Origin of the sequence: Streptomyces argenteolus, assembly GCF_042902585.1 — a bacterium.
Classification (GTDB): domain Bacteria; phylum Actinomycetota; class Actinomycetes; order Streptomycetales; family Streptomycetaceae; genus Streptomyces; species Streptomyces argenteolus.
The window spans coordinates 226,202-283,573 of the sequence record NZ_JBIBEG010000010.1; the positions used below are offsets into that span (position 1 = coordinate 226,202).

Genomic DNA, 57,372 nt, shown 5'->3' on the forward strand with positions numbered 1-57,372 from the left:
GGACGGCGGCCGGGCACGGTGGTCGCCGGACCCGCCACCGGCCGAGGGCGCGCCGCCCCGGGTCGCCGGCGAGGTGGGCGCAGTAGCCCCGCTGTCCGACGGGGGCCGTGGCCGGGATGAGGTGGAGCACCCCCGGGGAATGTCCCTGCGGGATGGCGGTGCCGTGCGCCTGGATGGACGGCCACGCCATGGCGGCCGACGTCCGTTCTGCACCGCACCACGTTCCTCGCGTACGTCCCGGCATTCCTGGCGTACGTCCCGGCATTCCTGGCGTACGTCCCGGGGGCAGGTCCGGCCGGGACAGTGCCCCGAACGCAGGGAGAGGGTGCCGGCCTTGGCCGGCACCCTCTCCCTGTGCGGATCAGTGCGTCAGTGGTGGATGCTCACACCCGCCCGGACGCGATCGGCCCGGTCAGCTGCAACCGCTGGTCGAGCCGCAGCCCTCGCAGATGTAGCAGGATCCGGCGCGCTGCATCTTCGTACCGCACGAGAAGCAGAGCGGGGCGTCCGCGCTGATGCCGAGCTGCATCTCGACCAGTTCGGCCGAGGTGTGGGCGGCCCTGGGGGCCGGCTTCTCGGCAGCGGACTCCTCGGGCGAGGTGACCGCCTTCAGCGGCTCGACGTGCACGGGCGCGGACTGGGCCAGGCTCTCGACGTCGACGTCGTCCTCCCCGAACTCCGGCTCGTACGAACCGGTGTCGAGGTGGCGCTGACGCTCCTCCGCCGAGTGGATGCCGAGCGCCGACCGCGTCTCGAAGGGCAGGAAGTCGAGCGCCAGGCGGCGGAAGATGTAGTCGACGATCGACTGCGCCATCCGCACGTCCGGGTCGTCCGTCATACCGGCCGGCTCGAAGCGCATGTTGGTGAACTTGGAGACGTAGGTCTCCAGCGGCACGCCGTACTGCAGGCCGACCGACACGGCGATCGAGAAGGCGTCCATCATGCCCGCGAGGGTGGAGCCCTGCTTGGACATCTTCAGGAAGACCTCACCGAGACCGTCGTCCGGGTACGAGTTGGCGGTCATGTACCCCTCGGCCCCGCCCACCGTGAAGGAGGTGGTGATGCCGGGACGGCCCTTGGGCAGACGCTTGCGGACCGGACGGTACTCGACGACCTTCTCGACGGCCGTACGGATGGTGTCCTCGGCCTTGGCGGTGACCGCCTCCTTCTCCTTCTCCTTGGTCTTGGCGGAGAGGGGCTGGCCGACCTTGCAGTTGTCGCGGTAGATGGCGAGCGCCTTGACGCCCATCTTCCAGGCCTCGAAGTAGACCTCCTCGACGTCCTCGACGGTCGCCGTCTCCGGCAGGTTGACCGTCTTGGACAGGGCGCCCGAGATCCACGGCTGGATCGCCGCCATCATCCGGACGTGACCCATGGCCGAGATCGAGCGCTCACCCATCGCGCAGTCGAAGACCTCGTAGTGCTCGGTCTTGAGGCCCGGCGCGTCGATCACGTTGCCGTGGTCGGCGATGTGGGCGACGATCGCCTCGATCTGCTCCGGCTGGTAGCCGAGGCGGCGCAGCGCCTGCGGCACCGTGCCGTTGACGATCTGCATCGAGCCGCCGCCGACGAGCTTCTTGAACTTGACCAGGGCGAGGTCGGGCTCGAGGCCGGTGGTGTCGCAGGACATCGCGAGACCGATGGTGCCGGTGGGGGCGATGACCGACGCCTGCGCGTTGCGGAAGCCGTTCTTCGCGCCGAGGCGGATCACGTCCTGCCAGGCCTCCGTGGCGGCGGCCCAGATCGGCGAGTCCAGGTCGTCCACGTGGACGGCCACGGCGTTCGCGTCGGAGTGCTGCTTCATGACGCGCTGGTGAGGCTCGGCGTTACGGGCGTAACCGTCGTACGCGCCGACGACCGCGGCGAGCTCGGCGGAACGACGGTAGGAGGTGCCGGTCATCAGCGAGGTGATGGCGCCGGCGAGCGCGCGGCCGCCGTCGCTGTCGTACGCGTGGCCGGTCGCCATCAGCAGGGCGCCGAGGTTGGCGTAACCGATGCCCAGCTGACGGTAGGCGCGGGTGTTCTCGCCGATCTTCTGGGTCGGGAAGTCCGCGAAGCAGATCGAGATGTCCATCGCCGTGATGACCAGCTCGACGACCTTGGCGAAGCGCTCGACCTCGAAGGACTGGTGGCCCTCGCCGTCGTCCTTGAGGAACTTCATCAGGTTCAGCGAGGCCAGGTTGCACGAGGTGTTGTCCAGGTGCATGTACTCGCTGCAGGGGTTCGAGCCGTTGATCCGGCCGGACTCCGGGCAGGTGTGCCAGTGGTTGATGGTGTCGTCGTACTGGATGCCCGGGTCGGCACACGCCCAGGCGGCCTCCGCCATCTTGCGGAAGAGGGACTTGGCCTCGACCTCTTCGATGACGTCACCGGTCATCCGGGCGCGCAGGCCGAACTTCCCGCCGGACTCGACGGCCTTCATGAACTCGTCGTTCACGCGGACCGAGTTGTTGGCGTTCTGGTACTGGACGGACGTGATGTCGTCGCCGCCCAGGTCCATGTCGAAGCCCGCGTCGCGCAGGGCGCGGATCTTCTCCTCCTCCTTCACCTTGGTCTCGATGAAGTTCTCGATGTCGGGGTGGTCGACGTCGAGGATGACCATCTTGGCCGCGCGGCGGGTGGCGCCACCGGACTTGATCGTTCCTGCGGACGCGTCGGCACCCCGCATGAAGGAGACCGGGCCGGAGGCGTTGCCACCGGAGGAGAGCAGCTCCTTGGAGGAGCGGATGCGGGAGAGGTTCAGGCCGGCGCCGGAGCCGCCCTTGAAGATCATCCCCTCTTCCTTGTACCAGTCGAGGATGGACTCCATGGAGTCGTCGACGGCCAGGATGAAGCAGGCCGAGACCTGCTGCGGCTGAGGCGTGCCGACGTTGAACCAGACCGGCGAGTTGAAGCTGAAGATCTGGTGCAGGAGGGCGTAGGCCAGCTCGTGCTCGAAGATCTCGGCGTCGGCGGGGGAAGCGAAGTAGCTGTAGTCCTCGCCCGCCTTCCGGTACGTCTTCACGATCCGGTCGATCAGCTGCCGCAGACCGGTCTCGCGCTGCGGCGTGCCGACAGCCCCCCGGAAGTACTTGCTGGTGACGATGTTGACCGCGTTCACCGACCAGAAGTCGGGGAACTCGACGCCACGCTGCTCGAAGTTGATCGAGCCGTCGCGCCAGTTGGTCATGACGACGTCACGGCGCTCCCACGCGACCTCGTCGTACGGGTGCACGCCAGGGGTCGTGTGGATGCGCTCGATGCGCAGGCCCTGCTTGGTCGCAGTCGACTTGGCTCCCTTGGTACGGGAACCTCGTGCCGGGCCGCTCGCCGTCTCTGTCATGCCGCCTCCCATATGTGGGCAAAAACGCCCTGAAGTGCCCAGTTCTTCCCAGGGCACAGTCTGTTTCTTATGCTCCGGACGCCACGCACAGCATCCCGGAGCAGGTCTGGTGCCGCTCGCCGCCGGCTCTCCCGCCCAGCCGGCCTGCCCGGTGATCAATCAGCGGCGACGGCGGCGGGAGCGGGAGCCTCGGTGGGCTCGCCGTTCCCGCATTGCTCGGCGCGGGGCCGCTGCTCGCGCAGCTCCGCGATAGCGGTCTCGAAGTCGTCGAGCGAGTTGAACGCCCGGTACACGGATGCGAAGCGCAGGTACGCGACGAGGTCGAGCTCCTGCAGGGGGCCGAGTATGGCCAGGCCCACGTCGTGCGTCGTCAGCTCGGCGCTGCCCGTCGCGCGCACCGCCTCCTCGACCCGCTGGCCGAGTTTCGCGAGCGCGTCCTCCGTGACCGGACGGCCCTGGCACGCCTTGCGGACGCCGGAGATGACCTTGGTACGACTGAAGGGCTCGGTCACGCCGCTGCGCTTGACCACCATCAGCGAGCAGGTCTCCACCGTCGTGAAGCGACGGGAGCAGTCGGGGCACTGACGGCGGCGCCGGATCGACGTCCCGTCGTCCGTGGTGCGACTGTCCACCACCCGGCTGTCGGGGTGCCTGCAGAAGGGGCAGTGCATGTCTCCAACCCTCCTTCACGGCACGTCCGAATAGCCCTCCGGGGCCCGGACCGGGCCCTCGAGGACAGCCACAAGCATAGGCGATGAACTCGACCTTCAAAGACCGGGGACCACTAGTTGTGGGCGGTGCTGACGATCCAACCACTACATCTAGGGTTTCCCTCCACTGCTACCCCCCGCGCGTGTCGCGCTCCCCCGAGGGCCGGGAGGCAGCCTACGGCCCGGCACGAGGGTACGGGAAACGCGTGGACGCCGAGTCCGCGGACCCCCCGCCCTCGCGCCGCCGGCATGCCCCGGACGGCACCCCTCCCCCGCCCGGCGGACACACCCCCCGCGCACGGGAACGGACCGGCGGAACGCTAGCGTGGACCCCTGCGCCCGGACATGCCCACCAGCCGGCCGCATCAGCTCATACACCTCACAGCAGGCGCATGGCAGCCCTTTATTTGTTTTTCACTCGAACGTGTGTTTGGCGCAACCTTTCGAAAGCAACTACCGTTGCCTAACTAGGGAGACCATTCGAGAGGGGCCGCCGACGTGACCACCACCGCAGACAGTGCCACCATCACCGCCCAGGACCACCGCCCCCAGAGCCGACTTGAGCCGGTGCATGCCATGAATGAGTCAGTCATGAACGCGGAGGGCCCCGAGTCCACGCGCCCCGCGCGCTCTCTTCCCGGCCGCCCTCCAGGAATCCGGGCGGACAGCTCGGGGCTCACCGACAGGCAGCGGCGCGTGATCGAGGTGATCCGGGACTCCGTGCAGCGGCGTGGCTATCCGCCGTCGATGCGGGAGATCGGCCAGGCGGTGGGACTGTCCAGCACCTCGTCCGTGGCCCACCAGCTGATGGCCCTGGAGCGCAAGGGCTTCCTGCGCCGCGATCCGCACCGCCCGCGCGCGTACGAGGTCCGGGGATCGGATCAGCCGAGCACCCAGCCGACCGACACCACGGGGAAGCCCGCCGCTTCCTACGTGCCGCTCGTCGGCCGGATCGCGGCCGGTGGGCCGATCCTCGCCGAGGAGTCCGTCGAGGACGTCTTCCCGCTCCCCCGCCAGCTCGTCGGTGACGGTGAGCTGTTCGTGCTGAAGGTCGTCGGTGACTCGATGATCGAGGCCGCGATCATGGACGGCGACTGGGTCACCGTCCGCCGCCAGCCGGTCGCCGAGAACGGCGACATCGTCGCGGCCATGCTGGACGGCGAGGCCACCGTGAAGCGCTTCAAGCGCGAGGACGGCCATGTGTGGCTGCTGCCGCACAACTCCGCGTACCAGCCGATCCCCGGCGACGAGGCCACCATCCTGGGCAAGGTCGTGGCGGTGCTGCGGCGGGTGTGAGTTCCGCCGGTCCGGACTGGGCCCCGGGATCCCTGCGCCGGTCCCGGGGCCCTGACATGCCGCGGCACAGAACTGCGCGGCACGTCTTCCCTGGTGCTCGCGGACCGCCTTCCCAGGATCAGGGCGTAGCAGGCACCCCGCGCCCCGCCCTTCCCGGTGATCAAGGCGTGGCCGGCATCCCGCTCACCGTGTCAGCGCGCACCGCATGGACCCGCGCACCGTATGGACCCGCGCCCCGCACCCCTCGTGTCGGCCCACTGCGCGGGCCCCGCACGCACCGTGCCGCCGGCCCCGCGCCGGGTCACTCACTCCGCGGCCTTGGCCGCCGCGTCGATGGCCGCGAGCGAGCGTCGCGCCTGGTTACGGTCCGTGGTGTACCAGAAGTCGGGCAGCGAGGCCCGGAGGTAGCTGCCGTACCGGGCGTTGGCGAGCCGGGGGTCGAGCACCGCGACGACGCCCTTGTCCCCCATGGCACGGACGAGCCGGCCGGCCCCCTGAGCCATCAACAGCGCGGCGTGGGTCGCGGCGACCGCCATGAAGCCGTTGCCGCCGGCCTCCTCGACCGCCTTCTGGCGCGCGCTCATCAGCGGGTCGTCCGGCCGGGGGAACGGAATCCGGTCCATGACCACGAGCTGACAGCTCGGACCCGGCACGTCGACGCCCTGCCAGAGCGACAGCGTCCCGAAGAGGCAGGTCTCCGGATCGGCCGCGAAATTCTTGATCAGCTCACCGAGGGTCTCCTCCCCCTGGAGCAGGATCGGCTTGTCCTGCCTGCCGCGCAGCTCCTCCGCGGCGGCCTGGGCCGCCCTCATCGAGGAGAACAACCCCAGGGTGCGGCCCCCGGCCGCCTCCACCAGCTCCGCGAGCTCGTCGAGCATGTCGGTGCGGGAGCCCTCCCGGCCCGGAGTGGCCAGGTGCCGTGCGACGTACAGGATGCCCTGCTTCGGGTAGTCGAACGGTGAGCCGACGTCGAGTCCCTTCCACTGGGGGATGTCATCGCCCGCTGTGCCTTCGGGCGCGAGTCCCAGCGACGCCCCCACGCCGTTGAAGTCACCGCCGAGCTTGAGCGTGGCCGAGGTGAGGACCACCGACCGGTCGGCGAAGAGCTTCTCGCGCAGCAGCCCGGAGACCGAGAGCGGCGCCACGCGCACGGACGCGCCGAAGCGGTCGTGGCGCTCGTACCACACGACGTCGTACTCGGAGCCCTGCGTGATGCGCTCCGCCACGCTGTGGATCGACTCCACCGACGCCATGGCCTGCTTACGCACCGCGTCCTCGTCCTGGACAGACTTGTCCCGGGTGCCTCCCAGGGCGGAGATCACCGTGCGCGCGGCGTCACGCAGGGCCATCAGGGCGTAGCCGAGGTCTTCCGGAACCTCTTCCAGGCGCCCGGGGAGCGCCAGCTCCATGACCCGCTCGAACCCCTCCGACGCAGTCATCAGGGCGTCGGCCGCCTTCTCGTTGACCAGCTTGGCCGCGCGGCGCACCGCGCGGTTCACCTGGCCGGGCGTAAGCTCCCCCGTGGCCACCCCGGTGACCCGGGAGACCAGCTCGTGCGCCTCGTCGACGATGAGCACCTCGTGCTTCGGGAGCACCGGGGCGCCCTCGATCGCGTCGATCGCGAGCAGGGCGTGGTTCGTGACGACGACGTCCGCGAGCTTGGCCCGCTCACGCGCCGTCTCCGCGAAGCACTCGGCTCCGTACGCGCACTTGCTCGCGCCCAGGCATTCGCGCGAGGAGACGGAGACCTGGGCCCAGGCCCGGTCCGAGACGCCCGGTGTCAGGTCGTCCCGGTCGCCGGTCTCCGTGTCGTCCGACCAGTCGCGCAGGCGCAGCAGGTCCTGGCCCAGCTTGCTCGACGGCGCGGCTGCCTCGAACTGGTCGAAGAGCCCTTCCTCCTCGTCCTGCGGGACGCCCTCGTGGAGCCGGTGCAGGCAGAGGTAGTTCGACCTGCCCTTCAGCATCGCGAACTGGGGGCGGCGGCGCAGCAGCGGGTGCAGCGCGTCGACCGTCCGCGGGAGGTCCCGCTCCACCAGCTGACGCTGGAGGGCCAGCGTCGCCGTGGCCACCACGACGCGCTCGCCGTGGGCCAGCGCCGGCACCAGATAGCCGAGGGACTTTCCGGTGCCGGTACCGGCCTGCACGAGCAGGTGGGCGTTGTCGTCGACGGCCTCGGCGACGGCCTCGGCCATGGACACCTGGCCGGGCCGCTCCGTACCGCCGACAGCGGTGACGGCGGCGTGGAGGAGGTCGGGGAGAGATGGCTTCGTCATAGCCCGTCCACCCTACGGCGCCCCACTGACATCAGTACCCGCTCCCGGCCTCAGGCCGAGGGGTGCAGCGGGTTGGGCACCACGCCGTGGACGGCTGCGTGCGGGCGCTCCGGGCGGTCGCGGTAGCCGTCCAGATGCAGACGGTTGCGGTTCAGGCAGAGACGCTCGATCGTCGGCGTCAGCATGTCGAAGATCTCGAAGCGCTCCTTGAGCTCGGGGAAGCGAGCGTGGTGCCGGAGGATCTCCGCACGGACGAGTGACCAGAATTCATCCTCCGGAACGTCGAGCTGCTCCTCGCAGAGGGGGGACAGATAACGGAAGACCCCCACGAAGAGTCCGGAGTGGATGAACTGGGTGAGGAAGGACGGGTCTTCGGTGAGCAGGACGGCACGGACGTCCTCCGGCATCGTGTCGTGCTCGGGCAACCGCCGGGCGCTCACGTTCACGTCGTCCACGAAGTCCTTGATCGCGAGACGCACGGGCACGTCGTTCTCGTCGAAGACCACGATGGCGTTCTCACCGTGGGGGGAGAACACGGTGCCGTAGCGGTACAGGAAGTGCAGCAACGGCGGCAGCAGGGCCGCGAAGAGGCGCGTCAGCCAGGCGGCCGGGGTCAGCCCGGAGCGGGCGACGAGCTCGGCGGTGAAGGAACGGCCTTCGGGGTCCGTGTGCAGCAGGGCGGCCAGCGTGCGGGCACGTTCGCCGGGGGCGAGCCGCGGCTGGAGCGGTTCCCGCCAGATCGCGCCGAGGATCTCCTTGAACTGGTACGGCGCCTCGGGGAGGTGATCGTAGAGCGGGTGCTCGACGGTCACGGAGGCGACCTCCCCCAGCAGGATGACGCCGCAGGTGTCCCGGAGGAACCGGTCGCCGTCGCAGAGTCCCTGGACCCACGCGGTGACGGCCGGGGCGGCGAGCGTGCGCTCGGTCGGCAGGCCGCGCCAGACGAGGGTGTTGAGGATCGACAGGGGCAGCTTGACGGTGTGCCGGTCAGGCCTGCCGACGTTGGTGAAGGTACGGATCGACTGCTGCGGGAGCCGGAGGTCGCCGTCCTCGTGCAGCGGCACGATGTCCCCGTCGGCGATGGCGGGGGCGAAGAGCGGAACGATCCATTCGTCCCACTGCCAGGGGTGCACGGGAAGGAAGAGGTAGTCCTCGGGGGCGCGTCCACGGCTGCGCAGGATCGCGGTGAAGGAGTCCCGGACGTGCGGGTCCAGTTCCCGGTCGTAGAGGTCCCCGGGAGCGGCGAGCCGGCGCACACCGTGGTATCCGGCTATGCGTGTGCTGACGGCGATCCAGGGCAGTGCGGTGGCGGTCCGCGCTTCAGGGGTGTAGCGGGCGGCGTCGGTGGCCGAGAAGCCGAGCCGCCCCTTGTTCGCCACCAGCCAGGGGTGACCGGTCTGGTGGCCCTCCAGCTCCGCGTACGGGAGCTCGGCGAGCTCAGCGGCCCGGAGCGCGTGGTGGTCGAGGCGGGCGTCGGCGGTCAGGGTCGCGGTGAGCTCGCGGATGAGGTGGCCGAGGGTGGCGCCGTCCAGACCGAGGAGACGCCGCCCCCGGGCGAGGAAGGCCAGCGGGTCCCCGAAGGGTGTGCCGTCCTCCCCGCCGGTCCCGGCCGTGACCTCTCGGATCGACCGCGGGTCGACGCGCCAGCTTCCGTAGACACCGCGCCGGGCGCTGAAGGTCAGGACGCCGCCGTCGTCCAGCGGCAGGGTGTACGTGCCGGCTCCTCCCGCGTCCTCGTCGACGTCGGCGTCGGCCGGAGCCACGGGCCCGGCCTCGGGGCGGGGGCAGGGCTCGGGTTCGACGATCTCCTCGTAGGCGAACTCACCGAGCATCTTCGCGAGGAGTCCGGCCGCGACCCGGTCCCAGACGGTCCGGTTGAGTTCTGGCGTGGCGAGCGGCGCATGAGGCGCTGCCGGGTGCTGGCTCGCGGGATATGTCGGCACGGGGACTCCTCCGGGTGGGACCGATGGGGTTCGAGCGGGCGGTACGGTGCGGCACGTCGTTCACAGGTGGTCTCGGTGTGCTCGGTCGCGGATCATCAGGGCTGCCTGCTTGTCGGGGAGTTCCACCTCGGCGCAGAAGCGGAACCCGGCGCTCAGGAAGGCGGAGACGGACGGGGTGTTTCGGAGGTCCGGTTCCGCGACCACCCGGGCGCAGTGCGGGCGGTTGTCGAGCACGAGGTCGGAGACCGCGCGGAGCAGGACGGAGCCGATGCCCCGGCCCCGGTTCCCCACCCCGCCGATGAGGAGGTGGATGCCGGTGTCGTGCGGCCGGGCCGGGTAGTGGCGCGCGAGCGGGTCCAGGTCCGCCCGGTAGATCTCCCAGTAGCTCATGGGCCTGCCGTCGAGCACTCCGAGGCAGGGGACGCTGCGGCCGTCCCCTTCGAGCTGGGTGCCGAGGTGGCCCGCGGTGACGGAGTCGGGACCCGCGAGCTCCCAGAAGGCCGCCACGGCGGGGTCGTTCATCCAGCGGCTGATCACCGCGAGGTCGCGCGCGAGCTGGACGGGGACCAGCTGGAAGAGCCCCGCCGAGGTCGTCACCGGGCTCCACTCCCCAGGGCTGCCCACGAGGGCGGAGGCGTCGGACGGCGCACCCGGTGAGACGCGTTCGGGGCCGAGCAGGGCCAGGAGCTCCTCGCTGAGCCGCAGCTCCAGGGTGTCCTCGGTGCCCGTGCCGTCCGCCGGGGCGGCGTCGGCTTCGGCCTCGGTGTGCGCATCGGCCTGGTGCACCGTGACGCTCTCCTCTCGTGGGTCGGACGGCGGTGTCTCTCAGCTGCGCAGGGGGTTGGCGATGCTGACGTACACGGACTGGGTGTCGACCGGTCCGACCAGCTCGTCCAGGCCGTGCAGCCGGGTCAGCAGGTTCGCCTTGCAGCGCAGGTGAGGTGTCCCGAGGAGATACTCGGGCAGCGGGGAGCCCAGCGCCACAGCGCCTTCGAGGAACCGGCGGAGTGCGGCGAGGAGCAGGTGCTCGTCGGCGAGCCGCTGCGAACCGAAGGCCCCGATCAGCCCGAAGACGTTGTTGATGCCCAGGTAGTAGGCGAATCGCTCGTCGGTGACGGCGTCCGAGACGAAGGTGTCGCTGACGGAGCCGATGCCCGGGAGACGGCGCTCCAGTGCGGCGCGGTGGGACTCCCGGAAGTAGTAGCCCTGGTTGTCGCGGTACCTGCCGCCGACGGGCCAGCCGTCCGCGTCGAGGATGACCAGGGTGTTCTGCTGATGGGCTTCCAGGGCCACTCCCGCGTGGGCGTCCAGCCAGAGGACGGGCAGGATCACGCGGTCGAGGTAGCGCAGGAACCACTCGGCGCAGACGGCCCCGGTCGTCCTGCCGGTCCGGGCGGCCAGCGAGGAGATCGTGTCGGCGAGCCGCGAGTGCGTGCCGGGCCTGCCGGGCCAGGGCCGGGGTGCGGTGAGCCCGGCGATGCACACGGCGTCGTCGGCCGGGCCGAAGGGGTTGTGCCGCAGCATCACGTCGAGACCGGGGACGGGGCTGCCGTCCGTGCCGTCGACGGCCAGCCAGGCCGGGTCCCGCACGATGTCGAAGCCCGGGTGTTCCCGCTGCCACCGCTCGGCCAGCCCGGTGCGCAGAAGACGGTGGACCTCCGCTCCCCGGTGGAGTTCCTTACGGAGGTTCTCCCGGCGGGAGTTGGTGATGCGGACACCGAGCGAGAGCTTCAGCATGAGGTCCGAACCGGGCCGGTGCACGGTACGCACCGAGGAGGTGGGGTACCAGCGCCCGCCGTACGGTCCGAGGTCGTGGAGGAGACCCTTCTCCCGCATCGCCACGACCTCGGGCCGGCGCAGTGCCTCGGCCGCCTGCCAGGGGTGGAGCGGAAGGGCGGCGGTGCCGTCGGGGAGGCTCAGCCCTTCGGTGTGGGGGGCGAGCAGCGCCTCGGCCGGGACCGTGCGGCCCGCCCTCGTCCAGGACGACTCCGTGGCCAGTACCGAACGGTCGACGGCCATCCAGTGCAGCGGGAAGGAACCACGCAACTCGGGCGAGTAGAGCAGCACTTCGGTCTCGGACAGGCCCTCGCGGCTCTTGGGCGTGGGGTGCAGGGGGTGGCCGAGGACCAGGGACTGCTCGGCCGTCAGGAAGAGGCCGGCCTCGGAGGACGCGGTGGGCGTGCGGCGCCGCTCCGCGATGAAGGCCGCCGTGTGCCGGACGGAGTCGGCCACCCTGGCGACCAGGTCGGGTCCGGTCTCGCGCCCGCTCTCCCTGCCGAGGAGCGTGGCCACGGTGACGGCGTCCACGCCCGGGGCTCCGGCGGGCGCGGACTCCAGGACCGGTGTGCCGAAGCGGTGCCAGCCCGTGACGGACCAGTGCGCGACCGGGACGAGCAGAGCGGTGCCGCTCGCGGGGAGCGGAATGCGCAGGGTGCTCCCTTGCGGCCGGGGCAGGTCGTTCTCCCTGGCCCAGCAGCGCAGCAGGTTCTCGGTGCCGGCCGAGTCGGCGGCCCGGAGCGGGTCGGGATGGTCCAGGGGGTCGGGCTCGGTGGGGCCCGGCCGGGGCTCCGCGACGGCACGCGGGGTTCCGTGCGGACCTGCCTTCTGTCGCGGGACGGTCGTGGACTCGACGGCGAGGGGGCCGTCCGGCAGGTCCTGGCCTCGCTGCTGGCTGGTGAGAGGGCCGTCGCCCTCGGGCGCGGGGGTGGGGTTCACGGCGGTCTTCCTTGTGAGGGGTCCGGGATCAGCGGGCGGGCCCGGCAGCGGCCCGGCGGTACGGAGAACGCTCGGCCGCTCTCAGCGCGTCGGCGAGGCGGTCGACGACCGCGGTCGCCTGTTCGTCGGTGAGGGTGAGAGGAGGGAGCAGCCGGACCACGGCGTTGTGGCGTCCGCCGAGTTCGACGATGAGGCCACGGCGCAGGCATTCCTGCTGAACTGCCGTGGCGAGAGCGGGATTCGGGGGCGGGACGGAGCCGTTCTCGAGGGTGACGGTCTGCGGCTCGGCCTCGGGGTCGACGAGCTCGAGGCCGAGCATCAGACCGCGGCCCCGTACGTCGCCGATGCTGGGGTGGTCCGAACTCAGTGCCTGGAGCCGGGCGAGCATGCGTGCGCCCAGTGTCCCCGCGCGTTCGGCAAGCCCGTTCTCCCGTACGTACGCGAGGGTCGCGGCGCCGGCCGCCATGGCGAGCTGGTTCCCCCGGAAGGTGCCGGCATGGGCGCCCGGCTGCCAGAGGTCGAGCTCCGAGCGGTAGACGATCACGGCCAGGGGCAGGGAGCCGCCGATGGCTTTCGACAGCACCATCACGTCGGGCACGACACCGCTGTGCTCGACGGCCCAGAACGTGCCGGTCCTGCCGACGCCGGTCTGCACCTCGTCGGCGATCAGCGCGATGGAGCGGTCCCGGGTGATCGCCCGCATCCTGCGCAGCCAGCCGTCCGGGGCGGGGTTCACCCCGCCCTCGCCCTGGACGGGCTCCACGATCATGGCGGCCGGGGCGGGCACCCCGCCCTTGGGGTCGTCCAGGAGGTGTTCGGTCCAGCGTGCGCCGATGTCGGCGCCTCGCTCCCCGCCGACGCCGAAGGGGCAGCGGTAGTTCTGCGGGAAGGGCAGCCGCGTCACCCGCACGTCCTGGGCTCCGCCCGAAGCGGCCAGCGCCCCGGCGGTCATGCCGTGGTAGGCGCCGGTGAAGGCGAGGAGTCCGCTGCGCCCGCTGGCGGCGCGGACCAGTTTGAACGCCGCCTCGACGGCGTCCGTGCCCGCAGGTCCGCAGAACTGGATCCGGGCGTCGTCGGCGAACTCCCGGGGCAGGGTGGCGAAGAGTTCCGTCGTGAAGGCGTCCTTGACGGGTGTGGCGAGATCGAGGACATGCAGCGGCGCCCCGGAGTCGAGAACCTTGCGGACGGCTTCGAGCACCACGGGGTGGTTGTGCCCCAGGGCCAGAGTGCCCGCTCCTGAGAGGCAGTCGAGGTAACGCCGCCCGTCCGCGCCCTCGATGGTCATGCCCCGCGCGCGCACGGGGACGATCGGCAGGGACCGCGCATAGGTGCGGGCGGACGACTCCCGCTGCGCCTGCCGCCTCAGAATCCCCTCGTGCACGGAGGGAGGTGCCACCGGAGCTGGTTCCGTCACGGCCACGGCTGTCGGTCCTCCTGCGATAACGGTTGCGTTGCACATCGGTACGGTCCCCCGAGGCCGGACCACGCGGATGAACGCCGTCCTGGTGTCCCCCGTACGTACCAACGACGCGGAAGGCGGGAGATCACGGGTAAATCGGAAGATCCTTGCGCGCGCGGAACCGTGGCCCTGCCGCGCACCGTCCCCCACGGCACCGGCATAGTGGGTGCCGCACCCGGGACGGGAGCCGTGGCTCCGGCGCCCTCGGGATCCGCCGCGGTCCCGCCGCACGGCGTCGCCGGCCCCAAGTCCTCGGTGCAGTAACGAAGTCAGTGACGAAGTCCCAGGGGGATCACCAGATGCGACCCATCCGCCCGATCGACACCGCACTCCGGGGGAGGAGCGCCCGACGGGCCCCCCGGGTGTTCGCCGCGGCAGCCCTCGCCGCAGTCCTGACGCTCACGGCCACGGCCTGCGGACCGGAGGAGGACGGGGCGGCCGGGGAGCCCAGCGGCTCCGCCGGCCAGGCCTCCGACGGGAAGGTCGTCATTCCGGACGATCTGAAGGACCGGCTCAAGGAGCACGGGATCGACCTGGAGAAGTGGCGCGACGGCGAGTGGAAGAACTGGGACAAGGACACCTGGCTGCGCGAGGCCAAGGACTACGTCAACCCGATCATCGAGGACCTCTGGGACCCGGACCGGATGCGGGAGGCGGACAAGCCCCCGGAGAACCCCGTCGCCCCCGACATCTCGGGTGACAAGGGTGTGACGGACCCGACCCCCGACGCGGTCGAGGCGACGGCTCTGAACTCGCCGTACCACGAGGACACCCCGGAGTCCGGGAAGCTCCTCTTCGACGGGCCGGAAGGATCGATGGTCTGCTCGGCGACCGTGGTGAAGGACCCGGCCCACCCCGGCAAGTCCAACATGGTGTGGACCGCCGGCCACTGTGTGCACGCGGGCAAGAACGGCGGCTGGTACCGCAACATCGCGTTCGTACCGTCGTACAACGACAGCAACCTCTCGACGGCCGAGCTGGAGAACGCCTCCAAGGAGGAGATCGCCCCGTACGGCGTGTGGTGGGGCCAGTGGGCGCAGACCTCGGAGCAGTGGATCGACCAGGGCGCCGCGACCGGCGGTCAGGGCGCTCCGTACGACTTCGCCGTCCTGCAGGTCGCTCCGGAGAAGGGCTCCACGGGCAAGTCCCTGGAGGAGACGGTCGGTTCGGCCCTTCCGGTCGAGTTCAGCGCCCCGGCCGTGCCGGAGATCGCGAGCATGACGGCCACGGGTTACCCGGCCGCCCCGCCGTACGACGGCCAGAAGGCGTTCAGCTGCACCGACAAGCCGGGCCGCCTCACCGTCTTCGAGGACCAGCCGACGATGTACCGCGTCGGGTGCACGATGACCGGTGGTTCCTCCGGCGGCGGCTGGGTCGCCGAGGGACAGGACGGAAAGCCCGCCCTCGTCTCCAACACGTCCATCGGACCGGTGACGGCGGGCTGGCTGGCCGGTCCCCGGCTCGGCGACGAGGCCAAGGGCATCTACGAGGCCGTCAGCAAGAAGTACGCGGGCCGGTAGGACCGCAGGCGTGGGGCCCCGGCCTCGGCCGGGGCCCCACGTGTCCGTGCGGAAGATCCCTGGATGCCGCGCGGGGGCGGGACGCCCTACGGCGACGGGGCACCGCACGGCGCAGGGTTCCCCGCGAGGTGGACCCCTGCGCTCAACATGACACGTTCATGGCAGACGCCCCCCCGGGGCGGAGTTCCTCCCCCTCCGGGGCAGTGCTCCTCCGCCCTCCGGCACGTGGCGCGACCTGCCTCGCGCGGCATCCCCGCCTACGTCCCTTCACCCGTCCCCGGTCCTCAGGAGCCCTTTCCATGCGACCCGTACGTCCGCTGCTGGCCGCCACCGGCCTCCTCGCGGCACTCACCCTCACGGCCACGGCCTGCGGCCCGGACGGCGACGGTGCTGCCGCGCGGCCCGCCGCCGGTTCTTCCGCCCCGTCGCGCGCCGGCTCCGGAGGTTCCGCGGAGATGCCGGCGGATCTGGCCGACGCCCTGGAGAAGCACGGTGTCGACCCGGACCGGTGGAGGAAGGGCGAGTGGAAGAACTGGGACCAGGACACCTGGCTGCGGGGGGCCAAGGACTTCGTCAACCCGGTCATCGAGGGGCTGTGGAAGCCCGGGCGGATGTCCTCCGCCGAGGACCCCGCGCGGACCATGTCCGCCGGTGACCTGGCCGGTCAGGGGGTCAGCGACCCGGAGCCCGCCCCTGTCCGGGCGCGGCCCGAGAAGCTGCCGTACCACGAGCACGCGGCCCCGGTCGGCAAGGTCTTCTTCGACTCGCCCGAGGGCTCCATGGTGTGCTCGGGGACCGTGGTCCAGGACCCCGAGAACCCCGGCAGGTCCAACCTCGTCTGGACCGCCGGGCACTGTGTGCACGCGGGTGCGGAGGGCGGCTGGTACCGCAACATCGTCTTCGTCCCGTCCTACAACGACCAGGGCCGGTCCGCCGCCGAGATGGCGAAGGCACAGCCCCGGGAGATCGCGCCGTACGGCACCTACTGGGCGGACTGGGCGGCGACCTCCGGGGAGTGGCTGTCGGGCGGTGGTGCCACGGGCGGCGCGGGCGCGCCCTACGACTACGCGGTGCTGCACGTGAAGCCGGAGAGCGGCACCAAGTCGCTCGAGGAGACCGTGGGCAACGCCCTGGCCGTCGACTTCGACGCACCCGAGATCACACGCATCGCCGGCATGGGCGCCTGGGGCTACCCGGCGGGCGCACCCTACGACGGGCTGCTCATGCACACCTGCGCGGACCGGCCGGGCCGGCTGTCACTCGGCCCGGCCACCCCGACGATGTACCGCATCGGCTGCACCATGACCGGCGGTTCCTCGGGAGGGGGCTGGTTCGTCGAGGGCGAGGGCGGCAAGGCGGTGCTGGTCTCCAACACGTCCATCGGCCCGGTCACCGCGGGCTGGCTGGCCGGGCCCAGGCTCGGCAGGGACGCGCAGGCCGTCTTCACGACGATGAGCGAGAAGTTCGCGGACCGCTAGCCGCCCATACGGAAGGCCGGGCCCCCGTGAGAGGGCCCGGCCTTCCGCGTGGTGCGGGGTACGACGTCAGTGCGCCACCGGCACGAACATCGCGAGGTCCGCCGCCAGTTCCTCGTGGACCCGTGCCTTGAGCAGCGTGCCCTCCGCGGTGTGCTCCTCGGAGATGACCTCGCCCTCGGCGTGCACCCGGGAGACGAGCGCGCCCTGGGTGTAGGGAACGAGTGCCTCGAGCTCGACGGACGGCCGCGGCAGCTCGGCGTCGATGAGGGCGAGCAGTTCGTCGATCCCGGCACCGGTACGCGCCGACACGGCGATGGCGTACTTCTCCGTGCGCAGCAGGCGCTGGAGCACCAGCGGGTCCGCCGCGTCCGCCTTGTTGATCACGACGACCTCGCGGACGTCCACGGCGCCCACCTCGCGGATCACCTGCCGCACGGCGGCGAGCTGCTCCTCGGGCACCGGGTGCGAGCCGTCCACCACGTGCAGGATCAGGTCGGATTCGCCGACCTCCTCCATGGTGGAGCGGAAGGCCTCGACCAGGTGGTGCGGGAGGTGGCGGACGAAGCCGACGGTGTCGGCCAGGGTGTAGATCCGGCCGCTCGGCGTCTCGGCCCGGCGCACGGTCGGGTCCAGGGTGGCGAACAGGGCGTTCTCCACGAGGACCCCGGCTCCGGTGAGCCGGTTGAGCAGCGAGGACTTGCCCGCGTTGGTGTATCCGGCGATCGCGACCGAGGGCACCCTGTTGCGCTTGCGCTCCTGGCGCTTGATCTCGCGGCCGGTCTTCATCTCCGCGATCTCCCGGCGCATCTTCGCCATCTTCTCGCGGATCCGCCGCCGGTCCGTCTCGATCTTGGTCTCACCGGGACCACGCGTCGCCATGCCGCCACCGCCGCTGGAACCGCCGCCGCCCATCTGACGGGAGAGCGACTGACCCCAGCCGCGCAGCCGCGGCAGCATGTACTGCATCTGTGCCAGCGAGACCTGCGCCTTGCCCTCGCGGGACTTGGCGTGCTGGGCGAAGATGTCGAGGATCAGGGCGGTCCTGTCGACCACCTTGACCTTGACGACGTCCTCCAGGTGGATGAGCTGGCCGGGACTGAGCTCACCGTCACAGACGACGGTGTCGGCCCCGGACTCGAGAACGATGTCGCGCAGCTCCAGCGCCTTGCCGGAACCGATGTAGGTGGCCGGGTCGGGCTTGTCGCGACGCTGGAACACCGCGTCGAGCACCTGGGCACCGGCCGTCTCGGCGAGCGCCGCGAGCTCCGCCAGGGAGATCTCCGCGTCGTGGACCGTCCCGGACGTCCAGACACCGACGAGCACCACGCGCTCCAGGCGCAGCTGTCGGTACTCGACCTCGGTGACGTCCTCGAGCTCGGTGGAGAGTCCTGCCACGCGGCGAAGCGCCGCGCGCTCGGAGCGGTCGAACTGGTCGCCGTCCCGCTCTCCGTCGATCTCGTGGCTCCAGGCGACGTCCTCTTCCATCAGGGCGTCGGCCCGAAGGCTCTCGGTGAGGCTCTCGGATACGGGTTCCGTGGCGCTCTGCGCGTCCTGCGCGTCCTGGGGAAGGGAGGAAGAGGAGGTCATTGGATCCTTACGTCGATAGAAGTCCGTTACGTCAGTCACAACGCGTGATCCCGCCGGATGATTCCCCTGGGTGGGGGCCACCGGCCGGCCGCCGTGCCGACGCGTCGATAGTGGCATGTCCTCGCCCGCCCCGTCACTCCGGTTTCGGTGCGCGGGCCGGGCTCTGCGGGGCCTTCGAGGTACGGGTGGCGCCGCTGCGCCACTCCGGGTGCCCCGGCATCGGCGGAGTCTTCGTCCCGTAGAGCCAGCCGTCGAAGAAGGCCGTCAGGTCCCGCCCCGCGATCCTGGACGCCAGGGCCGTGAACTGCCGGGTCGTCGCCGAGCTGTCCCGGTGGACGCGCACCCAGGTCCGCTCCAGGCGGTCGAAGGCGGCCTGCCCGATCTCCTGGCGCAGGGCGTACAGGACGAGCGCGCTGCCGTCGTACACGACCGGCCTGAAGAGGCTGATCTTGTGGTCGGGGGACGGCACCTGGGGGCGGGCCGGCGGGCCCCCTGCCGCCCGCCAGGCGTCTGAGCGCGCGTACGCCTCCCTCATGCGCCGCTCCATGGGCTTGCCGGCGTGCTGCTCGGCGTGGAGCGCCTCGTACCAGGTGGCGTGCCCCTCGTTGAGCCACAGGTCGGACCAGGACCGCGGCGAGACGCTGTTGCCGAACCACTGGTGGGCGAGTTCGTGCACCATGACCGAGTCGACGTACCACTCGGGGTAGCCGGTCCCGGTGAACAGGGAGCGTTCGAAGAGCGAGAGGGTCTGGGTCTCCAGCTCGAAGCCCGTCTCGGTGTCCGCGACCAGCAGTCCGTAGGTCTCGAAGGGGTACGGTCCGACCTGCTTCTCCATCCACGCGATCTGCCCGGGGGTCTTCCGCAGCCAGGGTTCGAGCTTCGCCCGGTCGGCCGCGGGCACCACGTCGCGCACGGGCAGGCCGCCGGGGCCGGTGCGCCGCAGGACGGCGGAGCGGCCGATGGACACCTGGGCCAGCTCGGTCGCCATGGGGTGCCGGGTGCGGTAGGTCCAGGTCGTCGTGCCGGCCCGGGCGCGCTTGCCCGCGAGGAGGCCGCCCGCCACGACCGTGAGGTCGTCCGGGGCGGACACCCGGAAGGTGAAGTACGCCTTGTCGGCGGGGTGGTCGTTGCCCGGGAAGACCCGGTGCGCGGCGTCGGCCTGGTTGGCCATGGCGAGCCCGTCCGCGGTCCTGACCCACCCCCCGTTGGCCTCGTCCCCCGAGGGGTCGCTCGTGTGCCGGACGGTGATGCGCACGGGGGCGCCTGCCGGGAGCCGGACGGGGGCGTCCACGACGAGGTCCTCCCCCGCCGAGGCGAAGTCCGACGCGAGTCCGTCGACCTCGACGGAACGGACGGTGCCCCGGGCGAAGTCGAGGTTGATGCGTTCCAGGGGTGCGGTGGTCCGCGCGTCGATGGTGGTGACCGCGTCGAGCGGCTCGGCGTTGGTGCCCGTGTAGGTGAGTGAGACGTCGTAGGCGAGCACGTCGTAACCGGGGTTGCCGAGGTGGGGGAAGAGACGGTCGCCGATGCCGAGCGGTTCGGGTGCGGGCAGGGTGGCGGCGACGAGGGTGACCGACGCGGTGGCCAGCAGAGCGGCGCGCAGTCGGCGGGAGGTGAACGGCATGGACTACGGCTACCAGCGCACGCCGTGCGCGCGGGCGGCGGCGCGCGCCGCACCACTCGAACGGGGTGCCGGAGGACCGGCAGGAGGCGGCGGAGGGCTTCAGCCCGTGGCGGCGGGCTGCTGCGCCCGGCTGACGTCGTAGACACCCGGCACGTCACGCATGGCCCGCATGAGCCCGGGCAGTCCTGCGGCGTCCGGCAGTTGCAGCGTGTAGGTGTGCCGGACACGCTGCTCGCTGGGCGGTTCGACGGTCGCGGCGACGATGGCGGCCTCTGCGGTCGCGATGGCCTCGGTGAGGTCGGCGAGCAGGCGGGGGCGCCCGAAGGACTCGGCGACCAGGGTGACCCGGTAGTCGGCGGCGCCGCTCCACTCCCCCTGGTCGTTCCAGCGGGCCCCCACGGCGGCCCGGCCGAGCGTGCGCATGCGTCCCACCGCCGGGCACTCCTCGCGGTGCACGGTGACGGCACCGCCGCGGACCGTGAAGCCGATGATGGCGTCGGGCGGCACCGGGGTGCAGCAGCCGGCGAGCCGCACCTGTGCGCCCGGAGTGTCCACGGCCACGCTGGGGGCCCGCCCGCCGGCCCTGCCCCGCCCGTTCGCCGCCTCGTCGGCCGGCTGGGTCTGCGGCCTCGGGGTGTCGGGCCGGCTTCCGTGGGGCCCTTGTGCGGCCTCCGGATGGGTGTCGAGCCAGGCGGTGATCGCGATCCGGGCGGCGGGGGTACGGGCGTGGTCGAGCCACTCCGGGGAGGGTCCGGACGAGCCGTCCTGGGCGAGGAGCAGCTGCACGGTGTCGCCGTCGTTCAGCACGGTGCTGAGCGTGGCCAGCCGGCCGTTGACGCGGGCGCCGATGCAGCCGTGCGCCTCCTCGCCGTACTGCGCGTAGGCGGCGTCCACGCAGCTGGCGCCCGCGGGCAGCCCGAGTGTCCCGCCGTCGGTCCGGAAGACGGTGATCTCCCGGTCCTGTGCGAGGTCGGCGCGCAGCGTGGTCCAGAAGGTGTCGGAGTCGGTGGCGGACTCCTGCCAGTCCAGGAGCCGGGAGAGCCAGCCGGGCCTGGTCGGGTCGGCCCGCTCGCCGTCGGCGGGTTCGGTCTGGTGCGCGGCGGTGCTGCCGTCCTGCGTGTAGGGATTGCCGAGGGCGACGACACCGGCCTCGGCGACCTTGTGCATCCGGTGCGTACGGATGAGGACTTCGGCCACCGCGCCCTCGGGGCCGACGACGGCGGTGTGCAGCGACTGGTAGAGGTTGAACTTGGGGGCGGCGATGAAGTCCTTGAACTCGGAGATCACCGGGGTGAAACAGGTGTGCAGTTCACCCAGGACCGCGTAGCAGTCGGCGTCGTCGCCGACGAGGACCAGGAGCCGGCCGAAGTCGGTTCCGCGCATCTCGCCGCGTTTGGCCCGCACCCGGTGGACCGAGACGACGTGCCGCGGTCTGATGAGTACTTCGGCACTGATGCCGGCTTCCCGGAGGGTCGTCCTGACGCTGTCGGCGATGTCCGTGAGCGGATCCTGTGCGTCGGCCCACGCGGCGATCAGGGCCTGGGTGCGCTCGTACTCGCGCGGCTGGAGGATCGCGAAGACGAGGTCCTCCAGCTCGGTCTTGAGCGCCTGCACCCCGAGGCGCTCGGCGAGCGGGATGAGTACCTCGTGCGTGACCTTGGCGATCCTGGCCTGTTTCTCGGGCCGCATGACTCCGAGCGTGCGCATGTTGTGCAGCCGGTCCGCCAGCTTGATGGACATCACCCGCACGTCGTTGCCGGTCGCGACGAGCATCTTGCGGAAGGTCTCCGGCTCGGCGGCGGCCCCGTAGTCGACCTTCTCGAGCTTGGTGACGCCGTCGACCAGATAACAGACCTCGTCGCCGAACTCCTCCCTCACCTGATCCAGCGTCACATCCGTGTCCTCGACCGTGTCGTGGAGGAGGGAGGCGGTCAGGGTGGTCGTCTCCGCGCCGAGTTCGGCGAGGATCAGGGTCACCGCCAGCGGATGGGTGATGTAGGGCTCGCCGCTCTTGCGCATCTGGCCGCGGTGGGAGGATTCGGCCAGGACGTAGGCCCTGCGCAGGATGGTCAGGTCGGCGTCCGGATGATGTGCCCGGTGGGCCTCCGCGACGTGCCCGATGGCATCGGGCAGCCGGTCACGGGAGACCGGCCCGAGCAGGGCGACACGGCCCAGCCTGCGCAGATCGATCCGTGGACGACCGCGCTTGCGAAGGGGAGCACCTGGATTGGTGGCCTCTGCGCTCATGGGGCACCTCCGGCAACGTCGACCGGCGGTGGAGAGGTGCGGATACACCCCCGGGCCGGTGCTTGATGCTATCGACCCCACCACGTGGCGCAGTCCCGCTCTCGCCCAGCGTGAAACGGATCACCCATTCGAGCGAAGCTCTAACCGATCACCGTTTCGAGCCAGGCGGGGTCGATCACGCCTTCGGCGACGATCACCGCGGGCCCGGTCATGTCGATCCCGCCGTCCGGATACTCGGTGATCACCAGGGTGCCGCCGGGGAGATCCACGGTGTACGTCGCGGGGGCTCCGGTCAGCGCCGGGTCCACGCCGTCCCTGCGTGCGGCGGCGACGGCCACGGCGCAGGCGCCCGTACCGCAGGAGCGGGTCTCGCCCGAGCCGCGCTCGTGGACCCGCATCGCCACGTGCCGCGGGCCCCGGTCCGCGACGAACTCGATGTTGACGCCGTCGGGGTACACGGACGGCGGGCTGAACGGCGGTACGGAGAGGAGGTCTCCGGCGTGGTCCAGGTCCTCGACGAACGCGACCGCGTGCGGATTGCCCATGTTCACGTTGCGGGCGTCCCAGCTGCGGCCGTCGACCGAGACCGTCACACCGTCCTCGGGCAGCTCGGCCCGCCCCATGGAGACCGTGATGTCGCCGTCCTTCGCGAGGTGGACCCGCTTGACGCCGCCCCGGGTGGCGACGGCCAGATCGCCTTCGGCGACGAATCCGGTGCGCTGCAGGTAGCGCGCGAAGACGCGCACACCGTTGCCGCACATCTCGGCGACGGAGCCGTCCGCGTTGCGGTAGTCCATGAACCACTCGGCCTCGTCGGCCATGTCCCGCGCCTCGGGGTGCGCGGCGGACCGCACGACGTGCAGCAGACCGTCGCCGCCGATGCCCGCGCGGCGGTCACAGAGCCGGGCGACGACGGGAACCGGCAGGTCGAGGGCGTTGTCCGGGTCGGGAACGATCACGAAGTCGTTCTCGGTGCCATGGCCCTTGAGGAAGGCGATCTGCGAAGTGCTCACGAGGCAACTGTACGAGGCTGTGCCGGTGGTCCGCGGGTCCGGGCCCGCGCCGGCGCCTCAGCGCAGGCGCGCCACGCGCCAGACGGCCAGGGCGACGAGGACCGCGCAGAGGATCACGTACAGCGTGATCACGCGCCAGTCGGGGCGCCCGCCGCTCTCCTTGTCCGCGAAACCGGGCCAGGTGTGGCCCACGCGGCGTGCCGCCATCATGCCCCAGCCGGCGGCACAGGAGCTGATCAGGAGTCCCAGCATCGCCACGACGGCACCGCCGTCGCCGAACTCGAACGCGAGCGGGAAGGCGAACATCAGGGAGCCGACCGCCGCCAGCACCACGATCGGCGCGAGCTGCCAGATGCGCATGCGACGGGCGGGGCGGAGCTCGACCTCGACCTCGGGGGCCACGTCGTGCTCGTCGGGCCCGTCAGGGCTCAGACGTCCGGGCTCGTGCCGGACATCCGCTGCGTCTCGGTCTGTGTCGCGAGGGCCGGCCTCCATCGCCACGCGCCCTCCCACTCGGACTCCACTGTCGATCGATGCTCGATGATGGCACGGCCCCGGCCGCCGAAATGCCGGGCGGAGCTTCCCGATGCCATCACGTGATCAGGCTGTTATAGCCCCGCTTGAGGGTTTATGCAGGTCAGACGCCTGCTGCTGGTCGGCGAGTCAGCAGGTGGTCAGCAATAGCCCCAGGTCAGCGCCGGATTGACCGGTCGCGGCCAACCGGAAAAGACACCGTGTCGAACAAGCTTGCGCGGGGTGTGAGGAACTTCTTCAAGCCTGCGAGTGCGGTAGGCCGTCTGGGTCGTGGAACGCGCGGGCCGGGCGCCGGTGGTTCATGAGTCACCCCGAGGTCAGCTCGACGGTCCAGCGGCGGGGCAGAACGGCAAAGCCCCTGGTGGCGGGGCTCGGCGGGCGAAGCACAGGTCGACGCCGAGGGTGGCGGCGTGCTCGACGAGGTGCTGGCGACAGCCGCCGTCGACCCAGGTCGTACGGAAGGTGGGTACTCGGGAGCGATCCGTTCGACGAGAGCCCGGCCGGCGGTCAGGTCCTGCACGTCGGCCGAGGTGACCGGCACGCCGAGGAGGAGTCCGACGGTGGCATGACGATGCTTCTCCTCCGGCGGCCCCGCGCATCCTTGTCGATCCACCGCCACACCCCTGTGATGTGAAGCGCAGTCAGATCGCGCTGCCGGTACCAGGACCCCAACCCGTCCCGAGCCCTGCGTAACTGACTACTCATCAGCACTGTCGGCACGCGCCGGCATCCATCCACACGTGCTGTTCCGACGTGCCGGAGCCTGAGGAAGCCCCGCCACCCCGGGTCGACGTGACCTGCGCCGATGCAGCACTCAGGGTCTCCGCTCCACGTCGTTCCCCTGCCGTGCGATCAGGCTGTGACCGCTCGTTCGACCAACGCCAGCGCCCGGTGCGAGAGTTCCGCGCGCTGTTCCTCGGCGCCACTCAGCCACTGGACGCGCGGGTCGCGCCGGAACCACGAGTCCTGACGGCGCGCGAAGCGTTTGGTGGCGCGTACGGTCTCGGCGCGCGCCTCGTCCTGCGTGCACTCCCCCGCGAGCGCCGCCAGGACCTGCTGGTAGCCGAGCGCGCGGGACGCGGTGCGGCCCTCGCGCAGCCCTTCGGCCTCCAGCGTCCGCACCTCGTCGACGAGTCCGGCGTCCCACATCCGGTCCACCCGGGTGCTGATCCGCTCGTCGAGCTCGGGCCGTCCGACGTCGACCCCGATCTGGACGGCGTCGTAGACGGGCTCCTCGCCCGGCAGGTTGGCCGTGAAGGGCTTGCCGGTGATCTCGATGACCTCCAGGGCCCGGACGATCCGGCGCCCGTTGCTGGGGAGGATCGCACGGGCGGCCTCGGGATCCGCTGCCGCGAGCCGGGCGTGCAACGCACCGGAGCCGTGCTCCGCCAGCTCCTGTTCGAGCTTGGCGCGCACCCCGGGATCGGTGCCGGGGAACTCCAGGGCGTCGATGGCGCCCTTCACGTAGAGGCCGGAGCCGCCCACCAGGACGGGTGTCCGCCCCTCCGCCAGGAGGCGGTCGATCTCGGCGCGGGCGAGCCTCTGGTACTCGGCGACGCTCGCCGCCTCGGTCACGTCCCAGATGTCCAGCAGGTGGTGCGGGACGCCGTCGCGTTCGGGAAGAGTCAGCTTCGCCGTGCCGATGTCCATGCCGCGGTAGAGCTGCATGGAGTCGGCGTTGACCACTTCACCACCGAGCTGCTGGGCGAGGAAAACCCCCAGATCGGACTTTCCGGCCGCGGTGGGACCGACTACGGCGATGACGCGGGGGGTGGGAGCTGGTCTTCTCACCCGGACAGTCTCCCAAACTTCGGGGCCCGCCCCGACCGGATCGCCCACTCCGCCCGCCTGCGCGGACACGGCGCGTCACGCGTGTTTGCCCTGTGGCGAGTAAAATGTGACGACAGTCCCCCCAGCACGGAAGGTGACCCATGGGTTTCCTGGACAACCTGAAGGCCAAGCTGGCCCCGGCCAAGGAGAAGGTCGGCGACCTCGCGCAGCAGCACGGGGGCAAGATCGACCAGGGCCTCGACAGGGCCGCACGCACGGTCGACCAAAAGACCAAGGGAAAGTACAGCGACAAGATCGTGTCCGGCACGCAGAAGGCCAAGGACGCGGTCGACCGCCTGGGACACAAGAACGAGGGCGGCACGCCACCGCCGCCGCCCGCGACCTGACGCGGGTACCGGCCGAGTCGAGGGCCGTGGAGCGGTCACCGCTCCACGGCCCTCGTCCGTGCCGGCACGGGATCGTCCCCGTTCCGTGAAGGATCAGGCAGGGTCCAGGCCCGGCTCCGCCGCAGCGCCCTCCGGCCCGGCGGTGTGGGGCGGGCTCCTGCGGCTCGGGCCCGGTGTCGGATCACGCGCCCGGCCTTGGGGGGCTCAGGACCAGGTGGCGACGAAGTACCCCACACCGTACGGGGCGTCCTCGTACAGCAGCTTCCCGCGGAGGCCGGCCCCCTCTGCCGCGCCCGCCAGCACCTGCCAGGGGGCCCGTCCCGACGCCTTCAGTTCGTAAGCGAGCGACTCGTCCAGCGCACTCAGCGCGGTCAGGTCGGCGCTGCCCAGCGCACGGGCCGCCGCCGCGTCGAAGTCCACCGCCCGCTCGTCGAGGTATCCGGGCGCCTTGACCGTGCGGCAGGCGCTGCCGTCGCCCATGACGAGCAGGGCCACCCGTTCCTGCCCGGCCGCCAGGTCCGCTCCGGCCGCCAGGCAGCGGTCGGTGGCCAGCGCCTCACCCACCCCGAGCCCTTCGACGGGCGCGGCGGTCCACCGGGCGTGCTCCAGGAGCCAGGCCCCGACGGCCAGGGACGCCGGGAGCGGGCGCTTCGGTGCGGGGGCCCCGGCGGGCGCCTCCCCCAGCCGTACGGTGCGGCCGACGCCGAATCCGGCGAAGGAACCGGCCGAACCGGGAGGGAACGGGCCGCGTCCGTCCGGCTCGGCGGGCCCGGCCACGATCAGCCGATCCGGTTCCGCGGCGGCGAGCACGTCCAGGGCCTCGAGGCACGCGGCCCTCGCGGCGTCGAGCTCGGGCCCGGCGCCCGCGGCGACCTCCGGGACCAGGAGCGGCGGGCAGGGGCAGACGGCGGCGGCGGCAAGCATGCCGGTCAGCGTACTCAGTCGCAGCCGCACCCCGGGCCTGTGGCGGCGGCGAGCGGAGCGGGGGCGCCGATGCCGGGCAGACCGAGCATGACTCCGGTGGGCCGGGCCGTGGCAGCCGCGTTGCGCTTCTCCCAGGCGTCCCCGGACCGCGTGCGCCGGACCCCCACGGGCGTGCCCTCGGCCAGCAGGTGGTGCGGGGCGGCGTAGGTGATCTCGACGGTCACCACGTCGCCGGGGCGCACGTCCTCGGACGGCTTGGTGAAGTGGACGAGCCGGTTGTCGGGGGCACGCCCGGACAGCCGGTGGGTCGCGCCGTCCTTGCGGCCTTCGCCCTCGGCGACCATGACGTCCAGGACACGGCCGACCTGCTTCTTGTTCTCCTCCCAGGAGATCTCCTCCTGGAGGGCGGACAGGCGCATGTAGCGCTCCTGGACGACCTCCTTGGGGATCTGCCCCTCCATGTCGGCCGCGGGGGTCCCGGGGCGCTTGGAGTACTGGAAGGTGAAGGCGTTCGCGAAGCGGGCCTCGCGCACCGCGTGCATGGTCTGCTCGAAGTCCTCCTCGGTCTCGCCGGGGAAGCCCACGATGATGTCGGTGGAGATGGCGGCGTCGGGCATCGCGGCGCGCACCTTGTCGATGATCCCCAGGAAGCGTTCCTGGCGGTACGAGCGGCGCATGGCCTTGAGGATCGTGTCCGAACCGGACTGCATGGGCATGTGGAGCTGGGGCATGACGTTCGGCGTCTCGGCCATGGCGGCGATCACGTCGTCGGTGAAGTCACGCGGGTGGGGCGAGGTGAAGCGGACCCGCTCCAGGCCCTCGATGGTGCCGCAGGCCCGCAGCAGCTTGGAGAAGGCCTCGCGGTCACCGATGTCGGAGCCGTAGGCGTTGACGTTCTGGCCGAGCAGCGTGATCTCGCTGACGCCCTCGGCGACGAGCGCCTCGATCTCGGCGAGGATGTCGCCGGTGCGGCGGTCCTTCTCCTTGCCGCGCAGGGCCGGGACGATGCAGAAGGTACAGGTGTTGTTGCAGCCCACGGAGATCGAGACCCAGGCGGCGTAGGCGGACTCGCGGCGGGTGGGCAGCGTGGAGGGGAACGCCTCCAGGGACTCGGCGATCTCGACCTGCGCCTCCTCCTGGACCCGGGCGCGCTCCAGGAGCACCGGCAGCTTGCCGATGTTGTGCGTCCCGAAGACGACGTCCACCCAGGGGGCGCGCTCGACGATCGTGTCGCGGTCCTTCTGGGCCAGGCAGCCGCCGACGGCGATCTGCATCCCGGGGCGCTTCGTCTTCATCGGGGCGAGGCGGCCGAGGTTGCCGTACAGCTTGTTGTCGGCGTTCTCACGCACCGCGCACGTGTTGAAGACGACCACGTCGGCGTCGCCGTCGGAGCCCTCGGGAGCGCGCACGTAACCGGCGCCCTCCAGCAGCCCCGACAAGCGTTCGGAGTCGTGGACGTTCATCTGGCACCCGTAAGTGCGTACCTCGTAGCTCTTCTGGACGTCCACTGCTTCGCTCCGGTTGCCGCTGGTCATGGAACAAGGGTAGGCGGTGACGGCGCCGCTCCCGCCGCCGGAGCCCGCGCCCAGGATCCGGCCTGGCCAGGAGGGGGCACGGACTGGCAGGATCGCGCCATGCTGCACGCACTGTCCCGGTTCGGCCGGCGACGCACCCTTCGGGGAGGCGCCGCCTTCGCGGTCGTGCTCGGACTGCTGCTGTGGTGGGTGCTCCCGATCGGCGACGCCGAGCCGAGCGGCTCCCTCACGTTCTCCACGGGCGTGCACAGCGGGGTCTACCAGCGCTACGGGCAGCGGCTGGAGCGTGCGCTCGCCAAGGACATGCCCAAGGTGTCGATACGGCTGCAGAACAGCGAGGGCTCCCAGCAGAACGTCGAGCGGGTCGCGACGGGTAAGGCCGACTTCACGATCGCCACGGCCGACGCCGTCGCCACGTACCTGCAGAGCGGGAAGCCGGGCGCCGAGCGGCTGCGGGGCTGCGTCCGGCTGTACGACGACTACGTCCAGCTGATCGTGCCCAGGGACTCGGACGTGCGCGGGATCGCCGATCTGCGGGGCAAGCGGGTGGGCGTCGGGCAGAAGGGCTCCGGGGTCCTGCTCGTCGCGGACCGGCTGATGAAGGCCGCGGGGCTCGCCCCGACGGCGGACATCACCCCCGTCCACGCCGGGATCGACACGATGCCGCAGCGGCTGGCGGACGGCCGGCTGGACGCGTTCTTCTGGTCCGGGGGGCTGCCGACCGCCGCCGTCCAGAACCTGTCGGAGAAGTTCGCCATCCGGCTGGTCCCGCTGGCGGCCCCGGTGATCAGCGAGCTGCAGGCGGCCGGCGGATCCACCCGCTACTACCGCTCGGCCGTGATGCCGGCCGACGCCTACCACGACGCCCAGCAGGGGCAGGCCGTGCAGACGGTCGCCGTCTCCAACCTGCTGATCACCACGGACCGCACCGATCCGCTGACCACGGAGGCGTTCACCCGCACCGTGATAGACAGCCGCGACAGGATCGGGCGTGAGGTGCACTCGGCGCAGCTGGTGGATCTTCGGACGGCGATCTACACCGATCCGCTGCCGCTGCACGAGGGCGCCAAGCGCTACTACCGTTCGGCCAAGCCCTGAACGCTCACCGCCCGGCGCGGCTCACGCGTGCGGAGGGTTGCGCGGCACGGTGACCGTGACGCGCAGGCCGTGCGGTTCGTGCGTGGAGTAGCCGATCGATCCGCCGCCCGCGGCGAGCAGGGCGCGGGAGATGGAGAGCCCCAGCCCTGATCCCTTGACGTTCTGGTGCCGGCTGCTGCGCCAGAAGCGGTCACCGACGCGCTCCAGCTCCTGTTCGGTCAGTCCGGGGCCGCGGTCGGCGACGACGACCGTGGCGGTGGTGCCGTCGGTTCCCGCCGTGACGCGGACCTCCTCCCCTGCCGGAGTGAACTTCAGCGCGTTGTCGATGACGGCGTCCAGTGCGCTGGACAGGGCGATCGGATCGGCCCAGCCGGTCACCGCGGGCGTCCCGTCCAGCGTCATCCGTACGCCCTTCTCCTCGGCCAGCGGACGCCACGACGCGACGCGCTCACCGGCGAGCGCGCCGATGTCCGTGAGCTGGAGGTCCGCGGCGGCGTGCTCGGCGAGCGCCAGGTCCAGCAGGTCGTCGAGGACCTGGGCGAGGCGCTTGCCCTCCGTGCGGACGGAGGCGATCTCCTCGTTGCCCTCGGGGAGTTCGAGGGCGAGCAGCTCGATGCGCAGGAGCAGCGCGGCCAGCGGGTTGCGCAGCTGGTGCGAGGCGTCGGCGACGAAGGCGCGCTGCTGCTCCAGCACTTCCTCGACGTTGTCGGCCATCTCGTTGAAGGAGCGGGCGAGGCGGCGCAGTTCCGGGGGCCCGCCGGAGGCGACGACGCGGGACCTCATGCGCCCACTGGCGATGTCGTGGGTGGCCGCGTCCAGGATCCGTACGGGCAGGAGCACCCATCCCGTGAGACGGAAGGCGGCACCGACCGCGACCAGCAGCGCGAGGGCCTCTCCGAGACCGATGAGCAGCCACCCGCGGAGGATGCGGGACCGCATGTCCCCGGTGGGTGAGTCGGTCACCACGACGGCGACCACGTCTCCGTCGCGTACGACCGGGGAGGCGACGGCTATACGGTCGCTCTGCCAGGGCCAGACCTGCGGCGGATCGTGCGAGCGGCGGCCGAGCAGTGCCTCCTGGAAGGCCTCCCGCCCGTCCCCTTCGGCGGGCAGGGACCAGGTGGCGGGGGCCTTGGCGAGGGCCCGGTCGTCCCGGTAGAAGACGCCGGCGCGGATTCCGTACACCGAGTCGTAGGCCTCGAGTTCGGTCTGCAGGGTCCGCTGCCGGTCGTCGGTCCCTCCGACGGGCTCGGTGACGAACTGGGCCAGCGCGCCGAAGCGCGCCGTGTCGTCGATGCGGTCGATGACGACCCGCTGCTGTTCGGCGGCCGCCACCCGCACGGCCAGCGGGAAGCCGAGGGCCAGCAGTACGGCGGCCATCAGGACGAGGAGCAGGGGAAGCAGGCGGGTGCGCACCGGGTACGTACGTCCTTCAGGCCTGCGGCGGGACGAGCCGGTAGCCGACGCCCCGTACGGTCTCGATCAGCGCGGGCAGCCTGAGCTTGGAGCGCAGCGACGCCACGTGCACCTCCAGGGTGCGGCCCGTGCCCTCCCAGCTGGTCCGCCACACCTCGCTGATGATCTGCTCCCGGCGGAAGACCACACCGGGGCGCTGGGCGAGCAGCGCGAGCAGGTCGAACTCCTTGCGGGTGAGCTGGACCTCGTGCTCGCCGACGCTGACCCTGCGGGTGGGCAGCTCGATGCGGACGGGGCCGAGCACCAGCGCGGCGAGCGGGGTCTGACCGGTGTCCTCGCCGGACGTCCTGCGCCGGGCGACCGCGTGGATGCGGGCCAGGAGCTCGCCGGTGTCGTAGGGCTTCACGACGTAGTCGTCGGCGCCGAGGTTGAGGCCGTGGATCCGTGAGCGGACGTCGGACCGGGCGGTCACCATGATCACGGGGATCGCGGAGCGCTTGCGGATCTTCCCGCACACCTCGTAGCCGTCCTGGTCCGGCAGCCCCAGGTCGAGGAGCACGACGCCGAAGGGCTCACGCTCGGCCGGCAGCAGCGCCTGCAGGGCCTCCTCGCCGCTGCGGGCGTGGACGACCTGGAAGCCGTGCCGTGCGAGCACGGCGGACAGGGCCGCCGCGACGTGGTCGTCGTCCTCGACGAGCAGCAGTCTCATGGGTCCCCCTCTCCGCCTCGTTCTCGTAGGTCCTCACACAGTCGGGAACCGTGCGTGACCGTACACCGTGTTCAGCCCGGCGAATCTTCCCGTACGCCGACGATTCACGTCATCCCGCACCAGCATCCACGCCGATAACGGGTACGACAGTCAAGCCCCGCCCCGTTACCACCAGGTTTCCGTTACCCACCCGGTACCCCCTCCGAGCAGCCCGTGGCGTCCCGTTCACGCGGTGTGTCCGGTTGCGGCCGGATCGTTATGCTCAATTTCCGCTCAGATGTAATGACGCTGATCGCACTGCGTCACTAGGGTCCTTCCCTAACCGAGGAGGACGGAGCAAGAAGCCGATGAGCGGAGTTTCAGTGACCAAGGCCGCCGAGGATGCCGCACCCGCGGGTGACGACCTTGTCGTACTGAGCAACGTCAACAAGCACTTCGGCGCGCTGCATGTGCTCCAGGACATCGATCTGACCATCGCCCGTGGCGAGGTCGTCGTAGTCATCGGGCCCTCCGGGTCCGGGAAGTCCACGCTGTGCCGCACGATCAACCGCTTGGAGACGATCGACTCGGGCGCGATCTCGATCGACGGCAAGCCGCTTCCCCAGGAGGGCAAGGAGCTGGCCAGGCTGCGTGCCGATGTCGGCATGGTCTTCCAGTCGTTCAATCTCTTCGCGCACAAGACGGTGCTCGAGAACGTGATGCTGGGCCAGGTCAAGGTCCGCAGGACGGACAAGAAGCTGGCCGAGGAGAAGGCCAGGGCGCTGCTCGACCGTGTGGGCGTGGGGGTGCAGGCCGACAAGTACCCGGCGCAGCTCTCCGGCGGTCAGCAGCAGCGCGTGGCGATCGCCCGCGCGCTGGCCATGGACCCCAAGGTCATGCTCTTCGACGAGCCCACGTCGGCGCTCGACCCGGAGATGATCAATGAGGTCCTGGAGGTCATGCAGCAGCTGGCCCGGGAGGGGATGACGATGGTCGTCGTCACCCACGAGATGGGCTTCGCCCGCTCGGCGGCCAACCGGGTCGTCTTCATGGCCGACGGAAAGATCGTCGAAGAGGCCACACCCGACCAGTTCTTCAGCGCCCCGCGCAGCGACCGGGCGAAGGACTTCCTGTCGAAGATCCTTCACCACTGATCCCGCACGGCTGGGCTCAGGACCAGCTGATCACTCACATCGTTCCAACCCAGGGGAATCCCATCATGCAGCTTCGTAAGGTCACCGCCGCCTCGGCCGCCGTGCTCGCCCTCGCCCTCACCGCCACCGCCTGTGGTTCCGACGAGAAGGACGACGCCGCGGGGTCCGGTGGTGGCGAGAAGATCACCATCGGCATCAAGATCGACCAGCCCGGCCTCGGCCTGAAGACGCCGGACGGCAAGTTCACCGGCTTCGACGTGGACGTCGCGACGTACGTCGCCAAGGAGCTCGGCTACGACGCGAAGAACATCGAGTTCGTCGAGACCAAGAGCGCCGACCGCGAGACCGCGATCGACCGCGGTGACGTGAAGTTCATCGCCGCGACCTACTCGATCAACGACGAGCGTCTGCAGAAGGTCGACTTCGCGGGCCCGTACCTCCTCGCGCACCAGGACATCCTCGTCCGGGCCGACGACGACTCGATCAAGTCGCCCGAGGACCTGAACAGCAAGAAGCTCTGCTCCGTCACCGGCTCGACCTCGGCGAAGAACGTCAAGGACAAGCTCGCCCCGAAGGCGCAGCTCCAGGAGTACGGCGGCTACTCGGAGTGCCTCACCGGTCTGGAGAACAAGGCCGTCGACGCGCTCACCACGGACGACTCCATCCTCGCCGGTTACGCCGCGCAGGAGTCCGCGAAGGGCAAGTTCAAGCTGGCCGGCTTCAAGATGACCAACGAGAACTACGGCATCGGCCTGAAGAAGGGCGACGCCGACCTCAAGAAGAAGATCGACGCCGCGCTCACCAAGATGGTCTCGGACGGTTCGTGGGACAAGGCGGTCGAGACCAACTTCGGCCCCGCCAACTACAAGAACGAGCCCGCCCCGAAGATCGGCAACGTCGTCAAGTAAGACCACCCTGCCGGTGGTCCGAAGCTGGGCCGATGAGGTGCGCCGCCACGACGGCGGCGCACCGTGCCCTCCCCATACGCGGAAGCACGGGAGATCGTGTTCGACTTTCTTGAGCCCTACGACCTACTGGGGGCCTTCTGGGTGACGGTGAAGCTCACCGTCTACTCCGCCCTCGGATCCCTCATATGGGGAACGCTGCTGGCCGGCATGAGGGTCGGCCCGGTCCCCCTGATGCGCGGTTTCGGAACCGCCTACGTCAACATCGTCCGTAACATCCCCCTGACCGTCATCATCGTCTTCTCGTCGCTGGGGCTCTTCCAGACCCTCAACATCCAGCTCGGCGCCGAGGACTTCACGCTCATCAACTTCCGCCTGGCGGTGCTCTCCCTCGCGCTGTACACCGCGGCGTTCGTGTGCGAGGCGCTGCGCTCCGGCATCAACACGGTGCCCACGGGGCAGGCCGAGGCGGCTCGCGCACTCGGCCTGAGCTTCACCCAGGTGCTGTCGATGATCATTCTTCCGCAGGCCTTCCGTTCGGTCGTGAACCCGCTGGCCAACGTGCTCATCGCGCTGACGAAGAACACGACCGTTGCCGCGGCGATCGGTGTGGTCGAGGCCGCATCGCTGATGAAGACCATGATCGAGGCCGAGGCACAGCTGATCCTGATCTCCGCCGTCTTCGCGTTCGGATTCGTCTGCCTCACCCTCCCGACCGGCCTCCTCCTCGGCTGGGTGAGCAAGAAGGTGGCGGTGAAGCGATGACGACGTCCGTCCTCTTCGACGCACAGGGCCCCCGCGCCAAGCGGCGCAACATCCTGTACACGGTGGTCTTCCTCGTCGTCCTCGCCGCCGCGCTGTGGTGGCTGTACGACGGCCTGAACTCGAAGAACCAGCTGGACTGGGCCAAGTGGAAGCCGTTCCTCACGAGTTCCCTGCCGTACGAGACCTACCTCTGGCCGGGGCTCCTGAACACGCTCAAGGCCGCGTTCTTCGCTCTCGTGATCGCGCTGCCGCTCGGTGCGCTCTTCGGGATCGGCCGTCTCTCCGACCACCTGTCGGTGCGGACGCCCTCCGGCATCGTCGTGGAGTTCTTCCGGGCCATCCCGGTGCTGATCCTGATGATCGCCGCGAACGCCGTGTACGCGGAGTTCACCGACATCGCCACCGACGTCCGGCCGTTGTACGCCGTGGTCACCGGGCTCGTGCTCTACAACGCCTCGGTGCTGGCGGAGATCGTGCGAGCCGGGATCCTCTCGCTCCCGAACGGGCAGACGGACGCCGCCAAGGCGATCGGCATGCGCAAGGGCCAGACCATGCGCTACGTACTGCTGCCCCAGGCGGTCACCGCCATGCTGCCCGCGATCGTGAGCCAGATCGTGGTGATCGTGAAGGACACCGCGCTCGGCGGCGCCGTCCTCACCTTCCCCGAGCTGCTCGCCTCCGTCCGCCCGATGAGCGCCAACTACGCGAACACCATCGCGAGCTTCACGGTCGTCGCGCTGATCTACGTCATCGTGAACTTCGCGCTGACCTCCTTCGCGAGCTGGCTGGAGGGCAGGCTGCGCCGGGCGAAGAAGGGCACGGGTGCCGTGGTCGGAGCCGCTCCCGCCGGCGGCCTGGAGACCATCGAGGCTCCCCCGGCCAAGTCCGGTGACGTGGACAAGGTCTGACGGGCGGTCCACACCGTCTCCACCCGGGGGGCGCGGCATCCACGCCGCGCCCCCCGCCACGTTCCCGGGTCACTTGACGCATGCACCGCCAGTGGGTTGCATACGTTCTGTGATCCCGCCCCGAACCACCGCCGCCGCCCCCCTCTCCTCCCCCTCCACCTCGACGAACGGCGCCGGAGGGATCACCCCGTGGACCCGGTGATCGTCGTCGGCGCCGGGCCCGTCGGCCTGTCGCTGTCGCTCGCCCTCGCCTCGCAGGGCGTGCCCTCCGTCGTGCTCGACGAGGGACCGGGCAAGGACGAACCCCGCCCCGCGCGCACCGTCGTGCTGCGCGAGGACACCGCGGACCTGATGGAACGCCTCGGCTGCTCGTCCCTGCACGAGGACGGTCTGCGCTGGACCGGCTGGCGCTCGGTGCGCCGCAAGCAACTGGTACGAGCCGTTCCGCTGGGCGAGGGGCAGGGCACCGTCCCGCTCCCCTCACCCGTCCACCTGCCCCAGCACGCGCTGGCCCGGGGGCTGCGCGCCGCGGTCGCCGCTCAGGATCTGGTCAGCATGGTGCCGCTCAGCAGGATCGACACCCTGGAGCAGGACGACCACGGGGTCACGGTGCACACCCGGGAGCCCGGGTCGACCTGGTGGCGCGGAAGCTATCTCGTGGGCTGCGACGGGGCCCGCTCCACCGTGCGCAAGCTGCTGGACATCAGGTTCCCCGGCCGTACGGCGGTGGAACGGCACGCCGTCGCCGCACTCCGCGCCGATCTGCCCTGGCCCGGGGAGGCCGTGCTGCACCGGGCACCCCCCTGGCGTTCCGGTGGTGCGGAGGTCACCGCACGGCCGCTTCCGGGCGGAGTCTGGCGGCTGGACTGGCTCCTTCCGCCACGCGGCGAGCTCGTCACCCCCGACGCGCTGATCACCCGCATCCGCGACACGCTCGAAGGCTGGTGCGGTGAGACGCCCGCCTACGAGCTGCTGGACACCGGCGTCTACACGCTGCACCATCGGCTGGCCCGGCGATGGCGGTCCAAGCGCGCCTTCCTGGCGGGGGACGCCGCCCATCTGCTGGGCGCACTGGGTACCCAGGGTCTGGACGAAGGGCTGCGGGACGCCGAGAACCTGGCCTGGAAGCTGGCCCAGGCCTGGCACCAGGACGCCGGCGAGCTGCTGCTCGACAGCTACCAGGCGGAGCGCCGGGCTGCGGTCGCCTCCCGGCTCCGGGCGGCGGACCAGTCGCTGCCGATACTGCGCGGCGGCGCGGGGCTGCGGACGCTCGTGCCCGGCAGCGCACGCGGGCACGACACCCTGCTGGCCGACGGGCACCTCGGGTGCGGACCTCTGGGCGCGCCCCCTTCGTACACGCACTCCCCCCTTGCGCCTCAACGCGCCGAGGGTCACGTCCCGGTGGGCACGGCGCCCGGTGCTCCGGTCGCCGATGTGCGGGTGACCGCTCCCGACGGGACGGCGGTCCGGCTGCGTGAGCGGCTGGGCCAGGGGCACCTGCTGGTGATCCTGGTCGCGCCGGGTACCGGGGTGTGGGACCGGAGGCACTGGATGACCGCAGGTGTCATGCCCCGGCTCGTGGACGCGGTGGACGCCCTCCCGGTGAAGGCCGAACTGCTGGTGACCGAGAGCTATCCCGGAGCCACGGCCCACACGGTCCTGCTGGTCAGGCCGGACGGGCATCTCGTGGCCGCCTTCAGCGGGGTACGGCCGGCAGAGCTCCACGCCGCGGCCGATGCCGCGCGCGGGGGTGGTACGGGCCCGGCGCACACCGAGAGGACCGGCACCACCACACGCTCCGACCGGACCGCGGACGTCAATTGACCGTCGCAGGCGCACATGGTGTACTCCAGATCATGACCGACACCGATGTGCGCCTGTGGCGGAGGGTCCATATGGATCTCGTCCGCTATGCGGGCTGCGTGTGTCGCCCGTCCTGCTGAATCGCTTCCCTCCGGCACGCCGCGCTGTTCTCCGCACGGCCGTGCGCCCTTGCGAACTTCTCAGGACGGCCCCTGTGTCTGCACCCTCTCCTTCCCCTGCCACGCCCGCGCCCGCCGCTGACGGGGACACCCCCGGAACCACTCCCGCGCGGGACGCTTCCGCGCAGGACGGTTCCGCAGCTGGGGTTCCCGCCCCGGCCTCCTCCTCCGGAACCGGCGGCGCCACCACGGCGCTAGGCGGCAGCGGCACCCCGGCACCCACCGCCGCGGAACTGCTCGACTTCGTCCGCCGTACCGCGCAGGACACCGCGCTCGTCGCCTCGCTGCCTCTCGACCCCGAGGGACGTACCTGGCTCCGGCTCGACGGTCCCGGCGGGAGCGAAGCGTGGCTGATCAGCTGGCCGCCCGGCACGGGCACGGGCTGGCACGACCACGCGGAGTCGACGGGGGCGTTCACCGTCGCCACCGGCGCCCTCAGGGAACACTCGCTGGCCGCCCGGCTCCCCACGGACGGCTGGAAGACCCTCGAACTGAACGAGGGCGTCGACCGGACCCGGCTGCTGGCGGCCGGTCAGGGCAGGGCGTTCGGCCGGCACCACGTGCACGAGGTGCTCAACGAGTCCGGGCACGAACATGCCGTGTCGGTGCATGCCTACTACCCGCCGCTGCCGCAGATCCGCAGGTACAGCCGCACGGGCGCCGTGCTGCGCCTGGAGCAGACCGAGCGCCCGGAGGACTGGCAGTGAGCGCCGGGGACGGGAGCGGACCGGAGCCGTCGGGCATCGACGAACTGCTCGACCGGGTCCGGGAAGGTTACGAGCGGATCGGCCCCGGACAGGCCGCCGCCGAGGCCGCTGAGGGGGCACTGCTCGTCGACATCCGTTACGCGGCTCTGCGCGAGCGGGACGGTGTCATCCCGGGGGCGCTGGTCGTCGAGCGCAACGAGCTGGAATGGCGGCTCGACCCCCAGGGCAGTCACCGTGCGCCCCAGGCGGTGAGCCACGATCTGCGGATCGTGGTGATCTGCAACGAGGGGTACGCGTCGAGCCTGGCGGTCGCCTCCCTGCACCAGCTGGGACTGCACCGGGCCACCGACCTGACCGGCGGCTTCCAGGCATGGCGCGCGGCCGGGCTCCCGGTCACCACTCCCTGACAGAGGTACGCGGCCCCCCGTGCGGGCCTTTGCCGGTGCCGGCCTGGCGGGGCCGGTGCCGGTGTCGGCCTGGAGGGCCGGTGCCGATGTCGGCCTGGCAGGGTCGGTGCCGGCCTGGAGGGCCGGTGCCGGTGTCGGCCTGGCAGGGTCGGTGCCGGCCTGGAGGGCCGGTGCCGGTGTCGGCCTGGCGGGATCGGTGCCGGCCTGGAGGGCCGGTGCCAGTGTCGGCCTGGCGCGCCAGGCCGACGCGGGTGGGGGTCTGGCGGGGTCGGTGCCGGGTACGGACCGCGTGCTGCCGCCCCCGGGGCGCGGCTCCCTGTGCGGGCCGGTCCGGTAGGGGTGCTCCGGTTACCGGTAGCGGACCGCACGCTGCGCCCCCGGGCCGGGCTCGGCCACCGCCGTCAGGCCGAATGAGCCCCTGACACACCCGAACGCTGCTCCCCGGTGGAGCAATCGCCGCGCACGACGGACATTCGCCTCATCACCGAGGACCCGGAATGTACGGAGATGGCGCGCCGATGGAAACCTCTCAGCTCACCCCTGACCAGCTGGACGCGCAGGTCTCCCGCCTGCACGCGACGGACGCCTGGCAGCGCATCGTCACCGGCTGGGACCGCACCGCCCCGGAGCCTGAGAGCCCGGCGCCCACGAACCCACCACTCGGGCCGCTCGCTCTGGAAGCCGTAAGCCCGCCTTCCGCCCCGCCCGCCCCGGAACACAGCGGCCTGCCGTCGCCACTGCCAGGCCGGGAGCATGCGGGTCCGCCGTCCGTGCGGCCTCGCCCGGGGCACGGGGGGCCTCCGTCCGCGCCGCCCGCCGCTGATCTCTTGGGACGGCGACCCTCTGCGCGGCCCGCTCCGGTTTACGAGCAGCGGCCGTCCGTGCGGACCGCCCGGGACGGGGGGGCGACGGCTGTACCTCCGGCCGACTGGCGGGGCCTGCTGACCAAGCCCGTCGACCAGCTGGTCGACGAGTCCTTGCGGGCGCTGCCCGCCCCGCCGCCCAAGGAGCGGCCCCTGCCGGGCCGCCTCGGCGCCGTACTGCCCGAGCGGCTCCACGCCTGGCGCCGCATCGGGCAGCCCGACGTCGCCCCGTCCACCCATCTCGGCCACGCACGGCGGATCCTGGTCGAGTGGGGCTGGCAGAACACCCCGTACCGCCTGCGCAACGCCCGCGGTGCGCGCTGCCTGTGCGGAGCCATGCTGACCGCGCACCGGCTCGGTTACGGGTCCCTCGACACCGTGGACCGGGCCGGCGCCTGGCTCATCACCGAACTGCGCTCCCAGGGCTGGACCGACCTGATCGGCCCCTGGAACCGGCAGCCCGGCCGCACCGCCGCAGAGGCTCTGGCCCTGCTGGACGCCACGATCCACCGGGCGTCCCAGGCAGGTCAGTGAGCACGCCGGGTGCGGCGGTGACCCCCTCCGCCACCGCCACACCCGGCACCGCAGCCACTCTGTACCAGGCGGCCGTTCGCCCACCGGTCCCCCGACCACACCGTCCGCCTGGCACATGGAGCAGGCCACGGGCCCGCGCTCCGCGCGCCGTTCTCCCCCGGCCCGCGCGCACCCCGCGCGGGCTGTCTCCCCCTTCGGTCTTCCGTCCGGCTGTTCGCCCCTCGTCCCCCGTTCACTGTTTCCCGGCGCCCCCGTCCCCCGCCCCGGTCAGAACGGCTCGTCCAGCCCTTCCGTGTCCTCGCCCTCGGCCTCGAGCGCCTGACGCACCACGCGCAGGGCCATCCCTTCCCCGTACCCCTTGCGCGCCAGCATGCCCGCGAGCCGGCGCAGTCGCTTGTCACGGTCCAGCCCCCGGGTGGAGCGGAGCTTCCGCGCGACGAGCTCCCTCGCGGTCTCCTCCTCCCGCTCGGAATCAAGCTGTCCTACCGCTTCGTCGATCACCGAGGAGTCCACCCCCTTGGTGCGGAGCTCCCGGACGAGAGCGCGCCGGGCCAGCCCTCTGCCGTGGTGCCGGGACTCGACCCAGGCGTCCGCGAAAGCCGCGTCGTCGATCAGCCCGACATCCTCGAATCTCGACAGAACCTCTTCCGCGGCCTCGTCGGGGATCTCACGCTTGCGCAGTGCGTCCGCCAGCTGCTTCCGCGTCCGTGGGGTCCCGGTCAGCAGCCGGAGACAGATGGCGCGCGCCTGCTCGACCGGATCTCGCGGTTCCCCCTTCTCGGCCCTCGACGAGGAGGGGGAACCGCTGCTTCTGGAGCGGGAGCGGGAACGTCGGCCCGCCCCCTCGCCGAACCCGGCCCCCCGACCGGGCTCCGGCGCATCCCCGGAGGACTCTGCGGCGAACTCGGGGCCGGAACCCGCGCCGGCATCGGCGCCCGGCCACTCCGTGCGACGCGTCACGGCCTAGCTCTTGGCCGCCGCGGCCTTGGCGGTCTTGGCCTTGGTCGCGGGAGCCGGAACCGACTTCGCGGCGCCGTCGGCCGGAGCACCCGCGGCAGCCGCCGCGTCGGCGGCCGGCTCGGCCGCGTCCTCCGCACGGACCCCCACACCGAGCTTGTCGAGGATCTTCTTCTCGATCTCGTTGGCGAGGTCGGGATTGTCCTTGAGGAAGTTGCGGGAGTTCTCCTTGCCCTGGCCGAGCTGGTCGCCCTCGTAGGTGTACCAGGCACCGGCCTTGCGGACGAAGCCGTGCTCCACTCCCATGTCGATCAGGCCGCCTTCACGGCTGATGCCCTGGCCGTAGAGGATGTCGAACTCGGCCTGCTTGAACGGCGGCGCGACCTTGTTCTTCACGACCTTGACGCGCGTGCGGTTACCGACGGCGTCGGTTCCGTCCTTGAGCGTCTCGATCCGGCGGATGTCCAGACGCACCGAGGCGTAGAACTTCAGCGCGCGGCCACCGGTCGTGGTCTCCGGGGAGCCGAACATCACCCCGATCTTCTCGCGGAGCTGGTTGATGAAGATCGCGGTGGTCTTGGACTGGTTGAGCGCGCTGGTGATCTTACGGAGCGCCTGGCTCATGAGACGGGCCTGCAGACCCACGTGCGAGTCGCCCATCTCGCCCTCGATCTCCGCACGGGGCACCAGGGCCGCGACGGAGTCGATGACGATCAGGTCCAGCGCGCCGGAGCGGACCAGCATGTCCACGATCTCCAGCGCCTGCTCGCCGTTGTCGGGCTGGGAGAGGATGAGGCTGTCGATGTCGACGCCGAGCTTCTTCGCATACTCCGGGTCGAGAGCGTGCTCCGCGTCGATGAACGCCACCGAGCCGCCGAGCTTCTGCGCGTTCGCCACGGCGTGCAGCGTCAGCGTCGTCTTACCGGAGGACTCCGGTCCGTACACCTCCACCACGCGTCCGCGCGGCAGACCACCGACGCCGAGCGCGACGTCGAGCGCGGTGGACCCGGTGGGGATCACCTCGATCGGCTCGTTCGGCCGCTCACCGAGGCGCATCACCGCGCCCTTGCCGAATTGCCGTTCAATCTGTGCGAGTGCGGCGTCCAGCGCCTTCTCGCGGTCGGTTCCTGCCATGGGTTCCACCCGATTTGCTTGAGTCGATCGCTTCACGTCACAGACGCTAACCCCTGCCACTGACAATGGGCCTCGACGTCCTCCCGGCCTGTGGACAACTCCACGGCCGGGCCCGGGAAAACCCGGCCGGAATCCCATGAGAATGGATGTTCGATTTTAGTGTCAAGCGCACCACGCCGGGCCGACACAGCCGAGCGTAACGGCTCACGGCGGTCGACAACGAGTGAGCCGGAGGGAGTCGGCGGACCCTGCGATCACCCTGCTAAATTCAGGCGATATGGGGACATCTGCGCGCAATCTCGCTGGAAAAGTTGCCCTGGTCGCCGGAGGCACCCGAGGCGCGGGCCGGGGAATCGCCACGCAGCTGGGAGCCGCCGGTGCCACCGTGTACGTGACGGGGCGCACGAGCGGCTCCGAGCGATCGGAGATGGACCGGCCCGAGACCATCGAGGAGGCAGCGGCGCTCGTCGACGAGGCGGGGGGCCGAGGGATCGCCGTGCGGGTGGACCACCTGGTGCCGTCCCAGGTCAGCGCCCTGGTGGCGCGCATCCGCAGCGAGCAGGGGGCCCTGCACGTGCTCGTGAACGACATCTGGGGCGCCGAGATCGAGTGGGGCAGACCGGTGTGGGAGTCGACCCTGGACATCGGGCTGCACACCCTGCGCCTGGCCGTCGACACCCACGCGATCACCAGCCATTTCGCGATCCCGCTCCTCCTGGAGACGCCGGGTGGCCTGGTCGTCGAGATGACGGACGGCACCGACGAGTACAACGCCGGCCACTACCGGGTGTCGTTCTTCTACGACCTGGCGAAGGCCTCGGTGAACCGGATGGCTTTCGCGCTGGCGCACGAGCTGGAGCCGCACGGGGCCACCGCCGTGGCGCTCACTCCGGGCTGGCTGCGGTCCGAGGCCATGCTCCAGGCCCACGGGGTCACCGAGGCGAACTGGCGCGATGCCGTCGCCCGGTCACCCCACTTCGCCGTCTCCGAGTCCCCTGCATACGTCGGACGGGCCGTCGCCGCCCTCGCGGGCGACCCCGAGGTGGCGCGCTGGAACGGCAGGACGCTGTCGAGCGGGCAGCTGGCGCGGGTCTACGGGTTCACCGATGTCGACGGCAGCAGGCCGGATGCCTGGAGGTACCTCGTGGAGGTCCAGGATCCGGGTCTGCCGGCCGATGTCACCGGATACCGGTAGTCCGCCTGACACCGATGGCGCCCCCGCCTCACCGGCGGGTCCGGCCACGCACCGCGCGGCGGATCCTCGACAGCACCGGCTCACCCCGGCGCAGGTGATGGCCGCCCTGCACCCTGGGGTCGTCCGTCACCGCGTAACGCTTCACGTACGCGCCCAGGAAGGCCTGGAGGGTCGCCACGGCCGGAATGGCGACCAGTGCCCCGACAGCGCCCATGAGCGCGGTGCCCGCGACCACCGAGCCGAAGGCGACCGCCGGATGGATGTCGACCGTCTTGGACGTGAGCTTGGGCTGCAGCACGTAGTTCTCGAACTGCTGGTAGATCACGACGAAACCGAGGACCCACAGCGCGTACCAGGGGTCGACGGTGAAGGCGATCAGCATGGGCAGCGCACCGGCCAGATAGGTGCCGATCGTCGGGATGAACTGCGAGACGAGACCCACCCAGACCGCGAGCGCCGGTGCGTAGGGCACTCCGAGGACCACCAGCAGGACGTAGTGGGCTCCTCCGGAGATCAGTGCCATCAGCCCGCGCGAGTAGATGTAACCGCCCGTCTTGTCGACCGCGATCTCCCAGGCGCGCAGGACCTCCGCCTGCCGGGCGGGCGGCAGCACGGAGCACAGCGCGCGTCTCAGCCGGGGGCCGTCGGCCGCGAAGTAGAACGAGAACAGGAAGATCGTCAACAGCCGGAACAGTCCGCCGAGCACCGTCGTGGAGACGTCGAGCACTCCGGTCGCGCTGTTCTGCACGTACCTCTGGAGCCAGTCCGAGTGCAGCAGGCTGTCCTGCACCTCGACCCGGGAGAGCTCGGTGCGGAAGGTCTGGTTGACCCAGTTGATCACCGAGTCGAGGTACTTGGGGAATTCCTCGACCATGTCGACGATCTGACCCGCGAGCATCGAGCCGAGCAGGACGACGAAGCCGGCCCCGGCGACGAGCACACCGAGGAAGACCAGGAAGGTGGCGAGACCCCGCCGCATCCCGCGTCCGGCCATGCGGCCGACGGCGGGTTCGATCGCCAGCGCCAGGAAGAAGGCGATGAGGATGTTGGTCAGCAGCCCGATGAGCTGGTCGAAGGCCCAGCTGCCCAGCAGGAAACACCCGTAGAGCGCGAGGGCCATGACCATGGCGCGCGGCAGCCAGGCGGGCATGCGGGCGGGACCGGTGCCGGACGGCGGACCGGGTGGAGCGGCCGGCGGGACGGGTGGTGAGGCGGGCGGCTGGGTCTGGGCGGTCTCGTCTGTCGGTGCCACGGGACAAGTCTCGCTCACCGCTGTGACAGCCCGGCACCGGCGGGTGGCGCCGAGGTGGCCGTGCGGGGGCCGGTGGCCCCTGCGTCAGCCCAGCCAGGCCCTGTCATCCTTCCGTGCGCGTCAGCGCCTGTCAGGAGGTACGCCGACCGCCGTACAGACGCCCCGCCACACGTCCTTCGCCTCCCACCCCGCGGCCAGGGCCTCGTGCACCGTACGGCCGCCGAGCTCGGACATGACGTGATCGCGCGCGAAGGAGTCCGCGTAGGCCTCGCCGAAGTACTCCGCCATCCGTTCCCAGAAAATCGTCAACCGCATGCCCCCAGTATCCCGCTCTACGGGTGCAGCCGGGCCGGGAGGCCGCGGGGGAGGGCGCTTTCCCCTCTACGGTCTGTCCATGGCTGGAACCGGAGCACATGCCCTCGCCCGCGCCGAGCAGTTCGTCTGGCTCACCGCACGTGTCCTCGAACAGCGGCGGTTCGTCCACCTCTTCCTGGGAGGGAGCGCGGATCCCGTCGAAACCGCGCTCGCCGCCTATCTGAACGACGACGGTGGCTACGGCCACGCGCTCGAACCTGACCTCCGGGGGCCCGTGAGCCAGCCGCTGCACACCGCTCACGCGCTGAGCGTTCTCGACTCGATCGGTCGTTGCGGTGGCCCACGCGCGGAGCGGATCTGCCGGTACCTCACCGATGTGTCGACCAAGGAGGGCGCTCTGCCCGCGCTGCACCCCTCGCAGCGCGGCTACCCCGCCGCGCCGTTCGTCCCGGTGGTCGACGACCCGCCGGCCGAACTGCTGGCGACAGGACCGGTGGTGGGGCTGCTGCACCGTAACGAGGTGTGGCACGCCTGGCTGTTCAGGGCCACCGACTTCTGCTGGGCCGCCATCGACTCGATGGCCCGGTCCCACCCGTACGAGATCGAGGCCGCCGTCGCCTTCCTGGACGGGGTCCCGGACCGGGCCCGTGCGGAGTCCGCCGCCGAACGGCTGGGGCAACTGGTCCGTGACCAGCGGCTGGTGGTGCTGGACCCGCGGCACCGCGCCGACTACCCGGTGTCCCCCGGTTACGCCCCGGGGGAACACCACTTCGCTCACGACTACGCCCGCTCCCCCGGTTCCCTCGCCCGCCGTTGGTTCAGCGACGCCGAGATGGAACGCTCCCTGGACCATCTGGCGGCCGAGCAGCAGGAGGACGGCGGCTGGCCGGTCAACTGGCGGCAGTGGGCGCCCGGAACGGCACTGGAGGGGCGCCCGATCGTGACGCTGAAGGCCCTGCGGACACTGCGGGCGTACGGACGCGACATCGGCTGATCCCCCGGGGCGCGGCTGGTCCGCCCCGGCTCACATCAGGGCGCGCAGGGCGGCGGTGACCACGACGGCGACACCGACGACGACCAGGAAGGGGGCCCTCAGCATCAGGGCGACGGCCGCCGCGGCGAGCCCGGCCGCTCTCGCGTCCAGCACCAGGTGCTGCCCGTCGCCGAAGGTCTGTTGAGCGGTGAGGGCCGCGAGCAGCGCCACCGGCAGGAGGGCCGCCAGCCGCTGGACGAGAGGGCGCTCCAGCACCCCGGCGGGTACCAGCAGCCCCAGGAGCTTCGCGAGATAGCAGCCGGCCGCGGTGAGCCCGATGGCGATCCAGATGTTCATCGGGCTTCCCGGGGCGCGGTCGGGGCTTCGGTGGGTGTCTCGCCGGGGCCCGTGCCCCGGCCCTTCAGGAAGAGGACGAGCGGAGCCGCCAGCGCGGACACGAGTACGGGGGCGCCCGCCGGCAGCACCGGCAGGAGACCGAGGAGCAGCAGGACCGCCAGCCCCGCCGTGACGCGCTCCGTACTGCTTCTGAGCATCGGCGCGAGCAGGGCGAGGAAGACCGCGGGACCGGCGGCGTCCAGGCCCCAGGTGCCGGTGTCGCCGAGCGCCTCGGCCCCCAGCGCGCCGGCCAGCGTCGTCAGGTTCCACAGGACGTAGAGGGTGAGACCGGTGACCGTGAACCCGATGCGTGCGGCACGGCGCGTGGGCTGGGGCAGAGTGACCGCGGTGGTCTCGTCGATGACCCATTGGGCCGCGAGGGGGCGCAGCGGGCGCGGCAGGGCGAGGAGCTGGGAGAGGCGCAGCCCGTAGAAGGCGTTGCGGATGCCCAGGAAGAACGCCCCGGCCGCGGCGGTGTAGGGGTTGCCACCGGCGGCAAGTGCCCCCACCAGGGCGAACTGGGAGGCGCCGGTGAAGACGAAGAGGCTCAGCGCGCAGGTCTGGAGAAGGGTCAGGCCGGAGCCCGCCGAGGTCACTCCGAAGGCGAAGCCGGAGAGCCCGACGGCTATGCCCACGCCGAGTGCGTCCCGGACGACGGCGCCGTCCGGCTTGCCCGGGTCCGTGACCGGCGCGTCGGGGCCGGCGCTCTGAGGGGGTGCTGTCTGTTCTGCCACGCCCGGCACGCTACGGGCAGGACGCGGGGCCGGTCTTGTACGTTCTTGCACGGTCGCGCTGGTAGGCGCCCGGAGGTACCCCGACGATCCGGGTGAAGTGACGGTTGAGATGGGGCTGGTCGGTGAAGCCGACGGCGGCGGCGGCTTCGGCGGGCGCGGTTCCGGCGTCGAGCATGCGACGGGCGCGGCGCACCCGGGCGTCGGTGAGCCAGGTGTGCGGGGGCATTCCGTACTGCTTCTTGAAGGCCCGCAGGAGGGCGAAGGGGCTGGTGCCGAGCTCGGCGGCGAGCGCCGCCAGGGTCGGGGGCCGCTCCATCCGTTCCTCCAGCAGGGCCCGGGCGCGTGCCGCGACGCGGGCGCCGGCGGAGTGGGCCTCCCTGGTGGGCAGCACGCTGCCGTGGAGGTCGAGCAGGCGGGCGACCATGACGCGCAGGACGCTGTCGGCGGCCAGGGCGTTGCCCTCCTCGGCGGCCCGGTGGACCTCGGTGATCAGCCTGGCGGCATGCGGGTCCCGTACGCCGGTCTCGGCGAATCCGACCGTGCCGCGCAGCTTCGTCAGGTCCGCCGCGATGTCGTTGATCACCTGGGCCGACGGGTAGAGCGTGGCGTACACCCAACCCTCGGGCACGCCGGCGCGGGCGGTGTGCGGCACCTCGGGGTTGATCATGACGACGGTGCCGGGGCCCGCGTGCACGGTGCCGCCGGGCAGCCCGACGTCCTCGACGCCGCTGGTGATCGTGCCGAAGACAAAGCCCTCGTGGCTGTGGCGCGGAAAGGTGTGACGGACGTAGCGGGCACGGAGGAGATCGAGGTCGGGCAGCTCCGCGTACTGCCAGTACCTCGCCCACTCCTTCTGCGCGCCCGCCGTCATGCCGGGAATTCTCGCAGGTCCGCGGGGGTGCCCGCAGTCCGGACAGGTAGGCGCCCGGGCACGTTCCCGGCCGTTGTCAGTGCGTGGGTGCACGATGGGGGGCATGGCCGGTTCCGCACTCGATTCGTTCTCGCCCGCGACCCGCGGCTGGTTCGCGGGCGCCTTCGACGCGCCCACGGCGGCTCAGGAAGGTGCGTGGCGGGCCATCGGTGAGGGGTCGGACGTGCTGGTCGTCGCACCGACCGGTTCGGGTAAAACGCTCGCCGCCTTCCTCGCCTCCCTGGACCGGCTCGCGGCCGTTCCGCCGCCCGCCGAGGCCAAGAAGCGCTGCCGTGTGCTGTACGTGTCGCCGATGAAGGCTCTGGCGGTCGACGTGGAGCGCAATCTGCGTTCCCCTCTGACCGGTATCCGTCAGGAGTCGGTGCGCCTGGGGCTGCCCGAGCCCGAGGTACGGGTGGGCATCCGTTCCGGGGACACCCCTGCGGCCGAGCGCCGTTCCATGGCGACGAGACCCCCGGACATCCTGATCACCACCCCCGAGTCGCTGTTCCTGATGCTCACCTCCTCCGCCCGCGACGCGCTGGCGGGGATCGAGACGGTGATCGTCGACGAGGTGCACGCTGTCGCGGGCACCAAGCGCGGGGCCCATCTCGCCGTCTCGCTGGAGCGTCTGGACGAGCTGCTGCCGCGGCCCGCGCGGCGTATCGGGCTGTCGGCGACGGTCCGCCCGGTCGACGAGGTCGCGCGGTTCCTCTCCCCGCAGCGGAAGGTGGAGATCGTCCAGCCTCCGTCGACCAAGGAGTTCGACCTCTCCGTCGTCGTACCGGTGGAGGACCTCGGCGAGCTGGGCGGGTCCCCCGCCACGGAGGGCGAGAGCGGGCAGGCCGAGAAGCCGTCGATCTGGCCCCATGTCGAGGAACGGATCGCCGATCTCGTCCAGTCCCACCGCTCCACGATCGTCTTCGCCAATTCCAGGCGGCTGGCGGAACGCCTGTGCAACCGGCTGAACGAGATCGCCTACGAGCGGGCGACCGGCTCCGTCTTCGAGGAGCAGGCGGCAGACGACGCGCCCTTGGCCGAGGCCCACTCCCCCGCCGAGATCATGGCGCAGTCCGGGGCCGCCAAGGGCGCTCCCGCGCTGCTCGCCCGTGCGCACCACGGCTCGGTGTCCAAGGAACAGCGCTCCCAGGTCGAGGAGGACCTCAAAGCGGGGCGGCTGCCCGCCGTGGTGGCCACCTCGAGTCTGGAGCTGGGCATCGACATGGGCGCGGTCGATCTGGTGATCCAGGTCGAGTCACCGCCGTCCGTCGCCTCGGGGCTGCAGCGGGTGGGCCGCGCCGGGCACCAGGTCGGTGCCGTCTCCACCGGTGTCGTCTTCCCGAAGTACCGCGGCGACCTGGTGCAGGCGGCCGTCGTCACCGAGCGGATGCGCGCGGGTGCCATCGAGGCCCTGCGGATCCCGTCCAACCCTCTGGACGTGCTGGCCCAGCAGATCGTCGCCATGGTGGCGCTGGACAGCTGGCAGGCGGACGACCTGCTGGCCCTGGCCCGCCGCGCCGCCCCGTTCGCCTCGCTCCCCGAGTCCGCCTTCACCTCGGTGCTCGACATGCTCGCGGGGCGCTATCCCTCGGACGCCTTCGCGGAGCTGCGCCCCCGGGTGGTGTGGGACCGCGTCTCCGGTACGGTCACGGGCCGCCCGGGCGCCCAGCGGCTCGCCGTCACCTCGGGCGGCACCATTCCCGACCGCGGGCTCTTCGGGGTCTTCCTGGCCGGCGCCGACCCGAAGAAGGGCGGCGGACGCGTCGGCGAACTCGACGAGGAGATGGTGTACGAGTCGCGGGTGGGCGACGTCTTCACGCTGGGGACGACGTCCTGGCGCATCGAGGACATCACCCGGGACCGCGTCCTGGTCTCGCCCGCCCCCGGGGTCCCCGGCCGCCTGCCGTTCTGGAAGGGCGACCAGCTGGGCCGTCCTCTGGAGCTGGGGCGTGCGCTGGGAGCGTTCCTCCGGGAGATCGGAGGGCTGTCCGCCGAGGACGCGAGGTTCCGGCTGCTCGCCGCGGGGCTGGACGCCTGGGCGGCCGACAACATCCTGGCGTACCTCGAAGAGCAGCGCCGGGCCTGCGGTCATGTCCCCGATGACCGGACCGTCCTCGTCGAGAGGTTCCGTGACGAACTGGGCGACTGGCGGGTCGTGGTGCACTCGCCGTTCGGCGCCCAGGTGCACGCCCCTTGGGCACTCGCCCTGTCCGCCAGGCTCGCCGAGCGCTACGGCATGGACGCCCAGGTGATGCATGCGGACGACGGCATCGTGCTGCGACTGCCCGACGCCGATCTGATGGGCCTCGACCTCCTCGACTTCGACCCCGTGCAGGCGGACCCGGGCGGTGCGTCCGCCGGCGGCACGCCCTCCCCCGTCTTCCCCGCAGCCGGTCACGACAGCGATCAGCCCCCGGTGGGCGCCGCCGACGTGGTCTTCGACAAGGGCGAGATCGCGCAGGCCGTCACCGAACAGGTCGGTGGATCCGCCCTGTTCGCCTCACGGTTCCGGGAGTGCGCGGCGCGCGCCCTCCTGCTGCCGCGACGCAGCCCGGGCAAGCGCACGCCTCTCTGGCAGCAGCGCCAGCGCGCGTCCCAGCTCCTCCAGGTGGCCTCCGAGTTCGGCTCGTTCCCGATCGTCCTGGAAGCGGTGCGGGAATGTCTCCAGGACGTCTTCGACGTGCCGGGGCTCACGGAACTGATGGGCGATCTGGAAGCGCGCCGCGTGCGCCTGGTCGAGGTGACCACCCCCGAGCCGTCACCGTTCGCCCGCTCGCTCCTCTTCGGGTACGTCGCGCAGTTCCTGTACGAGGGCGACTCGCCCCTCGCCGAGCGACGGGCCGCCGCTCTGTCGCTCGACTCCCATCTGCTGGCCGAGCTGCTCGGCCAGGCGGAGCTGCGCGAACTGCTCGACGCCGACGTCCTCGGCGAACTGGAGCGGGAGCTGCAGTGGCTGACCGAGGACCGAAAGATCAAGGATTCCGAGGGCGTGGCGGATCTGCTGCGTGTGCTCGGCCCCCTCACCGACGCCGAGCTGGCGGAGCGCGGTGCGGAAGCCGCCTGGGCGCCGGAGCTTGCGACCGCCCGGCGCGCCATCCAGGTCCGTATCGGCGGATCCGCGCACTGGGCTGCCGTGGAGGACGCGGGGCGGCTTCGCGACGCGCTCGGCACGGCGCTTCCCGTCGGCGTCCCCGAGGCCTTCACCGAGCCGGTCAAGGACCCGCTCGGCGACCTCCTCGCCCGGTATGCCCGTACGCACGGCCCGTTCACCACCACGCAGGCCGCACAGCGTTTCGGCCTCGGCACCGCCGTCACGGACGGGGCGCTGCAACGGCTCGCCGCGTCGGGACGCGTCGTCCAGGGCGAGTTCCATCCGGCCGGTATCGGACAGGAGTGGTGCGACGCCACGGTCCTGCGCCGGTTGCGCCGCCGGTCGCTCGCCGCGCTGCGCCAGGAACTGGAGCCGGTTCCGCCCGCCGCCCTGGCCGGTTTCCTGCCCCAATGGCAGCACCTCGGCGACCACAGCCTGCGTGGAATCGACGGACTGGCCCGCGCCATCGAGCAGTTGCAGGGCGCCCCGGTGCCGGCTTCCGCCCTGGAGAAACTGATCCTCCCGAGCCGGGTCATGGGCTACACCCCCGCCATGCTCGACGAGCTCACGACCACCGGCGAAGTCGTCTGGGCCGGAGCGGGCGCCCTCCCCGGCAAGGACGGCTGGCTCTCCGTCTACCTCGCCGACAGTGCGCCGCTGCTCCTCCCACCGCCCCTGCCGCTGGAACAGAGCGCCCTGCACGAGTCGTTGCTCACCGTCCTCGCCGGCGGATACGGCCTCTTCTTCCGTCAGATCGCCGACCAGGTCCGCGCCACCACCCACCCGGACTGCACCGATCCACAACTCGCGGACGCCCTCTGGGACCTGGTGTGGGCCGGTCTGCTCACCAACGACACCCTCGCCCCGCTGCGTTCGCTCCTCGGTTCGGGGCGCACGGCCGGCTCCACCGCGCACCGGGCGAAACGCAACGTGCCACGCGGGCGTTACGGCTCACTGACCGCGGCGGCGCGCCCCGCCTCACGCACAGGTCCGCCGACGGTCTCGGGGCGCTGGTCGCTGCTGCCGCAACGTGAGCCGGAGCCGACCCATCGGGCCCACGCACTGGCCCGGACGCTCCTGGACCGCCACGGAGTGGTGACCCGGGGCGCGGTCCAGGCCGAGGGCGTCGAGGGTGGCTTCTCCGCGGTCTACCGGATCCTCGCCGCGTTCGAGGACAGCGGACAGGCGCGCCGCGGTTACGTCGTCGAAGGGCTGGGGGCGGCCCAGTTCGCGATGGACGGTGCCGTGGACCGGCTCAGGGCCGCCTCCACCGCGCGCGACCGCGCCGACCCGGGCACGGTGTCCCGCGCGCTGGTCCTCGCGGCGGCCGACCCCGCCAACGCGTACGGCGCGGCGCTGCCCTGGCCCGAGTCACCGGACGGCGCAGGGCACAAGCCGGGCCGCAAGGCGGGCGCTCTGGTGGTCCTCGTGGACGGGGAGCTGACGCTCTACATGGAGCGCGGCGGCAAGTCCCTGCTCGCCTGGCCCACCGATCCCGCGGACCCGGCGCTCCGTGCGGCGGCGGAGGCGCTCGCGTCGGCCGCCCGCGCGGGCACGCTCGGCACGGTCACGGTGGAACGCACCAACGGCGCGTCCTCCCTCACCTCTCCGCTGGGCCGCACGCTGGAGGAGGCGGGTTTCCTGGCCACTCCCCGTGGTCTCCGGCTGCGCGCCTGACGGGCCGCGGTCAGCCCGCGGGACGTAGGGGAGTCACGGTCACGGCACGCGGGACGTAGGGAAGTCACGCCGCCCCCGGCACGGAGGACACGTACGAGACATGCCTGCCGACGCGCGGGCCGGAGAGGGCCACCGCCGTCGGAACCCGTCACCGAATCCGGCAGTCCCACCGAAACCCGGCACAGCCGCCGACGCTCCCACGGACACCGACGGCCGGCTCCGCGCATGATGCCGGACATCGGCGGCCGGCTCCGCGCATCATGGAGGCATGCCCGAAGGTGACACCGTCCTCCAGACCGCCGCCCGTCTCCATGCGGCACTCGCGGGCCAAGTGCTGACGGTCTCGGACCTGCGGGTGCCACGGTTCGCCACGGCCGACCTCACCGGCCGCACGGTCCTGGAGGCCACTGCGCGCGGCAAGCACCTGCTGACCCGCTTCGAGGGTGGTCTGACCCTCCACAGTCACCTGCGGATGGACGGTGCCTGGCGCATCTACGATCCGGGCGAGCGCTGGAGAGGTGGCGCGGCCCATCAGATCCGCGCGGTGCTCGCCACCGCAGAGCACACGGCGGTCGGATACCGGCTGCCCGTACTGGAGCTGCTCCGCACCGAGGACGAGGAACAGGCGGTCGGTCATCTCGGTCCCGATCTGCTGGGGCCCGGCTGGGATCCGGAGACCGCGCTGAGCAATCTGCTCGCCGACCCGGCGCGCCCCGTGGGAGAAGCGCTCCTGGACCAGCGCAATCTGGCGGGCATCGGCAACGTCTACATGTGCGAGCTCTGCTTCATGGCCCGGGTGACACCCTGGGTCCCCATGGGCGACCTGCCCCCGCTTCTCGCCACGCGTCTGGTCAGCACGGCCAAGCAGCTGCTGGAAGCCAACCGCACCCGTCCGGTGCGGACGACCACCGGCACCACCGAGGCCATGCGCCGCGCCCACGGGCGCGAGCGGGTGTTCGTCTACGGCAGAGCTCGCCGGCCCTGCCTGCGATGCCGCACACCCATCCGGGTGGCGGACCGGGAAGGCCGCCCCGCCTACTGGTGCCCCCACTGCCAGCGTGGACCCACCCCCTGAGAGGCCGGCCCGTCCGAGGCGGGCTTCCTCCCCCGCGAGCTCAGGTGGATATGTCCGTACGGTCGGTCGCGGTCTCCCCGTCGGCGGGCTCGGCCCGCACGGCGGCTGTCACATGCACGGGCAGCAGGCTCAGCCCCCACCCCCCGGCCGCCACCGCGCCCTCGACCAGACCCGCGTGTTCCGGTTCCAGGAGCAGCCGCGCCACGGCCCACCACCACAGGCCGCCGAGTACGAGCGTCGGTATCCATCGCCGCACCATGGCTGCCTCCTCCGGCCGACGTCAGTACGGCTCGATCTCCCGACGGGAGGGCGCATCGGCGCACCACCGGCGTGCGCGATGAGAGCGGACCACCAGAGCGCGCGCTCCCGGGAAGCTCCCGTCGGGAAGGGCCTCGGGAAGGGCCACCCCCTGCCCTCCCCCGCAGTTTCCCCCGGCCCGCCGCCGACTGCATCCGCGCCCGGCACGGGAACCACACGCGCAGGCCTCACCGGACGTGCCGAAGCGACGCCCCCACCGAACGCGCGGACACCATCCATGCCACCGGACACACGTGTGCCCCCGCCGAACGCGTCGGCAGGGGCACACGGCGGGCGACGGTGCAGAGCGCCCGGCAGGAAGGCCGGTGGTCAGTGCCGGTCGTCCTTGAGGGAGTCCTTCACACCCTTGGCGCGCTCCCCGGCGTTGTCCAGGGTGTCCGCGGTCTTGGCCTTCGCCTGGTCGGCCTTGCCCTCGGCCTCCTTGCGGCGGTCTCCGGTGAGCTTGCCGGCCGTTTCCTTGGCCTTGCCCTTGATCTTGTCCTTGGCCTTGTCGTCAGTCATCTCGTACTCCTCACTCGTTGCCGGGCACCTGCGCCGGGCCTCCGGGCCGGACGTACGGTCCGGCGGGGCCCACTGCGTCGCGTCAGGCGCTCTCGGCCTGGAACATCCAGGCGTGCTTCTCGAGGTCAGCCGTCAGGGTGATCAGGATGTCCTGGCTGACGGGGTCCGGGTCCGCGGTCGCCTCGATCCGCTCCCGCATCCGGTCGATGACCACACGCAGCGCTTCGACCAGCGCCTTCACCGCGTCCACGTCCTTGATCCAGCCGTCGGGCACGGAGTCGATGGCCGTGGTCTTGGCGAGGGTCTTGGACCGTCCGTCCGGGTTGACACCCACCGCCGAAGCCCGCTCCGCGACGATGTCCGAGTGCTGCCGCGCCGTGTCGACGACCTCGTCGAGCTGCAGATGGACAGACCGGAATCGCGGGCCGACCACATTCCAGTGGACCTGCTTGGCCGCCAAGGAAAGGTCGATCAGGTCCACGAGGGCACCCTGCAGTGCGTCTCCCACGACCTTGCGGTCACCTTCGGTCAACGCGCTCTTCACGACAGACATGCAATTCTCCGATCGGATAGCTGCTAGCTGTTCGGCCTACCACCCGTCCACGATGGCACAAATGACGCTAAACAGTCATTCGGGTGGGTTCCCCGGTGGGGTTCTCCACCCGGCCTGCACTCCGCCTGCCCGGCTACACGCTTTGCACACACCCCGTACGCGAAAGCCCCGGCCGACCCCCTGAAGGGGCCGACCGGGGCTTCGTTCACCACGAACCGTGCGGTCAGGCGGCGACGACATCCACCGCTTCCGCGGGCGCCTTGATGGTCACCCGTCCCGTCGGCACGCCGGCGACCGACGCGACAGAGACGGAATTGAGCATCGGGCGTACCGGCACAGGCACCGCATCACTGGCTGCTGCCGACTCGGCCAGCTCGGCCAGCGACAGTTCATCGCTCACTTCACGCATGAGCTCGGACATCCGTACGTCCAGCGCGTCGCAAATGGCGGAGAGCAGCTCGGAGGATGCCTCCTTCTGCCCCCGCTCCACCTCGGAGAGATAGCCGAGCGAGACTCGGGCGGACGAGGAGACTTCGCGCAGAGTACGGCCTTGGCGCTGGCGCTGCCGACGCAGCACGTCACCAAGCAGGCGACGGAGCAGAATCATCGGTGGCTCCCTCCTCGGACCGCGTAGCCGCATCCTTCACGCCCCACCGTACCGCCTTGCGCTGCGGCCGTGCGGGGAGCGATGTCGTGTTCACTCAGGGCTGCAAACATCAATTCCCCCCGTTCTGTTCCGTATCCTGTGCCCTCGCATTTTCGCCGAGTTCGCCCGAGAGCAGTTCCAGCAGACTCCGTACGCTCTCTTTACGGATGTCCGCACGCCCGCCGTTCAACCTCAGCTCGGCGACATTCTGCACGCCGCCCGGGCCGCAGACGGCCACGAAGACCGTTCCGACGGGCTTGCCGTCCTGTGCGTCCGGTCCCGCGACCCCCGTGGTCGAGACTCCCCAGTCGGCGCCGAGGACCCGGCGTACGCCGGCGGCCATCGCCCCGGCGACATCCGCGTCCACCGCCCCGCGCTCGGCCAGGAGTGCGCCGTCGACGCCCAGCACGTCCCGCTTCAGGGACGTGGCGTACGCCGTGACGGACCCGCGGAACGCTCGGGAGGCTCCGGGGACGGACGTGAGCTCCGCGGCCACCAGACCGCCGGTGAGGGACTCGGCGACGGCGAGCGTCTCACCGCGCTCCTGGAGCCGCCGCAGCACCCTGGCCGCCCCGGAAGTCACCGCTCGGCCTCCGAGGCGCCTCTGACGCCCGCGACGGGCGCCGCTTCCGTGGCGCCGCGCAGGCCCGCCACGGGATCCACGATCGGCTGCACGCCCTCGCCGGCCGAGTCCGCGACACACTGCCCGCTGACACCGTCCTGGACGTCCGCCACCGCCGCGACCGCCTCCAGGGCGGCCGCACGCTCGGCCGCGAGCCCCCTGCGGCGCAGCACGACGGCCTGGCGTACGTAGTCGAGACCGGTGACGACCGTCAGCACGACGGCGGCCATCATCACCCAGAAGCGCAAGGTCGCCAGGGGCCCGGTCAGCGCCAGGACGTACATGCCCACGGCGATGCCCTGGGCCAGGGTCTTCATCTTCCCGCCGCGGCTGGCCGGGATGACCGAGTGCCGGATGACCCAGAAGCGCATGAGGGTGATGCCGAGCTCGCGGAACAGGATCACGCCGGTGATCCACCACGGCAGGTCCCCCAGCGAGGACAGGCAGATCAGCGCCGCCCCCATGATCGCCTTGTCGGCGATCGGGTCGGCGATCTTCCCGAAATCGGTGACCAGGTTGTACGTGCGTGCCAGATGGCCGTCGAAGACATCGGTGATCATCGCGACGGCGAAGGCCGCCCAGGCGAAGGACCGCCACATCGGGTCGTAGCCGCCGTCGTGCAGGAGCAGCACGACGAAGCACGGGACCAGCAGCAGCCGCACCATCGTGAGGATGTTCGCGATGTTCCACAGGCCGGCCTGACTGACGGCCGCCGTGCCCAGCTCGCCGCCACGGGGCGTCGGCGTGACGCCGGAGCCCCCTGCCGCGGATGCCTGGGCTCCCGTCATCTGGCTGCCTCCGCAAGCTCGTGGTGTTCGGCCACGAGGTCCACTCCCTCGGAGCCCACTGCCTTCGCTTCGACCATACGGCCCGGCACGAGCCCTTCGCGTGCGGTGAAGACGACCTGGCCGTCCGTTTCCGGGGCCTGGTGCGCGGCACGGCCCACCGCGACGGGGCCGTCCTCCTCGGATTCCACGGACTCGACGAGGACCTGAAGGGTCTCGCCGACCCGCTCCTCCGCCCGCTGCGAGGTCAGCTCCTCGGCGAGCTGCGAGATGTGTGCCAGGCGCTCGGCGATGACGTCGGCGTCCAGCTTGTTCTCGTAGCCGACCGCCTCGGTCCCCTCCTCGTCGGAGTATCCGAAGACACCGATGGCGTCCAGGCGCGCGCCGGTCAGGAAGCGTTCCAGCTCGGCGAGGTCGGCCTCGGTCTCACCGGGGAACCCCACGATGAAGTTCG

Annotated in this window: 49 protein-coding genes and 1 pseudogene (1 of these 50 running past the window's edge); 18 read left to right on the forward strand and 32 right to left on the reverse strand. The window is 71.4% G+C overall.

The window, feature by feature from the left end:
- Positions 1–412: 412 nt before the first annotated feature.
- The gene (locus tag ACFY8O_RS29630) at positions 413–3,322 is read right to left on the reverse strand and encodes a vitamin B12-dependent ribonucleotide reductase (RefSeq protein WP_387907707.1); all 2,910 of its coding nucleotides are present in this window, start codon (positions 3,320–3,322) and stop codon (positions 413–415) included.
- A gap of 155 nt (positions 3,323–3,477) precedes the next feature.
- Entirely contained in the window at positions 3,478–3,993 is a 516-nt protein-coding gene (nrdR, locus tag ACFY8O_RS29635) for a transcriptional regulator NrdR (protein WP_145808735.1), read from the reverse strand.
- 537 nt (positions 3,994–4,530) lie between these two features.
- Between nrdR and lexA the strand changes: the two genes are divergently transcribed.
- Complete coding sequence (gene lexA, locus ACFY8O_RS29640; protein WP_145808737.1) at positions 4,531–5,328, forward strand: transcriptional repressor LexA; 798 nt, start codon at positions 4,531–4,533, stop codon at positions 5,326–5,328.
- Positions 5,329–5,633: 305 nt separating this feature from the next.
- Here lexA and ACFY8O_RS29645 read toward each other — a convergent pair whose 3' ends face one another.
- From ACFY8O_RS29645 to ACFY8O_RS29665, 5 genes are read right to left on the reverse strand one after another with little or no spacing between them, the layout of a single operon-like run.
- Positions 5,634–7,601 carry an ATP-dependent DNA helicase gene (locus ACFY8O_RS29645; RefSeq protein ID WP_145808739.1) on the reverse strand — a complete coding sequence of 656 codons (1,968 nt, stop codon included), beginning with the start codon at positions 7,599–7,601 and terminating at the stop codon, positions 5,634–5,636.
- 50 nt (positions 7,602–7,651) lie between these two features.
- Complete coding sequence (locus ACFY8O_RS29650) at positions 7,652–9,544, reverse strand: IucA/IucC family protein (protein ID WP_387907711.1); 1,893 nt, start codon at positions 9,542–9,544, stop codon at positions 7,652–7,654.
- Between the two features lie 60 nt (positions 9,545–9,604).
- Positions 9,605–10,330 carry a GNAT family N-acetyltransferase gene (locus tag ACFY8O_RS29655; RefSeq protein WP_387907714.1) on the reverse strand — a complete coding sequence of 242 codons (726 nt, stop codon included), beginning with the start codon at positions 10,328–10,330 and terminating at the stop codon, positions 9,605–9,607.
- A gap of 39 nt (positions 10,331–10,369) precedes the next feature.
- On the reverse strand, positions 10,370–12,259 hold the full coding sequence (locus ACFY8O_RS29660) for an IucA/IucC family protein (protein WP_387907716.1): 1,890 nt from the start codon (positions 12,257–12,259) through the stop codon (positions 10,370–10,372).
- A gap of 28 nt (positions 12,260–12,287) precedes the next feature.
- Complete coding sequence (locus tag ACFY8O_RS29665; RefSeq protein ID WP_387907717.1) at positions 12,288–13,679, reverse strand: diaminobutyrate--2-oxoglutarate transaminase family protein; 1,392 nt, start codon at positions 13,677–13,679, stop codon at positions 12,288–12,290.
- A 338-nt stretch (positions 13,680–14,017) separates the two neighbouring features.
- Here ACFY8O_RS29665 and ACFY8O_RS29670 point away from each other — a divergent pair, with 338 nt between their 5' ends.
- Together ACFY8O_RS29670 and ACFY8O_RS29675 are read left to right on the forward strand one after the other, a co-directional pair.
- Complete coding sequence (locus ACFY8O_RS29670; protein ID WP_387907719.1) at positions 14,018–15,238, forward strand: trypsin-like serine peptidase; 1,221 nt, start codon at positions 14,018–14,020, stop codon at positions 15,236–15,238.
- Between the two features lie 299 nt (positions 15,239–15,537).
- The gene (locus ACFY8O_RS29675; protein ID WP_387907722.1) at positions 15,538–16,716 is read left to right on the forward strand and encodes a trypsin-like serine peptidase; all 1,179 of its coding nucleotides are present in this window, start codon (positions 15,538–15,540) and stop codon (positions 16,714–16,716) included.
- A gap of 66 nt (positions 16,717–16,782) precedes the next feature.
- On the opposite strand, the gene hflX is transcribed toward ACFY8O_RS29675, so the two are convergent.
- The 7 genes and pseudogenes from hflX to miaA all read right to left on the reverse strand — a co-directional run bounded on the left by hflX (position 16,783) and on the right by miaA (position 25,512).
- Positions 16,783–18,303 (reverse strand): GTPase HflX, encoded by a 1,521-nt coding sequence (hflX, locus tag ACFY8O_RS29680; RefSeq protein WP_145808751.1) that lies wholly within the window; start codon positions 18,301–18,303, stop codon positions 16,783–16,785.
- A gap of 133 nt (positions 18,304–18,436) precedes the next feature.
- Entirely contained in the window at positions 18,437–19,927 is a 1,491-nt protein-coding gene (locus tag ACFY8O_RS29685; RefSeq protein ID WP_387907724.1) for a M1 family metallopeptidase, read from the reverse strand.
- A gap of 99 nt (positions 19,928–20,026) precedes the next feature.
- Positions 20,027–22,174, reverse strand: a complete 2,148-nt coding sequence (locus ACFY8O_RS29690; protein ID WP_387907727.1) for a RelA/SpoT family protein — start codon at positions 22,172–22,174, stop codon at positions 20,027–20,029.
- Between the two features lie 140 nt (positions 22,175–22,314).
- Positions 22,315–23,187 (reverse strand): diaminopimelate epimerase, encoded by an 873-nt coding sequence (gene dapF, locus ACFY8O_RS29695; protein ID WP_387907729.1) that lies wholly within the window; start codon positions 23,185–23,187, stop codon positions 22,315–22,317.
- 57 nt (positions 23,188–23,244) lie between these two features.
- Positions 23,245–23,682 carry a hypothetical protein gene (locus ACFY8O_RS29700; RefSeq protein ID WP_387907818.1) on the reverse strand — a complete coding sequence of 146 codons (438 nt, stop codon included), beginning with the start codon at positions 23,680–23,682 and terminating at the stop codon, positions 23,245–23,247.
- Positions 23,683–24,030: 348 nt separating this feature from the next.
- A pseudogene (locus ACFY8O_RS29705) lies at positions 24,031–24,306 on the reverse strand (IS5 family transposase); the annotation flags it as partial.
- A gap of 267 nt (positions 24,307–24,573) precedes the next feature.
- A complete protein-coding gene (gene miaA / locus ACFY8O_RS29710) occupies positions 24,574–25,512 on the reverse strand; it encodes a tRNA (adenosine(37)-N6)-dimethylallyltransferase MiaA (RefSeq protein WP_387907732.1) in 939 nt (312 codons plus the stop codon).
- 140 nt (positions 25,513–25,652) lie between these two features.
- Between miaA and ACFY8O_RS29715 the strand changes: the two genes are divergently transcribed.
- A complete protein-coding gene (locus tag ACFY8O_RS29715; protein ID WP_145808762.1) occupies positions 25,653–25,898 on the forward strand; it encodes an antitoxin in 246 nt (81 codons plus the stop codon).
- Positions 25,899–26,102: 204 nt separating this feature from the next.
- Here the strand turns inward: ACFY8O_RS29715 and ACFY8O_RS29720 are convergent, their stop codons facing one another.
- Positions 26,103–26,822, reverse strand: coding sequence for a class III extradiol dioxygenase subunit B-like domain-containing protein (locus ACFY8O_RS29720; RefSeq protein ID WP_387907735.1), 720 nt, complete (start codon positions 26,820–26,822; stop codon positions 26,103–26,105).
- A gap of 14 nt (positions 26,823–26,836) precedes the next feature.
- On the reverse strand, positions 26,837–28,357 hold the full coding sequence (gene miaB, locus ACFY8O_RS29725; protein ID WP_387907738.1) for a tRNA (N6-isopentenyl adenosine(37)-C2)-methylthiotransferase MiaB: 1,521 nt from the start codon (positions 28,355–28,357) through the stop codon (positions 26,837–26,839).
- A 99-nt stretch (positions 28,358–28,456) separates the two neighbouring features.
- Here miaB and ACFY8O_RS29730 point away from each other — a divergent pair, with 99 nt between their 5' ends.
- A complete protein-coding gene (locus ACFY8O_RS29730) occupies positions 28,457–29,455 on the forward strand; it encodes a TAXI family TRAP transporter solute-binding subunit (protein WP_145808767.1) in 999 nt (332 codons plus the stop codon).
- A gap of 21 nt (positions 29,456–29,476) precedes the next feature.
- Here the strand turns inward: ACFY8O_RS29730 and ACFY8O_RS29735 are convergent, their stop codons facing one another.
- Together ACFY8O_RS29735 and ACFY8O_RS29740 are read right to left on the reverse strand one after the other, a co-directional pair.
- Positions 29,477–30,871: a sensor histidine kinase gene (locus tag ACFY8O_RS29735; protein ID WP_387907742.1), complete on the reverse strand. Its 1,395-nt coding sequence runs from the start codon at positions 30,869–30,871 to the stop codon at positions 29,477–29,479.
- Positions 30,872–30,887: 16 nt separating this feature from the next.
- The gene (locus ACFY8O_RS29740; RefSeq protein WP_145808770.1) at positions 30,888–31,580 is read right to left on the reverse strand and encodes a response regulator transcription factor; all 693 of its coding nucleotides are present in this window, start codon (positions 31,578–31,580) and stop codon (positions 30,888–30,890) included.
- A gap of 347 nt (positions 31,581–31,927) precedes the next feature.
- Here ACFY8O_RS29740 and ACFY8O_RS29745 point away from each other — a divergent pair, with 347 nt between their 5' ends.
- The 9 genes from ACFY8O_RS29745 (at position 31,928) to ACFY8O_RS29785 (ending at position 39,784) form a co-directional block, all read left to right on the forward strand.
- Entirely contained in the window at positions 31,928–32,713 is a 786-nt protein-coding gene (locus tag ACFY8O_RS29745; protein WP_145808772.1) for an amino acid ABC transporter ATP-binding protein, read from the forward strand.
- Between the two features lie 65 nt (positions 32,714–32,778).
- Entirely contained in the window at positions 32,779–33,621 is an 843-nt protein-coding gene (locus ACFY8O_RS29750) for a glutamate ABC transporter substrate-binding protein (RefSeq protein WP_145808774.1), read from the forward strand.
- 96 nt (positions 33,622–33,717) lie between these two features.
- Positions 33,718–34,383, forward strand: a complete 666-nt coding sequence (locus ACFY8O_RS29755; protein ID WP_145808776.1) for an amino acid ABC transporter permease — start codon at positions 33,718–33,720, stop codon at positions 34,381–34,383.
- A complete protein-coding gene (locus ACFY8O_RS29760) occupies positions 34,380–35,291 on the forward strand; it encodes an amino acid ABC transporter permease (RefSeq protein ID WP_145808778.1) in 912 nt (303 codons plus the stop codon). The genes ACFY8O_RS29755 and ACFY8O_RS29760 overlap by 4 nt, the downstream gene beginning before the upstream one ends.
- A gap of 189 nt (positions 35,292–35,480) precedes the next feature.
- On the forward strand, positions 35,481–37,115 hold the full coding sequence (locus ACFY8O_RS29765) for an FAD-dependent monooxygenase (RefSeq protein ID WP_387907749.1): 1,635 nt from the start codon (positions 35,481–35,483) through the stop codon (positions 37,113–37,115).
- A gap of 32 nt (positions 37,116–37,147) precedes the next feature.
- The gene (locus tag ACFY8O_RS29770) at positions 37,148–37,234 is read left to right on the forward strand and encodes a putative leader peptide (RefSeq protein ID WP_311605579.1); all 87 of its coding nucleotides are present in this window, start codon (positions 37,148–37,150) and stop codon (positions 37,232–37,234) included.
- A gap of 74 nt (positions 37,235–37,308) precedes the next feature.
- On the forward strand, positions 37,309–37,980 hold the full coding sequence (locus tag ACFY8O_RS29775; protein WP_387907752.1) for a cysteine dioxygenase: 672 nt from the start codon (positions 37,309–37,311) through the stop codon (positions 37,978–37,980).
- A complete protein-coding gene (locus ACFY8O_RS29780) occupies positions 37,977–38,387 on the forward strand; it encodes a rhodanese-like domain-containing protein (protein WP_387907755.1) in 411 nt (136 codons plus the stop codon). Before ACFY8O_RS29775 ends, ACFY8O_RS29780 begins: the two co-directional genes overlap by 4 nt.
- Before the next feature lie 518 nt (positions 38,388–38,905).
- Complete coding sequence (locus ACFY8O_RS29785) at positions 38,906–39,784, forward strand: DUF6197 family protein (protein WP_449341833.1); 879 nt, start codon at positions 38,906–38,908, stop codon at positions 39,782–39,784.
- 267 nt (positions 39,785–40,051) lie between these two features.
- Here ACFY8O_RS29785 and recX read toward each other — a convergent pair whose 3' ends face one another.
- Both recX and recA read right to left on the reverse strand, forming a co-directional pair.
- Complete coding sequence (gene recX, locus ACFY8O_RS29790; RefSeq protein ID WP_387907758.1) at positions 40,052–40,744, reverse strand: recombination regulator RecX; 693 nt, start codon at positions 40,742–40,744, stop codon at positions 40,052–40,054.
- A 3-nt stretch (positions 40,745–40,747) separates the two neighbouring features.
- Positions 40,748–41,875: a recombinase RecA gene (gene recA, locus ACFY8O_RS29795; protein WP_145808786.1), complete on the reverse strand. Its 1,128-nt coding sequence runs from the start codon at positions 41,873–41,875 to the stop codon at positions 40,748–40,750.
- A 277-nt stretch (positions 41,876–42,152) separates the two neighbouring features.
- Between recA and ACFY8O_RS29800 the strand changes: the two genes are divergently transcribed.
- Complete coding sequence (locus ACFY8O_RS29800; RefSeq protein WP_387907762.1) at positions 42,153–43,070, forward strand: SDR family oxidoreductase; 918 nt, start codon at positions 42,153–42,155, stop codon at positions 43,068–43,070.
- A gap of 28 nt (positions 43,071–43,098) precedes the next feature.
- Here ACFY8O_RS29800 and ACFY8O_RS29805 read toward each other — a convergent pair whose 3' ends face one another.
- On the reverse strand, positions 43,099–44,220 hold the full coding sequence (locus ACFY8O_RS29805) for an AI-2E family transporter (RefSeq protein WP_387907824.1): 1,122 nt from the start codon (positions 44,218–44,220) through the stop codon (positions 43,099–43,101).
- Positions 44,221–44,442: 222 nt separating this feature from the next.
- The gene (locus ACFY8O_RS29810; RefSeq protein ID WP_387907765.1) at positions 44,443–44,637 is read right to left on the reverse strand and encodes a DUF3046 domain-containing protein; all 195 of its coding nucleotides are present in this window, start codon (positions 44,635–44,637) and stop codon (positions 44,443–44,445) included.
- 79 nt (positions 44,638–44,716) lie between these two features.
- Here ACFY8O_RS29810 and ACFY8O_RS29815 point away from each other — a divergent pair, with 79 nt between their 5' ends.
- Positions 44,717–45,631 (forward strand): hypothetical protein, encoded by a 915-nt coding sequence (locus ACFY8O_RS29815; protein WP_387907768.1) that lies wholly within the window; start codon positions 44,717–44,719, stop codon positions 45,629–45,631.
- Positions 45,632–45,661: 30 nt separating this feature from the next.
- On the opposite strand, the gene ACFY8O_RS29820 is transcribed toward ACFY8O_RS29815, so the two are convergent.
- From ACFY8O_RS29820 to ACFY8O_RS29830, 3 genes are read right to left on the reverse strand one after another with little or no spacing between them, the layout of a single operon-like run.
- Positions 45,662–45,967, reverse strand: a complete 306-nt coding sequence (locus tag ACFY8O_RS29820) for an AzlD domain-containing protein (protein ID WP_145808794.1) — start codon at positions 45,965–45,967, stop codon at positions 45,662–45,664.
- A complete protein-coding gene (locus ACFY8O_RS29825) occupies positions 45,964–46,740 on the reverse strand; it encodes an AzlC family ABC transporter permease (RefSeq protein ID WP_387907772.1) in 777 nt (258 codons plus the stop codon). Before ACFY8O_RS29825 ends, ACFY8O_RS29820 begins: the two co-directional genes overlap by 4 nt.
- 10 nt (positions 46,741–46,750) lie before the next feature.
- Positions 46,751–47,611, reverse strand: a complete 861-nt coding sequence (locus ACFY8O_RS29830) for an AraC family transcriptional regulator (protein WP_387907775.1) — start codon at positions 47,609–47,611, stop codon at positions 46,751–46,753.
- A 103-nt stretch (positions 47,612–47,714) separates the two neighbouring features.
- Between ACFY8O_RS29830 and ACFY8O_RS29835 the strand changes: the two genes are divergently transcribed.
- Positions 47,715–52,418 (forward strand): Lhr family helicase, encoded by a 4,704-nt coding sequence (locus ACFY8O_RS29835; RefSeq protein ID WP_387907778.1) that lies wholly within the window; start codon positions 47,715–47,717, stop codon positions 52,416–52,418.
- Between the two features lie 268 nt (positions 52,419–52,686).
- Positions 52,687–53,493 (forward strand): DNA-formamidopyrimidine glycosylase family protein, encoded by an 807-nt coding sequence (locus ACFY8O_RS29840; protein ID WP_387907780.1) that lies wholly within the window; start codon positions 52,687–52,689, stop codon positions 53,491–53,493.
- Between the two features lie 40 nt (positions 53,494–53,533).
- Here the strand turns inward: ACFY8O_RS29840 and ACFY8O_RS29845 are convergent, their stop codons facing one another.
- The 7 genes from ACFY8O_RS29845 to rimO all read right to left on the reverse strand — a co-directional run.
- On the reverse strand, positions 53,534–53,752 hold the full coding sequence (locus tag ACFY8O_RS29845) for a hypothetical protein (protein ID WP_387907782.1): 219 nt from the start codon (positions 53,750–53,752) through the stop codon (positions 53,534–53,536).
- Positions 53,753–54,120: 368 nt separating this feature from the next.
- Positions 54,121–54,312: a CsbD family protein gene (locus ACFY8O_RS29850; protein ID WP_145808807.1), complete on the reverse strand. Its 192-nt coding sequence runs from the start codon at positions 54,310–54,312 to the stop codon at positions 54,121–54,123.
- Positions 54,313–54,394: 82 nt separating this feature from the next.
- On the reverse strand, positions 54,395–54,865 hold the full coding sequence (locus ACFY8O_RS29855) for a Dps family protein (protein WP_387907784.1): 471 nt from the start codon (positions 54,863–54,865) through the stop codon (positions 54,395–54,397).
- A gap of 223 nt (positions 54,866–55,088) precedes the next feature.
- Positions 55,089–55,472 (reverse strand): helix-turn-helix domain-containing protein, encoded by a 384-nt coding sequence (locus tag ACFY8O_RS29860; RefSeq protein WP_014153702.1) that lies wholly within the window; start codon positions 55,470–55,472, stop codon positions 55,089–55,091.
- 109 nt (positions 55,473–55,581) lie between these two features.
- On the reverse strand, positions 55,582–56,094 hold the full coding sequence (locus ACFY8O_RS29865) for a CinA family protein (RefSeq protein WP_387907787.1): 513 nt from the start codon (positions 56,092–56,094) through the stop codon (positions 55,582–55,584).
- Entirely contained in the window at positions 56,091–56,921 is an 831-nt protein-coding gene (gene pgsA / locus ACFY8O_RS29870; protein WP_145808814.1) for a CDP-diacylglycerol--glycerol-3-phosphate 3-phosphatidyltransferase, read from the reverse strand. Before pgsA ends, ACFY8O_RS29865 begins: the two co-directional genes overlap by 4 nt.
- Positions 56,918–57,372, reverse strand: partial view of a 30S ribosomal protein S12 methylthiotransferase RimO gene (gene rimO / locus ACFY8O_RS29875; protein ID WP_387907791.1) — the 3' portion only. The gene runs 1,024 nt beyond the window's last position; the window shows 455 of its 1,479 coding nt (coding positions 1,025–1,479); its start codon lies off the right edge, out of view; the stop codon is at positions 56,918–56,920. Before rimO ends, pgsA begins: the two co-directional genes overlap by 4 nt.

Bases quoted from the DNA above. Each gene is read 5' to 3' on its own strand.
- ACFY8O_RS29760 (WP_145808778.1), top strand. From the start codon at position 34,380: ATGACGACGTCCGTCCTCTTCGACGCACAGGGCCCCCGCGCCAAGCGG.
- ACFY8O_RS29830 (WP_387907775.1), bottom strand. From the start codon at position 47,611: ATGACGGCGGGCGCGCAGAAGGAGTGGGCGAGGTACTGGCAGTACGCG.
- ACFY8O_RS29750 (WP_145808774.1), top strand. From the start codon at position 32,779: ATGCAGCTTCGTAAGGTCACCGCCGCCTCGGCCGCCGTGCTCGCCCTC.
- ACFY8O_RS29720 (WP_387907735.1), bottom strand. From the start codon at position 26,822: ATGCTTGCCGCCGCCGCCGTCTGCCCCTGCCCGCCGCTCCTGGTCCCG.
- ACFY8O_RS29715 (WP_145808762.1), top strand. From the start codon at position 25,653: ATGGGTTTCCTGGACAACCTGAAGGCCAAGCTGGCCCCGGCCAAGGAG.
- ACFY8O_RS29770 (WP_311605579.1), top strand. From the start codon at position 37,148: ATGACCGACACCGATGTGCGCCTGTGGCGGAGGGTCCATATGGATCTC.
- ACFY8O_RS29840 (WP_387907780.1), top strand. From the start codon at position 52,687: ATGCCCGAAGGTGACACCGTCCTCCAGACCGCCGCCCGTCTCCATGCG.
- ACFY8O_RS29805 (WP_387907824.1), bottom strand. From the start codon at position 44,220: ATGCCCGCCTGGCTGCCGCGCGCCATGGTCATGGCCCTCGCGCTCTAC.
- ACFY8O_RS29855 (WP_387907784.1), bottom strand. From the start codon at position 54,865: ATGTCTGTCGTGAAGAGCGCGTTGACCGAAGGTGACCGCAAGGTCGTG.
- ACFY8O_RS29740 (WP_145808770.1), bottom strand. From the start codon at position 31,580: ATGAGACTGCTGCTCGTCGAGGACGACGACCACGTCGCGGCGGCCCTG.
- ACFY8O_RS29815 (WP_387907768.1), top strand. From the start codon at position 44,717: ATGGCTGGAACCGGAGCACATGCCCTCGCCCGCGCCGAGCAGTTCGTC.
- hflX (WP_145808751.1), bottom strand. From the start codon at position 18,303: ATGACCTCCTCTTCCTCCCTTCCCCAGGACGCGCAGGACGCGCAGAGC.
- ACFY8O_RS29860 (WP_014153702.1), bottom strand. From the start codon at position 55,472: ATGATTCTGCTCCGTCGCCTGCTTGGTGACGTGCTGCGTCGGCAGCGC.
- ACFY8O_RS29820 (WP_145808794.1), bottom strand. From the start codon at position 45,967: ATGAACATCTGGATCGCCATCGGGCTCACCGCGGCCGGCTGCTATCTC.
- nrdR (WP_145808735.1), bottom strand. From the start codon at position 3,993: ATGCACTGCCCCTTCTGCAGGCACCCCGACAGCCGGGTGGTGGACAGT.
- ACFY8O_RS29670 (WP_387907719.1), top strand. From the start codon at position 14,018: ATGCGACCCATCCGCCCGATCGACACCGCACTCCGGGGGAGGAGCGCC.
- miaB (WP_387907738.1), bottom strand. From the start codon at position 28,357: ATGACCAGCGGCAACCGGAGCGAAGCAGTGGACGTCCAGAAGAGCTAC.
- ACFY8O_RS29850 (WP_145808807.1), bottom strand. From the start codon at position 54,312: ATGACTGACGACAAGGCCAAGGACAAGATCAAGGGCAAGGCCAAGGAA.
- ACFY8O_RS29810 (WP_387907765.1), bottom strand. From the start codon at position 44,637: ATGCGGTTGACGATTTTCTGGGAACGGATGGCGGAGTACTTCGGCGAG.
- ACFY8O_RS29835 (WP_387907778.1), top strand. From the start codon at position 47,715: ATGGCCGGTTCCGCACTCGATTCGTTCTCGCCCGCGACCCGCGGCTGG.
- recA (WP_145808786.1), bottom strand. From the start codon at position 41,875: ATGGCAGGAACCGACCGCGAGAAGGCGCTGGACGCCGCACTCGCACAG.
- ACFY8O_RS29845 (WP_387907782.1), bottom strand. From the start codon at position 53,752: ATGGTGCGGCGATGGATACCGACGCTCGTACTCGGCGGCCTGTGGTGG.
- ACFY8O_RS29685 (WP_387907724.1), bottom strand. From the start codon at position 19,927: ATGCCGTTCACCTCCCGCCGACTGCGCGCCGCTCTGCTGGCCACCGCG.
- ACFY8O_RS29745 (WP_145808772.1), top strand. From the start codon at position 31,928: ATGAGCGGAGTTTCAGTGACCAAGGCCGCCGAGGATGCCGCACCCGCG.
- ACFY8O_RS29785 (WP_449341833.1), top strand. From the start codon at position 38,906: ATGGAAACCTCTCAGCTCACCCCTGACCAGCTGGACGCGCAGGTCTCC.
- ACFY8O_RS29690 (WP_387907727.1), bottom strand. From the start codon at position 22,174: ATGAGCGCAGAGGCCACCAATCCAGGTGCTCCCCTTCGCAAGCGCGGT.
- ACFY8O_RS29630 (WP_387907707.1), bottom strand. From the start codon at position 3,322: ATGACAGAGACGGCGAGCGGCCCGGCACGAGGTTCCCGTACCAAGGGA.
- ACFY8O_RS29730 (WP_145808767.1), top strand. From the start codon at position 28,457: ATGCTGCACGCACTGTCCCGGTTCGGCCGGCGACGCACCCTTCGGGGA.
- ACFY8O_RS29675 (WP_387907722.1), top strand. From the start codon at position 15,538: ATGCGACCCGTACGTCCGCTGCTGGCCGCCACCGGCCTCCTCGCGGCA.
- ACFY8O_RS29700 (WP_387907818.1), bottom strand. From the start codon at position 23,682: ATGGAGGCCGGCCCTCGCGACACAGACCGAGACGCAGCGGATGTCCGG.
- pgsA (WP_145808814.1), bottom strand. From the start codon at position 56,921: ATGACGGGAGCCCAGGCATCCGCGGCAGGGGGCTCCGGCGTCACGCCG.
- ACFY8O_RS29645 (WP_145808739.1), bottom strand. From the start codon at position 7,601: ATGACGAAGCCATCTCTCCCCGACCTCCTCCACGCCGCCGTCACCGCT.
- ACFY8O_RS29800 (WP_387907762.1), top strand. From the start codon at position 42,153: ATGGGGACATCTGCGCGCAATCTCGCTGGAAAAGTTGCCCTGGTCGCC.